Here is a 57,671-nt window from a genome sequence, read left to right as displayed (position 1 = left end):
AAAAAGCACATCCTTTTACAGATTCACTTGCGCTTCAAGCAATTGAGTTAATCATGAAAAATATCCGTCTTGTGTACAGAAATGGAGAAAATGTTCAAGCAAGAAACGAAATGGCCTATGCATCTATGCTGGCAGGAATGGCGTTTTCAAATTCATCTGTTGCTCTAGTGCACGGTATGTCAAGACCTATTGGCGCGTTATTTCATGTGCCGCACGGTATTTCTAATGCGATGCTCCTGCCTGCGGTTTTGGACTATACAAAAGAGGCTTCAATCGATCGTTTAGGTGAAATAGGACAAGCTCTTTTTCCGAACGTATCATATACAAAAAAAGAAGGAGCAGATGTGTTAATTGAAGCCATCAAGCAGCTTTGTATCGACTTAGAGATTCCTAATCTTCAAACGTGGGGCATTGATCGCCAGCTATTTTACGCGGCGGTTGAGAAAATGGCAGCAGATGCGATTCAAAGCGGAAGTCCTGCTAACCATCCGGTTGTACCGACGGCAGAAGAAATTATCCAGCTGTATTACACGTGCTATGAATATGAGTTTGAGTCTGCACTTTATAAAAAATAAGATAAATTCAAAACAAATTGAATGAGGGACGAAAGGGGAAACGTTATGGATTTGCTGATTATTTTGCTGTCTCTGGGGCTTTTGATGCTGGTTGCTTACCGCGGATTTTCAGTTATTTTGTTTGCTCCACTTTGTGCGCTGCTAGCCGTTATTTTAACGGAACCAAGCTATGCACTCCCGTTTTTCTCAAACGTTTTTATGGAGAAAATGGTTGGGTTTATTAAAAACTACTTCCCTGTCTTTCTATTAGGAGCAGTCTTCGGAAAGATGGTAGAAATGTCTGGAGTCGCTGAATCGATTGCGAAAACAATTGTTAAAGTAGTAGGGGCTAAACGCGCCATCTTGGCTATTGTTTTAATGGGAGCAATCTTAACCTACAGCGGCGTAAGTTTATTCGTTGTTGCGTTTGCAGTTTATCCGTTTGCGGCTAACTTATTCCGCGAAGCGAATATTCCAAAACGATTAGTACCGGGAACGATTGCATTAGGAGCTATTTCGTTTACCATGGATGCACTTCCGGGTACGCCGCAAATTCAAAACGTTATTCCAACGACTTTTTTTAAAACAGACATCTATGCTGCTCCGACACTGGGGATTATCGGATCGGTGATTGTCTTTAGCTTAGGTCTTTGGTATTTAGAAAGCCGAAGCAAAAAAGCAAGAAAAGCTGGAGAAGGCTACTACGGGTTTAATAATGAACTAGCGGCTGCTGCAGAGCTAGAAAAAGAGTCTGTGCCTTCTACAGAACCTAAATATGACCCTAGCGTAGCAAGACAGATTCTTGCATTTGTTCCGCTCGTGCTTGTAGGGGTTGCAAACAAATTTTTTACTGTTTCTATTCCAAAGTGGTACCCAGACGGTTTTGATTTTGCCAAAATTGGTCTTGAAGCGTTCGGAAAAGTAGATTTAACCGCAGTTGTTGGTATTTGGTCAGTAGAATTGGCACTTGTTATTGGAATTATTACAACGATTGCGTATGACTGGAAGAGAGTGACTACTGGTTTCCAAGCGGGTCTTAACGCAAGTATTGGCGGAGCGCTTCTCGCTGCGATGAACACGGGAGCTGAGTATGGCTTTGGAGGCGTTATATCATCTCTTCCTGGCTTTGCAACCGTTCGTGATGGTATTTCACATACCTTTACAAATCCGCTTGTCAATGGAGCTGTTACGACAAACATTTTAGCCGGTATTACGGGCTCTGCTTCTGGAGGTATGGGAATTGCGCTTAGTGCGATGGGAGATAAGTATGTAGAAGCTATTAATCAGTACAACATTCCTCCTGAAGTTATGCACAGAGTTGTAGCGATGGCATCAGGCGGTATGGATACGCTTCCTCATAACGGAGCCGTTATTACCCTGCTTGCTATTACCGGGTTAACCCACAAGCAGTCTTACCGAGATATCTTTGCCATCACTGTTATAAAAACGCTTGCATGTTTCTTGATTATTGGAATCTACAGCTTAACTGGACTGGTATAACAAATAAAGAGGCTGAGTTTAGTTAAAGAAAAATCCGAACGATGAATCGTTCGGATTTTTTTATTGTTGCAGTGATTTAGTTATATATCAAGCTTTTGGCTCTAAAACAGATTCTTTGACTTTCTAAACTGTAAGTATTATGATTACACTACTTTCTGCAGTACTATATGCCGTTACATTAATTCTTAGCATGTTTATGAAGAAAGGAGAATGACTGTGAAGCTATTTGAAGGAAATTTAAAAGTAGGTGACTGGGTCAAAGGAAAGTCTCGCGACGGTGAACTTATATACGGATATATTAAAACGATTAATCCATCTAAAAAAGCAGCACTAATCAACGTTGTGAAAAGTGATGATGAAAAAATGGTCGGCACAACCATTGGCATGATGGATGAAAAAATAGAGAAGCTGCCTCTTCAAAAAACGGCGCACGAAGAGCAGATTCTTTCATTGATTGACCTTGCGCTGCTAACAAAAGATAAGGCTTGGTTTAGTGAATTAACAGCTGAATTAAAGAGATTACAAGATAAAAAGCAAGGCTGACATTCCTGATAAGGAATGAAGGCCCTGCTTTTTTTATTATTCATAGGGGAAAAGCAGGAATGGAAAGCCGCTTGCGAGAAGAAGTAAGTGACAACATTAAGAAAGAAAAGGTGATAAAAGATGAGTAAACGTGTCTTGATTTTAACAGGAGATGCCGTGGAGGCATTAGAAGTTTTTTATCCGTATTATCGCTGTTTAGAAGAAGATATTCAGTGTACCATTGCTTCTCCCGTGAAAAAGAAGCTCCAAACGGTTGTTCATGATTTCCTTCCAGAAATGGAAACATTCACAGAGAAAACGGGATATAAAATTGATTCTCACGCTTCTGTCGATGAAGTGGATCCTGCCGATTATGATGGTCTTATTATTCCTGGAGGACGGGCGCCTGAATACATTCGAATGAACACAAAAGTTCAGGAAATCGCTGCGCATTTTTTAAAAGAAAATAAACCTTTAGGCGTTATTTGTCATGGTCAGCTCGTGTTAACGACGGTTAGAGAGTATCTGCAGGACAGAGAAGTGACAGCGTATCCTGCTTGCCGACCGGAAGTAGAAGCGGCGGGTGCTGTATTTGTGGAACAGACGCTTCACGTAGACGGAAACCTAGTAACCGGACAAGCTTGGCCGGATTTACCTAAATTTATGAAAGAGTTTTTAACGTGCTAAAAAAAGCTGAAAAAGTGAACGCATAATAAAAAAAGCGGGCTGGGAGAAAACCATTCTTTCAGCTCTTTTAATTGATGATAGGTGAGGTGTAAACAACGTGCAGCTAGTGTCTGAACTGTCGAAGAAAATTATAAAAGAAGTACAGCTTGTGATGAAAGAACATGTAATTGTAACGGATATACGGGGAATTATTATTGCGTCTACAGAAGAAAAGCGGGTTGGTTTTTTTCATGAAGGCGCGTGGAACGTGATGCAAAAAAAGAAAAAACTATATATCTCCAAAAAAGAAGCAGCTGATTTAAAAGGAGTTAAGCCAGGAATTAATTTGCCCATCAGTTATCAAGGAGACATTATTGGCGTTATTGGCATTACAGGTACTCCAGAAGCTGTTGAGCCTTTTGCAGACATTATTCGAAGATTAACAGAGCTAATTATTCGCGAGGCATATTACATAGAAACAAAGGAATGGGAAAATAAAGGAGTAGAAGCTTTTTTTCGTGAATGGATTTATAGCCAGCAAGTAGATGCAGAATTTATTGAACGAGGCCATATTTTAGGAGTACAAGTAGACAGTGCTTATTGCTGCACGCTGTTTCAAATTGATTCATCTCTTTCGAAAAAGAAGCAGAAGCAGGTGCAAGAAATGATTCGCTACTGGTTTGAAAGTCATAAAGCTGAAGGAGATTATATCGCAAATTGGGGATACGATCGCTTGCTTTTACTTAAAGAGGCTGTAGGTGAAAAGGCAAGGCAAGGATTTAAAGAAGAATTAATAAAATGTCAGCAGTATATTCAAGCAAACAACCAAGTTATGATCACTATTGGTGTAGGAAAGCCAGCGGAGCAATTTAATTTGCATGCTTCATATGAAGAAGCGAAAAAAGCGCTTAAAGTGGCTTCAAAACGTCAAACCGTTGTTTTTTATGAGGAGCTGCTGATGGACATGATTTTAGAAGACGTTTCTGAACCTGTAAAAAAGGAATTCTTGAGTCGAGTGCTTTCTTCCATTCAAAAAGAAAAAGAGCTTCTCGAAACGCTGAAATGCTATTTAGCCAACGATCAATCTTTGAAAAAAACGGCGTTTGATTTACATATTCATATTAATACGCTTCATTACCGCTTGAAGCAAATGAAAGAACTAACAGACATTGATCCAAAAAGCGTAAAGGGTATCACGCTTTTTTACCTTGCGCTGTCTCTATTAGAGTAAGTGCGCCCTTCGTTAGATAAACATACAAAAAATGAGTTTTTAAAGCGCTTTTTTTTAGTTTTTTATCCATAGCCCCTCGTGGTTTCTGCAACTATAATAAGATTAAGAGATATATAAGGAGGAACGTTATGCTTAATGAACGAACAAAAGCAAAGCTCATTGAAGTTGTAGGATCAGCCAACTTTCAAGATAGCAGTGAAGCAAGACTCGTGTACTCTTATGACGCAACACCTAACTTTCAGTCGCTTCCTGATGCGGTTATTATGCCTGAAAACAAAGATCAAGTGAAAAGAATTTTAACGATATGCAACGAAGATCATGTTCCTATTGTGCCAAGAGGTTCAGGCACAAATTTAAGCGCAGGAACGTGTCCAACGCAAGGCGGAATTGTTCTTACATTTAACCGAATGAATAAAATTCTGGAAATTGATGAAGAAAATTTAACCGCTACCGTGCAGCCAGGTGTTATAACCTTAGATTTAATTAACGCTGTAGAGGCAAAAGGTTTATTTTACCCTCCTGATCCAAGCTCTATGAAAATATCAACCATCGGAGGAAACATCAATGAATGCTCAGGAGGATTACGAGGCTTAAAATACGGCGTAACAAAAGATTACGTTCTTGGTCTTGAAGTAGTTCTTGCAAACGGCGACTGCATTAAGACGGGAGGCAAGTTAGCTAAAGATGTAGCTGGCTACGATTTAACGAACTTGTTTGTCGGGTCTGAAGGAACGCTTGGCGTCATGACAGAAGCGATTTTAAAGCTCATTCCAATACCTGAAACAAAACAAACTCTGCTCGCGCTGTTTGAAGACATGGACGCAGCCGCTAAGACGGTATCAGCTATTATCGCCAATAAGATTATTCCAGCTACGCTTGAATTTTTAGATCAGCCGACGTGTGAAGTAGTAGAAGATTTTGCGCAAGTTGGGCTACCAACAGATGTAAACGCTGTCTTATTGATTGAACAAGACGGTCCGCCGGAAGTGGTGAGTCGGGATATTGAAATGATTTCCCGCATCTGCAGCGAAGGAAATGCTGTATCTGTAAAAGTAGCGGCTTCGCAAGCAGAAGCAGAAGCGTTAAGTACAGCGAGAAGATCAGCTCTTTCTGCTTTAGCGCGAATGAAGCCAACGACGATTTTAGAAGATGCAACCGTCCCGCGGTCTAAAATTAGTGAAATGGTCAAAGCGATTAATGAAATTGCCGTAACATATAACGTTAAGATCTGTACGTTTGGTCATGCAGGAGACGGAAATCTGCATCCGACTTGTTTAACAGATGCGCGTGACAAAGAAGAGCTTCACCGCGTCGAACAAGCTTTTGAAGCGATTTTTCATAAAGCCATTGAGCTTGGAGGAACGATTACAGGTGAACACGGAGTCGGAGAAATGAAAGCACCGTATTTAGCGCTGAAGATGGGCGGAGAAGGAGTAGCTGCGATGAAAGCAATCAAGTATGCTTTGGACCCGAAAGGAATTATGAATCCAGGGAAAATTTTTGCTAAAGACACGAGAAAAAGAGTGGTGGTTCGTTCATGACGGCAACAAAAGACATTCAGCAAGCGTTCAAAGAACGGTTAGATTATGACGAGTTAATGAATTGTATGAGATGCGGTTTTTGTTTGCCAAGCTGTCCGACGTATGGCCAAACGAATCAATATGAAGCAGCGTCACCGCGCGGAAGAATTGCTTTGATGAAAGGAGTGGTAGACGGACTTATTGAACCTGATGAATCCGTTGAAAAGCAATTGAATCTTTGCCTTGGCTGCCGAGCGTGTGAGCCTGTTTGTCCTTCGGGTGTGAAGTACGGACACTTATTAGAAGAAGCGCGTGATATTATTCAGCAGAAAAAAAGACATAAATGGCCGGTAAAAGCGCTCAGGCATATGGTGTTCGAACAGCTTTTCCCGCATAAAGAACGATTAAAAAATGTACATTCTCTGCTTGCTTTCTATCAAAGAAGCGGCTTGCAAAAAGCTGTTCAAAAAACAAATATACTAAACGTCCTTCCTGGTAATCTAGCACAAATGGAAAAAACGCTTCCGCTTGTGCCAACCAAAAAAGAAATGAAGAAACGGCCGTTTTTATTTGAAGCAGAAGGAACAAGAGAGCGGACGGTTGCTTTTTTTTCAGGGTGTTTAATGGATACGATGTTTATGGAAACAAACAACGCGACGATTGCACTTTTACAAAAAGCGGGGTGTAAGGTCGTTATACCAGAAGTGCAGACGTGCTGCGGCGCTCTGCATGCGCACGGAGGAGAAAAAGATCAGGCAAAAAAGTTAGCGAAGCAAAATATCATGGCGTTTGAATCCATTCAAGCGGATGATATTGTTCTTAATGCAGGAGGCTGCGGTGCGCTGTTGGTAGAATACGATCATTTATTAAAAGAGGAACCGGAATGGAAAGAAAGAGCAGAGGCCTTTTCTGCAAAAGTAAAAGATTTTTCAGAGATTTTATTGCAGCAGCAGTTTGTGGAAAAACAAAAGTTATCGCTGCCAAGTCAAATTATTACGTATCAAGACTCGTGTCATTTAAGAAACGTGATGAAAACGTCCAGCGCACCGAGAAAACTGATCCAAGCGATTAACGGAACGGTGTTTCATGAAATGGAAAATGCGGATCATTGCTGTGGCTCAGCTGGTATTTATAATCTAACGGAACAAGAGATGTCTATGCAAATTTTAGATTATAAAATGGAAAAAGTGAAAGAAGCCCATGCCCATACGATTGTAACAGCAAACCCGGGCTGTCTCATTCAAATGAAGCTAGGGGTAGTCAGAGAAGGAGTAGAAGAAAGTGTAAGGGCCGTTCATCTTGCAGATTTACTTCTTGAAGCAGTAGAAAGCAAATAAAAAGGCCGGACGTGTCCGGCCTTTTTATTATTTGAACAGCTGAGAAACAATTTCGTACGAACGAAGGCGAGCTTTGTGATCGTAAATTTGAGCGTTAATCATCAGTTCATCTGCTTCTGTTTCTTCAATAAACTGTTCCAGCTTGACTTTAATCGTCTCAGGACTTCCGACAATAGAAGAGCCCAGCTGCTGTTGAAGAGAAGCTTTTTCAAAGTCCGTCCATAGTTCATCCATATTATCCACAGGAGCTTTGAGTTTACCCGGTGTGTTTCGAATTAAATTTAGAAACTGCTGCTGCATAGAAGTAGCCAAGCGTTCAGCTTCTTTATCTGTATCAGCAGCGATTACGTTTACACCTAACATTGCATATGGTTTGTCTAACACGTCGGACGGCTTAAAATAACGGCGATACATGTTAAGAGCTGTCATTGTATTATTAGGTGAGAAGTGACTTGCAAATGAAAATGGCAAGCCTAGCTGTGCAGAAAGCTGTGCGCTAAAACCGCTTGAGCCAAGCAGCCAAATCGGAATATTTAAACCTTGACCGGGAACAGCTTTAACGCGCATCTGACTTTCTGAAGCCGGTTTAAAGTATTCTTGCAGTTCAGCCAGCTGTTCTGGGAAGTCACTGCCGTCGCTTCTGCGATCGCGTCGCAGAGCTTGTGCTGTCAGCTGATCTGTCCCTGGCGCTCTTCCTAAGCCTAAATCAATACGTCCTGGAAATAGTGATTCAAGCGTGCCAAAATGCTCAGCAATAACAAGCGGAGAATGGTTAGGAAGCATAATACCTCCAGAGCCTACGCGAATGCGTGACGTGCCTGCAGCTACATGACCAATTACAACAGATGTAGCGGAGCTTGCGATACCTGTCATATTATGATGTTCAGCTAGCCAATAGCGGTTATACCCCCATTTTTCAGCGTGCTGAGCTAAATCTAATGTATTTCTAAGTGAGTCAGATACAGTTCCTCCTTCAACTACAGGAGAAAGATCCAATACGGAAATCGGAATATCTTTTAATGCTTTACTCATCAATTTCATCTTCTTTCTTTAAAGACTTCATAGGCCTTGTTATTTCAATGGAATACAAGTATTTTAACAATAATCTTTCGAGTTCCAAAATATTTTGCTTCGGTTATTTCCCTTTACGTTATTGCTCTTTATTTACATAAGCTTTTGAGAAACAAAAAGCTTGTACGGTATAAGGCAGAAGCCGCCTCTTTCTATAAAAGACTGTCATATTTTATAGAAGAAGGGAGGATGAATATGGTTACTTTAAATGAACTAAAAAGCAAGCAGTACGATATGATATACAGTTTAGGCTATAACTGTTTTCCAGGGATATACATGAAAAAATATTCTTTGCGAAAACAAGCCGGGGTGATTGATTGGTGTATTAGCATTTCTCTTTCTCATGTCAATCAGCTGTTGAAAAATCGCTGTAAAGACTTATTTGTATATGAACACTTAACCTATATCAGTTCTTTCGGAGATGGTTCCACGCTTAGACTGCGTGATAAGGTGTATCAAATTGATTCTGCTCATGATTTTCCGTCGTCTATTAATACGGAGACTAACTGGCTTTCATATAATGAAGTCAAAGAAAAATATGAACGGAGAACGGAGCGATTTTTAACGTCAATGGAGACCAGTTCTTGTATATTGTTTATTCGTATGGGTGGAACGTATGAAGAAGTGAAAGAATTAGAGCATGTTTTAAAGGGAATGGTCAAAAACGATTTCTATATACTGCTGCTGACAAACAGTGAAAAAGAACTTTTGTCCGAAGCTAACTGGGACTTGCCTTATACATGTGTTTTACATGCACCTATTTTTTCAATGGACGTGCTGCGCGATGATAAAGTATGGGAAGAGCTCTTAAGCGGGCTTGTTATAAAATAAAAGAAACTCTTTTTGTGTAATACGGGAATGAAAAAGCTCGTTTTTTTCATAGACTTTGTTATATCTGTGTATCAAAGGAGATGAAAAGATGGAGTCCAATGTGCGGAAGGCGATAAAAGAAATTGTATTGCTGCTGCTAGAACAAGACCAGCGCTGGAATGAGTATCTAGTACAGCTGGAGGATTTGAAAATACAAGTGGATTTGAATAGTTCCGCATATGAAGTTCTGAGAAAGATGACGGGTAATTACGAAGTGCTGCTTGAACATATGGATCTTATTCAGCAGTTTGAAAATCATTCTAAAAGTGAAACGGCGCTGAATGACTTAGTTACTATCGTTATGAAGCATTACTCATTAAAAAATTCATAAGCCTGCTTTGTGCAGGTTTATGGAGTTTAAGCTCTCAATGGAATTCGGTAGAGATAATCGTTTATAATAAGTACATAGGATGATGAAAGGGTGATCGATATGGAAGAGAAACAAGAAATTGTACCCATTCGGACAGAGGAAACAGCCAAATATTATTCGGAAGAAAAATTTTGGGACAAGCTTAAAAAGTTTGGTAAAAAAGCGGGAGCAAACGTTGTTTATGCCGTATTGCTTTTATACTACACGCTGCAAAAACCTGATATTCCCCCAAAAGCAAAAGCAGTCATTATAGGAGCGTTAGGTTATTTTATTCTTCCTTTAGATTTAATTCCGGACTTTGCAGCAGGAGTTGGATTTACAGATGATTTAGGAGCTCTGGGGCTTGCATTGATTCAAGTTGCCATGTACATTGATGAAGGTGTTAAACTGAAAGCAAAAGAAAAAATTAAAACGTGGTTTTCAGAAGAACACAATTTTTCCATTATTGATGCTAAAATAAAGTAACGTTATGATCTACATGTAATTATTAAATAAAGTAAGCAAAAGAAGGTGATAGATGAATCATCTTCTTTTTAATCGATAATATATAGGTCTTTTTGACTAATTTAATCCGTTTTATGTAAAAAAAACAGGATTAAAATATTTTTTTCACTAAAAGTTTAAGCAATGTAATTGAATAATTCCCCTACAAATGTTAAGTTAAAACATGTTCATAAATTCGTCACAGAAAGCAATATACAAATAAGTAAGATTGTTTGTAAAAACTTTGTGAAATTATGGAACTTTTTAACTGAGAGTTTCAAACTCTTAGAGATTCTTCCTCATCAATCAGAAGTAGCTTTCTTTCGTCACAAGATTAAGCATCTTTCATTTGAAGGTGTTTTTTTTCAGCCTAAGTAAGCCAACAACATGATTGTATGACAAGTTTTTGCTAAGGTTGTAGAGTTACTGTATTGTATGACAAGTTTTGTGTGATTTGATTTAACTAAATGAACAGCTTCGAAGTAAATAAATGATTGCAGAAAAACAAAGTCCATGCGTTTTCATGAACCATTATACGTTACTTCATATTTGTAGAGATGTTTAGCAAAAAGGGAGATGAATGGCCTGACGTAAACAATATCCATAGACAAGCCTTAGAAGATAATTATCTTTCTAAGAAAGCAAATTTATATGATTGAGTCTAATCTAAACAATGGAGTGTTCAAAAATGGAAATTAGTCAAATCTTTATTATTTTAACCCCAATCTTTTTTGTTATTTTGTTAGGTTATTTAGCAGGGTATTTCAAAAAGTTTGATGCAACAACATCTAAAGGGTTAAACACGCTTGTAACAAAATTTGCGTTACCTGCACATCTATTCGTTGGTATTACAACAACATCAAAACAAACGCTTATTGAAAAATGGCCGTTTTTATTAGCATTAGTTCTTGGTATTATTGGATTTTATGTTCTTTTCTTACTTGTTGCAAAATATGTATTCAAATACTCACTAACAGGCGCGTCTATGTTCTCTTTAAACTCTACGCAGCCAACGTTTGCGTTCATGGGTATTCCCGTATTAGGTAGCTTGTTTGGCGCAGATGTAGTAGCAATTCCAATCGCCATTACGGGTATTGTAGTAAATGCGATGCTTGATCCTTTAGCAACTATTATTGGTACGGTCGGACAGCGCGAAAGAAGTGAAGGGGATTCAGAAGAAAGCTTATTTAAAGTAACGATTAAATCAATCTTACACGGTCTTTCTGAACCATTAGCTTGTGTTCCGTTAATCGCAGTAGTATTAGTATTATGTGGGTTCCAGTCTCCAGATTTACTTTCAAGCAGTTTAGATCAAATTGGTTCAATTACATCTGGTGCGGCACTATTCGCAGTTGGGGTAACAATTGGTATCCGTAAAATTCAATTTAGCCCAGCGGCATTTGGTATTGCGATTTTAAAAGTTGCTATTCAGCCGCTTGTAATGTTAGGAATTGCAACAGCAATGGGCCTATCATCAGCTGACATCGTAAAATTAGTATTATTAGTAGCGTTCCCAGGTTCAGCTGTAGCAGCGATGATTTCAGTTCGCTTTGACAGCTTAGCTGGTGAAACAGCTTCAGCATTCGTACTTAGTGCCATTATGTCACTTGTTACATTACCGCTGTTAATTTCTTGGTTAATGTAGTCACATATATCAATATAGAACATAAAAAAAGACTTTGCTATTTTAGCAAAGTCTTTTTTGTGCATCTATATTTAAAAAAGCTTTAAAAATTCTTGAGCGATTTTGGGAAGATAACTGTCGGTACGCCACGTAACTAAAGGCTCAATTACAAATGGATTATCTTCTACACTTAGAATTTTAATATGTTCTAGTGAAAAAGAGGAAAGCATTGAATAAGGAACAATGGCAGCACCAAGGCCACGACATACTAAATTAAGAAGCATCGCTGAATCATGGCATTCGCATAAAATGTTGGGTATTACACCTATCTTTTCAAATTCCTTCACAATGCGATTATATATGCTTATTTCCCGATTTGAACGAAGAAGAATAAGAGGGAGAGAAGCAATTTCAGCGACTGAAATCTTTTCTGTTGCATAACCACTTTCTTTAGGAACAGCTACAACAAAAACATCTGGTGCAAGTGTTTTTGTTTTGACATGTTGATAAGGTAAGTCAGTAGTAGTGACTGCTACATCGATTTTTCCTTCCGTTAATAACTCGTTTAAGTGAGCTGGTTCGTTTTCATAGATGTTAAATGTGCTGTTTGGATACTGTTTTTGAATAAGAGTTAGCTTATCGAGAACCGTTGATGCACAGTAGATCGTACATCCGATTTCAAGCTTTTCATTTGTTACGTTTTTACATTCCTGTACTTCTAATACTGATTTTTCGACCCTTTGCACAATTTCTTTCGCTCGTTTTAAAAAAAGCTCACCTTCTACCGTTAACAATAAGCGCTTGTTATTATTTCGTTCAAAAAGTAAAAGGCCCAGCTCATTTTCGAGCTGTTTTAGCTGCCTGCTTAAAGGAGGCTGAGCCATATGCAGGCGCTTTGCTGCTTTGGTCACATTTAATTCTTCAGCTATGACAATAAAATAATGCAGCTGTCTTAATTCCACTGTATTCAACTCCATACTTTAAAGGTATTATTATATACTTTATCAATATTTTAATTGTATGGAAAATGAGTGTAAAGTTAAATGTGTAACCAAAGCAGAGGGGAGAAAGAGAGATGAAAATAGCTGTAGGAATCACAGGAGCCACGGGAGCTATTCTAGGTATTCGAATTTTAGAGCTTTTGAAGAAGGCTTCTGTTGAAACGCATTTAGTCATGTCGACTTGGGCTCATGCCACAATTAAGTTAGAAACACCGTATAGCGTTCAGCAAGTAGAAGCGCTAGCAGATTATTGTTATTCATATCAAGACCAAGCAGCAAAAATTTCGAGCGGTTCTTTTCGTATAGACGGAATGATTGTTAGTCCTTGCAGCATGAAAACATTAGCATCTATTCGAATGGGACTAGCAGATAACTTAATAGCGAGAACGGCAGATGTGATGTTAAAAGAAAGAAAGCCACTTGTGCTACTTCCTCGAGAAACGCCTTTGAATACGATTCATTTAGAAAACATGCTGGATCTTTCAAAAATGGGCGCTATCCTTGTGCCCCCTATGCCGGCATTTTATAACAAGCCTGAAACGATTGATGATATTGTCACTCATATTGCTGTTCGAACGTTAGATCAATTAGGAATCGAGCTTCCTGAGGCAAAAAGATGGAATGGAATTAAACATTTATCACAAGGAGGAAAATAAACATGGCTTATAAAGACTTTAGAGATTTCCTTAATACGCTACATAAAGAAGGGCAGCTACTGACGATTACAGATGAAGTGCAGCCTGATCCAGATTTGGGTTCAGCAGGTCAAGCCATCAGTAATTTAGGAGACCAAACGCCGGGATTATTATTTACCAATATTTATGGGTACAACAATGCAAAGGTAGCCCTAAACGTAATGGGTTCCTGGTCAAATCACGCGTTAATGATGGAAATGCCTAAATCAACTCCTGTAAAAGAACAGTTCTTTGAGTTTGCTCGGAGATATGAAAAATTTCCTGTCAAAGTAAAAAGAGAAGAGACGGCGCCATTTCATGAGTGTGAGATTAAAGATGATATTAACTTATTCGACCTTTTGCCGTTGTTTCGCTTGAATCAAGGAGACGGAGGCTACTATCTAGATAAAGCGTGCGTTATTTCTCGTGATCAGAATGATAAGGAGAACTTTGGCAAGCAAAACGTAGGTATATATCGTATGCAGGTCAAAGGGAAAGACCGTCTAGGCATTCAGCCTGTGCCACAGCATGATATTGCCATTCACTTGAAACAAGCCGAAGAAAAAGGTGAAAACCTCTCTGTATCAATTGCTTTAGGATGTGAACCTGCGATTGTCACAGCAGCCGCTACGCCGCTTCATTATGATCAATCAGAATATGAAATGGCAGGAGCTATTCAAGGTGAACCGTACAGAATTGTGAAATCTCAGCTTTCTGATTTAGATGTACCTTGGGGAGCAGAAGTGATTTTAGAGGGAGAAATTTTAGCCGGTGAACGTGAATATGAAGGTCCTTTTGGCGAATTTACAGGTCATTACTCCGGTGGCAGAAGCATGCCTGTTATCAAAATCAATCGCGTATATCATCGTAAAGATCCTATTTTTGAAAGTTTATATATCGGTATGCCTTGGACAGAAACAGATTATTTAATTGGAATCAATACAAGTGTTCCTTTATATCAGCAGCTAAAAGAAGCATATCCTGAAGAGATTGAAGCGGTGAACGCGATGTATACTCACGGTCTCGTTGCTATTATTTCAACGAAAAGCCGATACGGAGGATTTGCTAAGGCGGTTGGTATGAGGGCATTGACTACGCCGCATGGATTAGGATACTGCAAGCTAGTTATTTTAGTAGACGAAGATGTGGATCCGTTTAATTTACCGCAAGTCATGTGGGCGCTATCGACAAAAATGCACCCAAAACATGATGTTATAACAGTGCCTAATCTTTCAGTTCTGCCACTTGATCCAGGATCTGAGCCGGCTGGTATTACAGATAAAATGATTTTGGATGCTACAACACCGATTGCACCTGAAACAAGAGGCCACTATTCTCAGCCTTTAGATACACCACTTGAAACTGAAAAATGGGAAAAAATCTTAACGAATATGATGCAAAAATAAACAAGGAGGAATCGACATGTATACTTGTCCAAGATGTGAAACCAAACAAGCGAACTTAGTATCTAAATCACCAGTTGAAGGAGCCTGGGAAATTTATTTATGCAGCGTGTGTTTGTTTACCTGGCGTTCTTCTGAACCTGAGACGATCACCAATCCTGAAAAATACCCTCGACCATTTAAAGTCAATCCAAAAGACGTACCGCTGGCAACGCACGTGCCTCCTGTACCACCCCGATCTTAATCAGCAAAGGTGGTAAGTAAAATGAATAAAGCAGAGCTGCCAAGAGCCGTGCGGGTATTTTTAAATGGAAAAGATCTAGAAAGGAAGCAGCATGATGCGATGTTGCTATCTACAGTGACATCCGAGGGTTTTCCTCATGTAGCAATGATTAGCGCAGGAGAGCTGGTAGCTATTAGCTCTTCACGCGTCAAGCTATTAGTATGGAAAGATACAACATCTTCAACAAACATGATACAGAATCATAAGGCAACCGTTACATTAGTTGTTGAAGGAAAAGCTTATTACATTAAATTTTCCCTAAAAAAAGAAGCTCCTGTGTCATCAGGCTATGAGCTATTTACGGGAGAAGTAGCCGCTGTTAAAGAAGATTACGCAAAATATGCAGTTTTAACATCAGGAATTCAATTTCAGCTTCATGATTCCAAAGAGGTACTGAGCCGCTGGAAACAATCAATTGAGGCTGTTCTTTCTACCGAAAAAACCGATTCTTAAAAATAAGAATCGGTTTTTTAGCTGTAGTGAAATTTTTTTAAATAGCATGCTAGCTGAACTTTTAATAGGTGTTCACTGTTTGTAAATGATATGTTCATTTTTTCTTCAATTTTTTTCAACCGCTGATAGAGTGTATTAACATGAATATGAAGCTGCTTAGCTGTAAGTGAAGCAGAGCGGTTATTATCGAAATACGCTTCTAGCGTTTGCTCTAAAGGTTCGTCGCTTAAATGATTGTTCTTAAGAGGGAGAAATACTTCATCAATAAAGGTTTTTACTTCTTCTTTCGATTGATTAATAAATAGCCGGTTAATTCCTATTTCCTCATACAACATGCATCCATCTTGCTGCTGAGACAGAAGGTAAGAGATAGCTTTTTCAGCTTCACTATAACTTTTTCCTATTTGAGTAAAATGAGAATACCGACTTCCAATCCCTGTTTTTACATGACATTCATTGTAGTAACGCCATTTTGAGAGTAAATCCTCTAATTGATTGATAATAGCATGATGTTTTTCATAAGGATCAAGCGTAAATACAATGGTTACTTTGGTGTCGAATCCGTATACGACCGGTGCTTTTGAGCTGAAAACCGATTTGATGTCAGATACAAGGCGATGAAGGTGTAAGTTTAAGAGCTGCAGGTCCGCTTGTGAACGAATGGTAATGAGAGCGACTAGAATATGCTTTTTTGTATCAATGTTTAGCTCAGCTGCTTTTTGATACAGCAAAGTGGTGTCATAACACGATAAGTATTCACTAAATAATTCATGTGTTCGCTTGTAAAATAAATCAACTAACGTTTGTTTTTTCAGCATTTCTAATGCAATAACAGAGCTGCTTTGTTCGAGTGCCACTTGATCTAGAGAGGAAAGATCTCCTTGATTTGCCTGCATAATAAGTAACCCTAAGAGCGTGTCAATGCCGTGTATGGGGTGAATATAAACACTGTGTGCCTCAATAGTATAAAAACAAGGCTTTGTATGTGAAAGAAAATGTGTGTGAAATTCAGCTGTTTTTGTGTCTATATCAAAGAATTTCAAGAAGCCATAGGTCTTATTATCAACAAAATCTACAATGGTGACAGGGGATGTAACCATTCGGCGCAATTCGGTAAGTATTGGTTCAATTCCTTTACTTTGAAGTGAAACATTCATGAAGGTGCGATGAATTTGATCCCGGCGTATTAAAAGTTCATTTTGTTTTTTTACATCTTCAAAAAGCGCTGAGTTTAAGAGAGCAATCGATACTTGATCGGAAAAGCTTTCTAACAATTCTTTATCCTTTTCATTTAAAAGGGGGGTTGTACCATTTTGATAAATAATGAGTACGCATACCGTCTGTTCTTCCATACAAATGGGGACAGAAATAATAGATTGAATGTTTGTAAACGTATAGGACTGATTAAGATAATGAATATTATCATCAGTCATAGTAGAAGAATCGCGTAATATATCTTTTAAGTTCGTATACATATAGCTTTTATTATGCTGAAATGTCTTTCCGATAATTCCTTCGCCAACTTTCATTTTCATGTTTTGAATTTCATTGTTTGGCCCCCCGGACCAGGCGCGAGGCAAAAGAAATTGAGTGGAAGAATCAAACATCCACAGCACGCCCATATCCGCAACAGAAATAACTGAAAGAGCATTTTCAAGAATTCTTGTTAATAGATAATCTGAGTCTTGTAAAAGTGAAATTTCCTTAATGCTTTTCATAAGCACGTTTAAAATGTGCTCATGCCGCTCCAGCTTTTTTTGCAGCACATAAGGAGAAAAGGTAGCCGATAGCTGTTTTATTTGTGGGGGTGTCCAGTCGTGCTTAGCAAATATGCGAACAACAAACGCATAGCGATTTGGAAAGGACAAGTAAATTTCCTCGAACTCTTCATATGCCATATGCTTTTGAAAGGAATCACTGCCGTTATGTAGGCTAGTGGGAGGAGGGTAAGTCAGGGATGAACATGAAGAACTGGAAAAAATCACGTTAAAATTTGCAGAATCAATACTTGTCCAAATTTGATAAGGACTATTTTTGATAATAGATGTAAGATAACCTTTCATATTAGCTAATAAATCACTCATGTTAACAACCCCTTATAGACTACTTAATGTAAAAAAATACATAGTTATAGTTCTTATTATATAGAAATACACATTGAAAAAATAGTCAGAATTTTTTAATATTTATATAACGAATTGATTTGTTACAAAACATTACATTAAATGGAATGAAAAGGAGATGAGTGCATTTATGCTAGCAAGGTCGAACTGGAAATACGTCATTTTATTTTTATTATTTTTAGGCTGGTCGCTTGGAAACTTAGATCGTTTTATTATTAACTACGCTATTTTAGATATTTCGAAAGATCTACATCTGAATGCTTCTTCTACAGGCATCATCTTAAGCAGCTTTTTTGCAGGATACGCACTGATGCAAATACCTGGAGGGTGGCTAGCAGACCGCTTTGGATTTAAAAAAGTCATTACAATCGCCGTGCTTTTATGGTCGTTGTTTACGGTTTTTACCGGCATGGCCTGGTCTTTTGCTTCTATTATTATCATTCGCTTTTTATTTGGTTTAGGGGAAGGGAGTTATTTTCCATCTGCATCAAAAGGAATCGCAGGGTGGTTTCCTCAGCAAGAACGCAGTAGAGCCATGTCCTTCTTGTTATCGTCAGGTACGATTATGGGCGTGGTTACACCAATTCTAGCGACGCAGCTGATGCAAACGATAAGCTGGAGAAGTATCTTTTATATCATAGGAGCCATCGGACTCGTTATTACAGTTCTGTTTGTTTTTTTACTGAAAGAAAAGCAGCAGAGAGAAAAAACAGAGACTTCTGCTATTCCTGCTAAGCAGATGACATTAAAAGAAATTATCAAAACTCCGATGATTTGGAATTTATTTATTGCATACTTCAGTATCTACGCCATTAACTGGGGGCTCATGTCGTGGATGCCTACATATTTAGCCGAAGTAAGGCATCTGAATTTAACGGACATCGGTTTTCTTTCCGCTATCCCAGCATTTGTAGGCATTATCGGAATGTTTGTTAGCGGCTTTGTTTTAGACAAGCTTCCGGACGGAAAAGACAAGACGATAGCGGCGGTGTTTGGTTTACTGATGGGTATTTTTCTTTGCTTCATGGCCATTTCACCTAGCGTAGGCATGTTTATCGTTTTTCAAAGTGCAGTCACCTTGCTGTTTTCGTTTAATGTGATTTTAATCGCTTCAGCTCCTTTAAAAATGTTGCCTGAATCAGTGGTCGGTTCAGCAAATGGTTTTATCAATACAGGAGCTCAAGCAGCCGGCGTATTAACACCGATGCTCATTGGCTTTTTAGTACAATCGTTTGGCGGGTCGTATAATGCAGCATTTGCTTTATTAATTATCTGCGCTCTTGTCTGTGCTATTTCGTTGTTTTCGATTCGACCTGCAAAAGTGGTAGTGGACGCACAAAATGCTGTTAAATAATGAAGAAAAAGGAGAATGTCTCATGGGTATTATTAAAGAAGTCGAACAACTTATTGAAAAAAAGCGAAACGAGCTAACTCAAATCAGTGATCAAATATGGGAATATGCAGAGACGAGGTTTGAAGAGTATAAGTCTGCACAGCTGATTTGCGACATGTTAGAAAAAGAAGAGTTTACGCTTCGTACACATATTGCTAACCTTGAAACAGGTTTTATTGGAAGTTACGGGAGCGGTTATCCGATCATCGCTATTCTCGGTGAATACGATGCGCTTACCGGGCTGAGTCAAAAAGATAAGTGTGCAGTAGCAGATCCGGTCAAAAAAAACGGAAATGGCCATGGGTGTGGACATAACCTACTTGGCGTAGGCTCACTAGCAGCTGCACTTGCTGTCAAAGAATATTTAAAAGAAAAAAATGTCCCGGGGACCGTTCGATACTATGGATGTCCAGCTGAAGAAAGTGGTTACGGAAAGACGTATATGGTACGAGAAGGATTTTTTCAAGATGTAGACGTCGCGTTTTCATGGCATCCCGCTACCGTTAATGGTGTTATGCATACGTCATCGAATGCGGTTATGCAAGCAACTTTTAAATTTAAAGGAAGAAGCAGTCATGCAGCTGCTAGTCCTCACCTTGGCAGAAGCGCTTTAGACGCTGTAGAGTTGATGAATATTGGTGTGAATTATATGCGTGAACATATGATAGATGAAGCGCGCGTACACTATGCCATTACAAACAGCGGAGGCATTTCTCCTAATGTTGTTCAAGCAGAAGCGGAAGTGATGTACTTAATTCGTGCTCCGAAGCCATCTCAAGTAAAAGAACTTTATGAACGGGTTGTGAAAATTGCAAAGGGAGCGGCTTTAATGACTGAAACACAAATGGAACAGGAAATTCAAGGAGCCTGCGCTAATCTAATTCCAAATCAAACAATGGAGCAGCTCATGCATAAGCAAATGATGCAGATAAATTTGGCTGAAGTGAAACATGAAGAAATAGCTTTTGCCAAAGCTATTTACGAGTCTACATCCGCCGAAGATAAAGAAGCAGCAAAAAAACAAGTGGGTTCACTGCTAGACAGAGCTTTAGCGGATCATCCAGTCTTCAACCAAATTGCTCCTATGTCTAAAAATGTTTCCTTCATGACAGGATCAACGGATGTCGCAGACGTTAGCTGGAATGTTCCCACTGCACAGTGCGTGACCGCAACGTGGGCTTATGCTACGCCGTTTCATACATGGCAAGCTGTTGCTCAAGGGAAAACGGAGTATGCCCATGATGCGATGTTATTAGCTGGAAAAGCCATCGCGGCTACGGCGATTGAAATGATAGAAAATCAAGAGCTGATTAGTCAAGCCAAACAAGAGCTGGAGGATAGACTAGAAGGGGAAAGCTATGAATGTCTTGTGCCTTCACATATACATCCACCTAATTACTTAGAAAGTGAGCAGGAAGACTATAGCGTGGTATAAAAAACGAGATGGGAAAAAACGTATTTTCGTGTAAGGAAGATCCGAACGATAAATCGTTCGGATTTTTTTATTGTTAGGTTGAACACAGGTTTCATTTATCCCGTTTTTTCGTCTCTAGATTGTATTGATGTAGTTATGGCTCAATCTCTTTTTTGTTTTCATTAAAAATAAATGGTTAAAAATATATCTCTTTGCTGAACCTAACCCTATCTAATTGTTTTAAGAAAAGAGGTAAAGAAACATGAGAGCATATAAAGTAGACAAAGATGGGTCAATTTCAACTTCACTAAAAGGAAAATCAGTTTTATCCACTTCTTATTTAAATAAAGGTTCTGCTTTTACTGAAGATGAAAGAGAAGAGCTTCATCTGCAGGGACTTCTTCCTCCAACGGTTTTAACGTTAGAAGAACAGGCAAAAAGAGCATATGAACAGTTCAAAAAAGCACCGAATGATCTTCAAAAAAATAATTCGTTGAATGATCTACATAATCGGAACGTTGTCTTATTTTATCGTTTATTAACCGATCATTTAAGTGAAATGCTTCCCATTATTTACACGCCTACTGTAGGTCAATCCATCCAAGAATACAGCCATGAATACCATCGACCTGATGGACTATATTTATCCGTAAATGAAGCGGATCGATTAAGTGATGCGATTGAAAACTTAGGACTCGACAGCGAAGATATTGATTTGCTCGTTGTAACGGATTCAGAAAGTATTCTCGGCATTGGGGACTGGGGTGTAGGAGGGATAAATATTGCAGTTGGAAAGTTAGCGGTCTATACGGCTGCAGCAGGAATTGACCCAAGCCGCGTACTGCCTGTTGTTCTTGACATGGGGACCAATAACAAAAAGCTTCTTGAAGATCCTTTGTATTTAGGAAATCGTCATGAACGAGTAAAAGGAGAAGACTATAATCGTTTTATTGCTCAATTTGTAAAAGAAATAACGACCAAGTTTCCTAAATCGCTTCTTCATTGGGAGGATCTTGGGAATATTAATGCGCGTCACATTATGAAAGAATACGGCGATAAAATTTTAACGTTTAATGATGATATTCAAGGAACGGGAGTAATTACTCTTGCAGCCGTTTTAACAGCGGTGCGCATTACAGGAACGCCCCTAAAAGATCAAAGGGTTGTTGTATTTGGACCGGGATCTGCTGGAATTGGGAATGCTGATCGTATTCATAGTGCGATGATGCTTGAAGGGCTGTCTGAAGAAGAAGCATATGATCGTTTTTGGGCATATGATTACAGAGGTCTGTTGACCGAAGATATGGAAGGTTTAGCTCCTTTTCAACAGCCGTATGTTCGCCAAAATGAAGAGATTAAAGAATGGGAAAAAGACGATGAAAATAAAATTTCACTGTTGGAGCTTGTCAAGCAAGTGAAGCCAACAATTTTAATTGGAACGTCAGGCGTCACGGATGCTTTTACTGAAGAAATCATTAAAGAAATGGCAAAACATGTAGAGCGCCCGGTGATTATGCCTCTTTCCAACCCTACTAAACTTGCTGAAGCTGTTCCGGAAAATATTATAAAATGGACGGAAGGAAAAGCCCTTATTGCAACGGGAAGTCCATTTGAACCCGTTGAATATAACGGGAACACTTATGAAATCGGACAGGCTAATAATGCGTTTGTGTTTCCGGGTCTTGGTTTAGGTGCAATTGTGGTTCGCGCTCAAAAGTTTACTGAATCTATGTTTGCAGAAGCAGCCAATGCAGTAGCGCGTATAGCAGAAACAGACACAAAAGGAGACACGCTTCTTCCCAACATTAAAGATCTTCAAAAAGTATCAAAGGCGGTTGCTGTAGCAGTTGCTGATGCTGCTGTAAAAGATAACGTAGCAACTGTTACCAGGCAAAATGTAAATGAACTTGTAGAAGCAGCGGTATGGCAGCCTGTTTATAAACCGGTTAAGGCAAAAGATGAATGAGGTGAATGATAAATGAGCATAGGTCAAATTTTCCTCATTCTCGCGCCTATCTTTTTTGTCATTTTGCTTGGTTATTTAGCAGGGCACTTTAAAAAATTTGATAAGCAAACGTCTAAGGGGCTCAACACATTAGTAACGAAGTTTGCGCTTCCTGCACACTTATTTGTAGGTGTAACGACAACGCCAAGAAAAACACTCATAGACGAATGGCCGTTTTTAGTAGCGCTGATTTTAGGAATCGTCGGGTTTTACCTCATTATCTTGCTTGTCGTGAAGTATGCAGGGAAGAATACGCTAACTGCCTCTTCTATGTTTGCCTTAAACTCAGCTCAGCCAACGTTTGCTTTTATGGGCATTCCAGTACTCGGAGGATTGTTTGGTGCAGGCGCAGTAGCGATTCCAATTGCTATAACAGGAATCGTGGTGAATGCGATTTTAGATCCGCTGGCAACGATTTTAGGAACCGTTGGACAACGGGGGCGAAAAGAAGGGGAAGAGAAAACAAGTTTATTTAAAGTAACGGTTCATTCCATTTTGCATGGTTTATCTGAGCCTTTGGCATGTGTACCGTTAATTGGAGTGATTTTAACCCTTTGCGGTTTTCAGTCACCTAAACTTTTACAGGATATGCTTGATCAAATCGGAAGTATTACATCGGGAGCAGCTTTGTTTGCGGTAGGAGTAACGATTGGAATTGGAAAAATTAACTTTAGTAAAGGGGCGCTTGGGATAGCCGTCTTAAAAGTAGCGGTTCAACCCATCGTTATGCTCGGAATTGCAGTATGGATAGGGTTGTCTTCAGATGAAGTGACAAAAGCTATTTTACTGGTAGCTTTTCCTGGGTCTGCTGTAGCAGCGATGATTGCTTTGCGGTTTGAAAGCTTGGAAAACGAAACGGCATCTGCTTTTGTTATTAGTGCTATTTTATCGTTGATTACGCTGCCGCTTCTTATTTCTTGGCTTATGTAAATAAAAAAACGAAAGAGGAGAATTCCTCTTTCGTTTTAAGACGGATTAATAAGCTAATGCAAATAATCCTTTGATATGAGATAAGTAACGAACGTTACTTGCTTCTTTCATAAGTGATGCTGGTAAACCTTTTAATTGCGTTTTGTTTCCGCCGATTGTACCAATTGCATCTTTGCGTCCAAGACTTCCTAGTGTACCAGAGAAGACAGGAACGAATGATTCCATTGCTCCGCCGCGAATAGCTACTGCTAAGTTCACGCCTACAACTTCACCCATTTGCCAAGCTAATTGAGCAGTAGGTGGGTAAGGGCGACCTTCTGGACCCATTACAACCGCTGAGTCACCAGCAAGGAATACATCTTTATGAGATGTAGATTGTAAGAATTCATTTACAAGTGCACGACCGCGGTTTACTTCGATACCTGAGTTAGCAACTACAGAGTTACCTTGAACTCCGCCAGTCCATACCATTGTTTTTGTTTCAATTTTGCTGCCGTCTTTAAGTTCAACAGTTGTAGCATCCATTTTTGTTACAGGTGTACCAGTAACAAATGTAACGCCACGTTTTGTTAAGCTTGATTGAGCGCGCTCTACTAATTCAGCAGGGAAGCCTGGAAGAACTGTAGGAGCTGCTTCTACACAGTATAGAGAAATTTCTTTTGGATCAACACCGTGTTTTAGACATAGGCTTGGCATTAAGTCAGCGTATTCACCAACAAGTTCGATACCTGTTAATCCGCCGCCGCCAACTACGATTGTACCGTCAGCTTTATTTTTTGTTTTGCTGTATTCAGCGATACAAGCTTCTACGTGTGCACGTAAACGGTTTGCATCATTTACTGATTTAAGAACGAAGCTGTGCTCTTCTAAACCAGGGATACCGAAGTAAGCAGTTTCACTACCTAAAGCTGTAACAAGGTAGTCGTAGCTTAATTTTGTACCATCTTCAAGAGATACTTCACGTTGATCTGGTGAGATTTCTTTTACCGTTGCAATTTTTAAATCAACGTTGTAGTTTTTAAGTAATTTATCAAGTGGTAAAGCTACCGCTTGTTCAGAAACGCCGCCTACAGCTAGACGGTGTAATTCTGTAATGATTTGGTGAGTAGCAAAACGGTTCACTACTGTAATTTTTGCTTCATCCGCACTTAGGTGTTGGCGAGCTGTCATTGCAGTTAATAAACCACCGTAACCGCCGCCTAAAATTAAAATATGTTTTGACATAGTCGATCCTCCGTCCACACTTTTTAATGAAAATTATTTTTGTTTTTCGTTTGTAATGTCTAAATACGCTTGTGCAAAGCGGAATAGTTTTTGAGCTTGTGGATCTTTAAGCATGCGTAATAAACCGAATAAACCGATTGAATTAGAAGCATTTGCTTCTGCACGATCGTTTGCTTCGATTGCAGTAGCTGCAAGACCTTTTACTGTTCCTTCTACCGGCTCGATAAATTCTTTTACTCCACCAAGTAGATCTTCTTTTAATACGTCGTCAGTTAATAATGATTGCGCAACGTCGTAAGTTTTTGTAAGCACCGTTACCATTTCAGATAATTTTGGTAAATTATCTACAAGAACAGTAAGAGCTTCTTGTACTTCAGGCTTTAACAATTGATCTAACACATCCGCTTGACCTTTGTTAACTGCCGCTTCTGTTTGTACAGCAGCATTTTCCTCTGCAGCTGATTTTTGAATAGTTGATTGAGACATGAAAAGTCCTCCTTTGCTGGATACTGTTGCATATGTAGTTCCTAGTTATCTGCTAGACTTTCAAACTACATTGTGAAGTTGTGAAATCTTGCACATAATTCTATTTTAATTTTAATACGAGATAAAATCAACTCATTTCGTTGAAAAAATAAGTGAAGAACCTCGTAACCCTTTGTTTAATAAAAGTTTATAAAAAATAAAACGAATAATTGCCTAGGTAAATAAAATTAAAATAGGGAACTAACATGATTCCTCTTCCTACGATAAAACAAATAACGTCATATTTCAACACATACGAACTTAATATTCTATAAGTAGTAAAAAGATAGGGCGCATTTACTATTTAAAGAGTTTTCAAAAAATTACATTGACTTACTATAGTGTTCTACATATAATCAGAATATAACATCTTATGTAAGGAGATATAACATGGTTATAGTGGATGAACTTTATCATAATGTGGTCATTACGTTGCCTCAATTAAAATTAATTGAATTTATAATGAAGTTAAAAGAAGCTAAAGCACAAGAAATAGAAGATATAAAAACGAAAATTAGTAAATACGAAGAGAAGAAACGTGCTGAAGAAGCTTGGTATCAATCACTATCACCGTTTCGTAAATTTTTTACCGGGCGTCCTTTAAGTCAGCATCAAGCGGTCGAGTATATGGTATACGTAAAGGAGCGCTTTAAAAAAATTGATCACCTTAAAGCACAAATGCGAGAACTTCATGAAGTTCTTGAATTAATAAAAGCGGAAAATGAAGAAACAAGTGAAATTACGCTTTCGCCTGCTATTGTACAAGAAATAAAACGATTAAAAAGCAGTGGAGGCGTTGGGATATGAGTGTTAATGAACTAAGTTTAGGGATAAATACAACGTGGGTCGTGTTAACAGCGGCGATGATTTTGTTAATGGAAGGCGGCTTTGCCTTGCTAGAGGCAGGTTTTGTCCGCTACAAAAATAGCGTGAATATTATTATGAAAGTATTCGCTGATATTACAATAGGAACGCTTTGTTTCTATTTAATTGGTTTTGGATTAATGTACGGTGATGATTTAGGTGGAGTTGTCGGTAAAAGCGGTTTTGCGCTCTCAGGTAATTTATCGCACCTTGACATTCCAATTGGGCTTGAAACGTTTTGGCTGTTTCAATGTGCGTTTGTTATTGCGGTCATTTCTATCGTTTCTGGAGCGGTGGCAGAACGAATTAATTTCCGCGCATATCTTTTATATGCGATTTTGATGACTACATTTATTTATCCTATAGCCGGCCACTGGATTTGGGGAGGTGGATGGATTAGTAAGTTAGGGATGCTTGATTTTGCCGGTTCGGCAGTTATTCATGCTCTTGGCGGTTTTTCAGCTTTAGCAGCTGCAATAATGATTGGACCGAGGAAAGGGAAGTTCACGAAAAATGGAATTAGTTCTGTTTCTCTTCCAAGCAATTTGCCGCTTGCATCAGTGGGTGCTTTTTTATTATGGTTTGGATGGTTCGGGTTTAATGCAGGAAGTACGCTAAGTGCTACTGACGTTAGAATTGGTCACATTGCTATTGTCACAATGTTATCAGCAGCAGCAGGCGGAGCAGCTACTTTATTTTATACTTTATTTCGCTACAACCGTTCAGATGCACCTTCTGTGATAAATGGATCACTTGCCGGACTGGTTGGCATTACGGCCGGGTGCGCTTTTGTTAACACACCATCTGCTATTTTTATTGGAGCTGTATCTGGTTTATTAATGATGGCAGCTACAAACTGGCTCGAAGCACGTCAAATCGACGATCCTGTAGGAGCTTTTCCTGTACACGCTGCTTCGGGAATATGGGGCACGTTGGCTGTAGGCTTGTTTTCTACAGACGGCGGTGTGTTTACAGGAGGGAGCTGGACATTATTTGGCGTTCAACTTCTTGGGTTAATCGCTCTATGCGCTTGGGGATTTGTTACGACGTGGATAGGGTTAAAGGTTATTTCCTTGGTGGTTCCGCTTCGATCTACGGAAGAAGAAGAAGAAGTGGGCTTAGATATCAGCTACCACGGTATCATGGCAGCTCATCAGGCTCCTGAATTTATTGAATATGAAAACTACTATGCGGAAGTAAAAGAAAAAGCCGCAGATTCGTAATAAAAGGCCGCGCTTTATAACAAAAGGGCGGCCTTTTTATGTGAAAAAAAATAGATTTAAAATACTTGGTTTAAATGATTGAAAAGTCAGAATATTTGTGTTATATTATAAAAAAGCCAAGGAGTTGATTTCTTATGAAAAAGAATTTACTTAATTCACCGCAAAAATCCAACGGAAAGGTGCTTGATGCATTATTCGCTGAGATGATTCTAGACAAGGCGATTGCAGAATTTCGTAAAGCACAGCTAAAAGAAGAAATCGACCGCACGCTATTGATGAAAAATAAAGAAGAGTTTTTAAAACTCTCATCAGAACTTAAACAAATTTCTTAATTACTTACTATACTTCACACACCATCTATTTTAGATGGTGTGTTTTATTTTTGATACCTACTAAAAGGGATTAATTAGTAATAATTATGAATATATTCCTATTTAAAACTTTATTTACATTAATTGTATTGACTTCTTTTATGGATTTTTTTAACATAAACAAGAATTAAAGAGGAGGGGTTTGGTTGGGACATCTATTATTAGTAGATAGCTTGATTGCAGGTATTGTTTGTATTGTGTTAGGAATTTTATTTAGAGCTCATAAAACAAGCAAATTTTTGTATGGCATAGGGATTGTGTTTGGTCTTATTTTTGTGATCGGGACAGTCACTCATTCTCCATCTAATACAGAAACTTCATCAGTTACAGCTGAGAAAGTAGAAGCAAATCAAAAAGACAGTAAAGACACGTCAGAACTTAAAGCTCTCGTTACTAAGGGAATGACAGATAAGGAATTTCAAAAAGAAAAAGAGAAAGCCGCTTTTCAACAGTCAGACTTAATTGCGTTAGGTAACGGAGAAGTCGGATATGTGATTAAAGCTGAAGACGGTTACGTTGTAGCTGATACGAATGGCAAAACGATTTCAAGCATTGAAACGTTTAAAACGGCTGATGAAGTAGAACAGTATGAATTAAACGAAGTTAAAAAAGTACATAAAGATGTAAGAACAGTTGATGCTCATTATAAGGCTTCAGATTTAGAAAGCTTAGAAGATTTTGATCAAAAAATTAATGAAGTGCTGAAGCGCGTTAATCTTACAAAAAAAGAGTTTAATGAACTAAAATTAAAGGATGTTAAAACATTAACTTCTCATGAAATAGAAGTAATGAAGGCTATACGTGATTCTGTTTCTCCCCTTACAAAAGATACGCTGCTGCAAAAAACGATTCCTGCTAAAGATATTGAAAAGTATGTAGATGGATCTTATACAGCAGTGGGGGGGTATGTAGCTAAAGCTGAAGATGTTCATGATATTACTTCTTACAAAGATTTTGTTGAAAGCTTACGTTTAGATTACATCGATGGTTCAGGCAAAAGGCCGTTTCCTGAAGAAGGATCGACGTATGGTGTAATCAAATTTAAATCGCAAGCGGTAAGCCACGTTGATATTCCCTACGGAACTGTGTTCGGAGGAAAAACAACAGACGGACCTCCATGTACGCTTAATGGGTTTACAGGATCTCGAAACGGGGAAACCGTTCCAGAGTTCAAATTCGATAACTATTATCCACCAGCAAACGGAGCGGAACTATACCAAGTGGTAAATGGGGAAGAAGTACTTGTGGCTACCTATGTGGCAGAAGAAAAACGATTTGTACCAGCGGTTGCTAACCCAATGTAAAGGACTGGTTTTTTGTGATTCGAAAAGGTTTGTATGCAGCATATAATGAACGAGATTACGAATGTTATGAAACGGAAAACGGGGGTGTAAAGCTAATTAGCTATGATAAAGGCGATGTAGCAAATGGATTCATTCCATACAATGATACGACTTTCACAAAAGAAGTTCCTCGTGATGCTGTTGAAGAAGTGTTTTTTATAGCTCCGTATGCTACTTATCAAAATGAAACGTTTGGTGTGTCAGATGCTTCTAATCATCGAGTGCTTTTGACCACATCTGAAAAAGAAAAAGCTGATAAATATCATTTTCAACGTACGGATAAATATCTATACGAAAAACATGTGTTAAGAGAAGAAGTGAAGTTAATGGAGAAAAAAACTCCTTATTCATAATACGCCATAATAAAAAGAGGATGCGAGTGCATCCTCTTTTTATTTAATCAATTTTCTTGAAGTGTTTCTGTTCGTATTATCATTTGTACGAAGGAAGGTAATGCCAAGACCGATTAATCCTCCTACAATAGCAGGAACTACCCAGCCGAGACCTACTCCATACATAGGTAGAATCGATGTAAACAGATCGTTTACTGCCGCAATTTTGAATCCAGCAGCATTTAAGCCATCAAATAAACTAACGATAAACGTGAACAGAAGGCTCATTTGGTAAACTTCAGAACGTCCTTTAAATAAAGGATGTAAGAATGTTAAAGCAATTAACACAATAGCTAACGGATAAATAGCTGTTAAGACGGGAACCGAAATAGCGATTAATTCCGTTAAACCAAAGTTCGCTACAACGGCGCTGAATGCTGATAAAATAACAGCAATCAACTTATAAGAAACACTTGGAAACAGCTTATGGAAAAAAGATGAACAAGATGTTACAAGACCTACACTTGTTGTTAAACAAGCAACGGTAATCATCAGACCTAAAAGAATTCCTCCGTAAGAGCCAAAGTAGTAATTTGATACTTCAGCCAAAACCGTACCTCCGTTATCAAGACGTCCAAGCTCTGATACGCTTGAAGCACCCATATAGGACAATGCACTATAAATAAGAGCTAAAATAACGGCAGCGATAGCCGTAGCTTTTGCACAAATTGTGATAATTTGTCGGTTAGATTTTGCTCCTTTTTCTTTAATTGCATTAATAATAATAATTCCAAAAACAAATGATGCTAGTGTATCCATTGTTAAGTAGCCTTCTTGGAAGCCTTTAAAAAATGAGTGTGTTGTATAAGCTTCGCTTGGTGCTTCAAATTTTCCAATTGGGTTCACAACGGCTACAACTACCAATATTCCAATAAACGTTAATTTAATAGGTGTTAAAACTTTTCCTACTAAATCGACAATTTTCGCAGGATTTAGCGAAAAAAAGCAGGTAATAGTAAAGAAAATTACCGTGAAAATGATAAGGGGAAGGTGCCCTGAATTTTCTGATAAAAAAGGCTTAACGCCGATTTCGAATGAAACGCTTCCCGTTCTTGGCATCGCAAAAAGCGGTCCGATTGCCAAGTATAAAATCGTAGTAAAGATAATACCGAAAGCTGGGTGTACGCGACTAGCTAAAGACTGCAGATCCTCTTTTCCAGAAAAACCAAATGCGAGAACGCCTAGAAGAGGCAGACCTACACCCGTTACTAAAAATCCAGCGTTTGCTGACCAAATATTGCTTCCAGCAGACTGACCTAACATTGCAGGGAAGATTAAATTACCTGCGCCGAAGAATAGGGCAAAAAGCATAAAGCCAATAACCACTATAAATGAAAAAGGAACTTTGTTTGACACGTTAAAACCTCCAAAATTATAAATGCTTTTTATTATCGTGTTGAATAATTAAAATTTTCAGAATTTTATATTCGAATAATAAAAATAAACATGTATCGTATTATACTAACCTAAAATGCATATTTCAATATAAAATTTTATTTTTTTAATTTATTCGCTGAAATAGCAAAAATAGAAAAATTCTTAGCAAAAAAATCTCAATATACAACAATTATTTGATATGATAAAACAGAACTGTAAGTTTTAAAAATTCGCATGTGCGGCCTTACATCCTTTTAGTAAAGAACTGTTTACATAAGGTGCTGTAAGGATGTATATTTATACACGGTTCGCGGAACCGCATATGCTCGATGGATGAAAGTCAACTGTGCGAAAGGAGCAAGAAAGTGAAAAGGTTAGGTCTAGCAACTCAGATTCTAATTGGACTGATTTTAGGCGTAGCTGTAGGTGCTATCTTTTACGGAAGCGATACAGCCATTTCTATTTTACAGCCGATTGGAGACATATTTATTCATTTAATTAAGATGATTGTCGTACCGATTGTGATTTCAGCATTAATCGTAGCGGTCGCAGGAGTAGGCGATATCAAAAAATTAGGTAAGCTTGGCGGAAAAACAATTCTTTATTTTGAAATTGTTACAACCATTGCTATTGTAGTGGGGATTATTGCCGCGAACTTATTTCACCCTGGTGCAGGGGTTGATATGGGACATATTGAAAAAAGCGATATTTCTCAATATGAGGCAACGGCAAAAACGTCTGAAAGTACAGGGATTGCTCAAGAGCTTCTTCATATTGTTCCGACAAACGTCTTTCAATCGGTAGCAGAAGGCGATCTTTTACCAATCATTTTATTTTCCGTACTGTTTGGTGTAGGCGTAGCTTCGATTGGAGAGAGAGGAAAACCTGTTTTAGCCTTTTTTGAAGGCGTCTTGGATGCAATGTTTTGGGTAACTAATTTGGTGATGAAGTTTGCTCCAGTAGGTGTATTTGCACTTATTGGTGTTAATATTATAAAGTTTGGTGTCGGATCACTTATTCCATTAGGAAAATTAGTGTTCGCCGTTTACTTCACCATGATTTTCTTTGTGCTTGTGGTTCTTGGAATTATTGCTAAAATGGCTGGAACAAGCATGTTTACGCTGATAAAAGTGTTAAAAGACGAGCTGCTTCTTGCTTTTACAACGGCAAGTTCAGAAGCCGTTTTACCGTCTCTTATCAAAAAGATGGAAGACTTCGGCTGTTCTAAATCGGTTACATCGTTTGTTATTCCAACGGGCTACACGTTTAACTTAGATGGTTCAACCATTTATCAGGCGCTGGCATCGCTGTTTATTGCTCAAATGTACGGCATCGACCTTTCCATTATGGATCAAATTCAGCTCCTTCTTGTGCTAATGTTAACCTCAAAAGGAATGGCTGGTGTACCAGGGGCATCGTTTGTAGTTGTACTTGCTACACTTGAATCTATGGGCTTCCCTCTTGAAGGCATGGCATTTATTGCAGGAATTGACCGCATTCTTGATATGATGCGTACCACAGTTAACGTAGTAGGAAATGCTTTAGCTGCTATTGTAATGTCCAAGTCTGAAGGCGAGTTTGATAAGCAAAAATCATTAAATTACACAAATGAATTAAAGAAATCAAACATAGCTTAAAACAAAAAAGCCGGGCAGATGCCCGGCTTTTTTGTTTGGAGTTGCCTGTTATCTTTTTTGAAACATATGGTAAAATAAAAGAAATGAGAGACAAAGGAAGTGTCATAATGACGGAAACTGTTCAGTTAATTAAAAAGCTTGTTTCGATTCCCAGTCCTTCTGGAAATACAGAAAAGGTAATTTCATTTGTCGAAGACTATGTAAAAGAGCTAAATATTCAAACGTATCGCAATCGAAAAGGGGGCTTAGTCGCTACTATTCCCGGTAAAGATACAGATCACCACCGCATGCTGACGGCTCATGTCGATACATTAGGTGCTATGGTAAAAGAAATCAAACCGAGTGGACGTCTGAAAATCGACCTGATTGGAGGGTTTCGCTACAATTCTATTGAAGGAGAATATTGTGAAATTGAAACTTCATCAGGAGAAGTATTTAAAGGAACCATCCTTATGCATCAAACATCTGTTCATGTGTATAAAGATGCAGGGAAAGCTGAGCGGAATCAAGAAAATATAGAAATTCGATTGGATGAAAAAGTACATAGCGCAGAAGATGTTCGCAGTCTTGGAATTGAAGTCGGCGACTTTGTTTCGTTTGATCCTCGTGTAGAAATAACAAAAAGCGGTTTTATTAAATCTCGTCATCTCGATGATAAAGCAAGCGTAGCTTTATTGCTTCAGCTCATGAAAATAATTCAAGAAGAACAGATCGAACTGCCATACACTACGCATTTTCTCATTTCAAATAATGAAGAAATTGGATACGGAGGAAATTCGAACATTACGCCTCAAACAGTAGAATACTTAGCGGTTGATATGGGTGCTATGGGAGATGGACAATCTACTGATGAATACACCGTGTCTATTTGTGTAAAAGATTCAAGCGGCCCATATCATTACGGTTTGAGAAAGCATTTAGTGGAGCTAGCTAAGCAGCATGATATTCAGTACAAATTAGATATTTATCCGTTTTACGGATCAGATGCTTCTGCTGCTATTCGTGCCGGACACGATATCGTACACGGCTTGATTGGTCCAGGAATTGATTCTTCTCATGCGTTTGAGAGAACGCATCAAGATTCATTGAATCATACGTATAAGCTTCTCTATTACTATGTTCAGTCGAACATGATTCTGCTTTAAGAAAGGGATATTTAATTAGTGTATTTTTATGCAAAGGAAAGAACAGAACGGGATTGTGATGTCTGTTCTTTCCTTTCTTAAAAAAGAAGCCGGCTGTCTGGCTTCTTTTTTTTTATAAATACTATATATTTTTTTACTGGTGAATCAACAGTTGGTTAAAAAAGCACCTTTTTAAAAAGGTACAATACTGCTTAAACCTTTTGTACATTTTGTTCATTTACAGAAGTTAAAATGTTTTTAAATTTTTAAAAGTTTCTTGTGACAAGTTTTGTAGAATGGGTTTTCAAAAGGAAATGGTTTCGTCATAATGTGGATATAGCGATCACTACAATAATCGGAGGCGAATCTTTTCATGTGGGTACTGACGGTATATGCTGGAAAAGAAATGAAAATGTTTGAATTTGAAACTGAAAAGCAGGCGAGAGAAGCTTTTGCCAAAACAAATGGCTGTAAAGTTCTTTCAGAAGTCGTGTATTATAATGATCCTCATTTAACATTGGTAGCTATATAAGTAGAAAAACAAGAGCTGATTTTTTGCTCTTGTTTTTTTATGGCTCTTTATATCCTATAAAAAGAATAGAGTTGAAATAAAAAAAAATGTACGCTATGATATGGTAGTTACTTCTATTATTCTGATAGTTTAAAAGGTTCATATATATCAAACAGCAACAGTAAAGATGCCAAGAAGGCTTAATAGGGAAACTGGTGAAAGACCAGTACTGCCCCCGCAACTGTAAGTGTGGACGAACGAGTATAACCACTGTGGAAAAATCACGGGAAGGTTCTCAAGTAGAATGATACACAAGTCAGGAGACCTGTCTTTATTGTGAAGTTTCTATTTCTCCGGGGAGCGGGAAGGGAAACGTTGGCTTAAAGTGGCATTCGTGTACACTCTTATTCTGACGTTTTACCCGCTCGCATATTAGCGAAGCGGGTTTTTCTCGTATCGCAAAACTACATATCGTGCAAAAAAGGTGCGCAATGTCCACATTGCGTTAAATGGGAAGTCTGGTGTGAAGCCAGCGCGGTACCCGCCACTGTGAAGATGAGCTGATTGCATATGCCACTGTATTCGGGAAGGCGCAATCAAGTGATGAATCGAAGTCAGGAAACCAGCCTTTTTCTAATGCGAAGCTTACCCTACGGGATATAGGTGGAAGTGCAAAAACTTAGTTTGAATTTTTCTGCGCCTCTATCATTGATAGAGGCGCTTTTTTTAGTAAAGGAGCGAATGAGTGTGACGACGTGGAACTTAAATGGAACAAAACATCACGTATTGATTTGTAATGGAAGCAGCTGTATGAGAAAAGGTGGAGAAGAAGCCACGCAAGCTATTCGAAATAAAGTGACAGAACTGGATTTGGATGAAACGGTTCATACAACGCGTACACGTTGTAACGGACGATGCAAAGATGCTCCTGTAGCTATCGTCTATCCTTCAGGAGATTGGTACAAGCAGGTCACTGAAACCGTGGCTCATCGGATTGTCGAAGAACATTTAGCAGGAGGCTGCAGTATAAAGGAATCGCTTATTTATGAATATGATCAAAATGGTTTCGTTTCTCCGGAAAACAGTGACTCCATAGAAGGAATTGACAAAGTAAAAAGTAACGCATAAAGGAGGAGCTAGCATGAAAGGTAAACTTTTAGTTATTGGATTTGGGCCGGGAAGCTTTGAACATATTACACAGCGAGCAAGAGAAGCCATTCAAGAAAGTGATATGATCATCGGTTACAAAACCTATGTGGAATTAATTCAAGGACTGTTAACGAATCAGCAAATTATTAGTACGGGAATGACCGAAGAAGTAAGCCGTGCACAGGAAGCTGTAAAGCAAGCTGAAGCAGGAAAAACCGTAGCTGTCATTTCGAGCGGAGATGCGGGAGTATACGGAATGGCAGGCCTTGTGTATGAAGTGTTGATTGAAAAAGGCTGGAAAAAAGAAACGGGCGTAGAGCTGGAAGTAATTCCTGGCATTTCGGCTATCAATTCATGCGCATCTCTCCTTGGAGCGCCCGTGATGCACGATGCTTGTACAATTAGTTTAAGTGACCACCTTACGCCTTGGGAGCTAATCGAAAAAAGAATTGAAGCAGCTGCACAAGCAGATTTTGTAGTGGCTTTTTACAACCCAAAGAGCGGAAGACGAACAAGACAAATTGTTGAAGCGCAAAGAATTCTATTAAAGTATCGTTCCCCTGATACGCCTGTTGGTCTTGTGAAAAGCGCTTATCGTGACCGTGAAGAAGTCGTAATGACCAACTTAAAAGACATGTTAAATCATGAAATTGGCATGCTGACTACCGTTGTTGTCGGAAATTCATCTACGTTCTTTTACGACGATTTAATGATTACACCGCGCGGATATCAGCGAAAATATACCCTCAACCAAACGGAGCAGCCGCTAAGACCGCATCAGCGACTTCGAAAAGAAGCAGAACCATGGGCTCTCGATCAAGAAGAGACTGTAAAGCAAACAGCTTCGACTATTGAAGCAGTTCAGACCAAAACAGAAGAAACAGCAACTTCACGAGCTCTTGCAGAAGAAGCGCTTCAAGCAATTTTAGGTGAACCTACTTCTGCGGTCGTACGTCAGCCAGTACAGTCTATTTTCGAAGTGGCGATTAGTCCAGGACTTGCCAATAAGAAATTCACGCCTGTTCAAATGACAACACTAGCAGAAGTTGTTGGTGAAAAAGGTACGATGGAGTATACACCTGACCATCAAATCAAACTGCAAATCCCAACGGCTCAGCCAGATGTGATTATTAAAAAGCTCCAAGCAGCTTCCTTTTTACTATCTCCGGTCGGAGATGTGTTCACAATTAAAGCGTGTGATTTTTGTGACGGAGAAAAAAGCGATGCTATTCCACATACGGAAGAATTACAAAAACGCCTCGGGGGAATGGACATGCCAAAAGAGCTGAAGCTTGGTATTAATGGATGCGGTATGGCTTGCTATGGCGCTGTTCAAGAAGATATCGGCATTGTCTATAGAAAAGGTGCGTTTGATTTATTTTTAGGAGCTAAAACGGTTGGACGCAATGCGCATTCAGGTCAAATTGTGGCGGAAGGTATAGCGCCTGACGACATTGTTGAAATAGTGGAGAACATTGTCCATGAATATAAAGAAAAAGGTCATCCTAATGAGCGGTTTCATAAATTCTTTAAGCGTGTGAAGAACGTTTATGGATTCGACTATCAAGATATAACACCAAAAATAAAAGTAGAACCAGCTCCGTGTGGAGATTAAAAAATGGGAGGGCATTATATGAAATCAGTTTTATTTGTCGGTCATGGAAGCAGAGATCCTGAAGGGAACGATCAAATTCGCGAATTTATTTCGACTATGAAGCATGATTGGGACGCATCTATTTTAGTAGAAACGTGTTTTCTAGAATTTGAACGCCCAAATGTAAGTCAAGGCATTGATACATGTGTGGCAAAAGGAGCACAAGATGTAGTTGTAATTCCAATTATGCTCTTGCCTGCGGGCCACTCTAAAATACATATTCCGGCGGCTATAGATGAAGCTAAGGAAAAATATCCACACGTAAACTTCGTATACGGACGTCCCATTGGCGTTCATGAAGAAGTCCTTGAAATTTTAAAAACGAGATTACAAGAATCAGGAGAGAATTTAGAAACTCCAGCTGAAGACACGGCTGTTATCGTCTTAGGGCGAGGAGGAAGTGATCCTGATGCAAACAGTGATTTATATAAAATTACGCGCCTTCTTTGGGAAAAAACAAACTATAAAATCGTTGAAACTTCTTTTATGGGCGTAACTGCTCCGCTGATTGATGAAGGGGTAGAGCGATGTTTAAAACTAGGCGCTAAAAAAGTGGTTATTCTCCCGTATTTCTTATTTACAGGAGTACTAATTAAGCGTTTGGAAGAAATGGTGACGCAGTATAAAATGCAGCATGAAAACATTGAGTTTAAGCTCGCCGGCTATTTCGGTTTTCACCCAAAACTGCAGACAATTTTAAAAGAACGTGCTGAAGAAGGATTAGAAGGGGAAGTGAAAATGAACTGCGATACGTGTCAATATCGCCTCGGCATTATGGAGCATATTGATCACCATCATCATCACGATCATGACCATGATCACGGACACCATCACCACGATCACCATCATGACCACGACCACCATGAAGATAAGGTCGGCGGGCTAAAATGATTTTATTGTTAGCCGGAACTAGCGATGCACGTGCATTAGCCGTGCAAGTGAAAAAAGCAGGTCATGAGGTTACGGCAACGGTTGTAACCGAAAACGCAGCTATCGAATTACAGCGTGCAGAAGTGAAAGTGAAAATTGGACGTCTCACAAAAGAAGATATGATGGATTTTGTAAACGAACATCGTGTAAAAGCTATTGTGGATGCAAGTCATCCCTTTGCGGAAGAAGCGTCTAAAAATGCTATCGGCGCAGCTGCTGAAACAGCGATTCCTTACATACGCTATGAGCGGGCTTCGCAGGCTTTTACCTATGATAATATGACAATGGTTTCTACGTATGAAGAAGCAGCAGAAGTAGCAGCTGTGAAAAAAGGAGTTATTATGCTCACAACAGGCAGCAAAACGCTGCAGGTTTTTACAGAAAAGCTGCTTCCTCTTTCAGATGTACGGCTTGTTGCTCGTATGCTTCCAAGGCTGGATAATATGGAAAAGTGCCAGCAATTGGGATTCCCGCAAAAAAATATTATTGCTATTCAAGGGCCGTTTACAAAAGAGTTTGATCGAGCGCTGTATAAGCAATACGGAGTGACGGTCATGGTCACAAAAGAAAGCGGAAAAGTTGGATCTGTGGATGAAAAAGTGGAAGCAGCTAAAGAGTTAGGCTTAGATATTATTATGATTGGGCGACCGAAAATTGAGTATGGAACCGTGTATTCCACTTTTGAAGAAGTGGTTCATGCTTTAGTAAACCAAAATAGGAGTTGATTGAGATGGATTTTCGTACAGAATTTAAACCGTTAACTGTTCAGCCTCAGCAAATAGAAGGAAAAAGTTTTGAGATGATTACAGAAGAGCTTGGGCCTCATCCGTTTACAGACGAACAGTACCCAATTGTTCAGCGCGTAATTCATGCGTCTGCAGACTTTGAACTTGGGCGCAGCATGCTGTTTCATCCAGATGCGATTCAAGCAGGAATTAAAGCTATTCGCAGCGGCAAGCAAGTAGTTGCAGATGTACAAATGGTGCAAGTAGGGACAAACAAGCAGCGAATTGAAAAACACGGCGGTGAAATCAAAGTTTATATTTCGGATCCGGACGTAATGGAAGAAGCAAAGCGCTTAAATACAACGCGTGCAATTATTTCGATGCGAAAAGCCATCAAAGAAGCAGACGGTGGAATTTTTGCAATTGGGAACGCACCCACAGCTTTACTTGAATTAATTCGTTTGATTAAAGAAGGAGAAGCGAAGCCTGGGCTTGTTATTGGTCTGCCGGTAGGATTTGTTTCAGCAGCTGAATCTAAAGAAGAACTTGCAAAACTTGACGTACCGTTTATTACAAACATCGGGCGAAAAGGCGGCAGTACGGTAACGGTTGCTGCATTAAATGCAATTTCAATTCTTGCAGATCAGGTGTAACGCATGAAGGAAGTACCAAAAGAACCTAAGAAACTCAGAGAAGGCTATACGACGGGCGCTTGTGCAACGGCAGCTACGAGAGCAGCTCTGCTTACGCTAATTTCAGGAGAAGTGCAAGATGAGTCAACGATTTACCTACCTGTCGGCCGCTTTGCTACGTTTCATCTTGAAGAATGCGAGTATCGCACAAGCAGTGCTGTAGCCAGCATCATTAAAGATGCTGGAGACGATCCCGATGCCACGCACGGAGCGCTGATTATTTCTGAAGTTTCGTGGTGTAATGGTGCAGACATTATCATTGATGGAGGAGTGGGAGTAGGGCGTGTGACAAAGCCCGGTCTCCCAGTTCCTGTCGGTGAGGCAGCCATTAACCCTGTTCCAAGAAAGATGCTGAAAGAAACGGCTGAACAGCTTCTAGCCCAATACAATATACAAAAAGGCGTTAAGATTGTCATCTCGGTTCCTGAAGGAGAAGAAATGGCGAAAAAGACATTAAATGCGCGTCTAGGTATTTTAGGAGGCATTTCGATACTGGGGACGCGGGGGATTGTCGTTCCGTTCTCGACAGCTGCTTATAAAGCAAGTATCGTTCAGGCCATCAGCGTTGCTAAAGCGAGTAACTGTGAGCACGTTGTCATTACGACAGGGGGCCGAAGCGAAAAGTATGGAATGAAACAGTTCCCTGAACTTCCGGAAGAAGCATTTATCGAAATGGGAGATTTTGTTGGATTTACGTTAAAACAATGTAAAAAGCAAGGAATGAAAAAAGTGTCGCTCGTAGGCATGATGGGAAAGTTTTCAAAAGTCGCGCAGGGCGTTATGATGGTTCATTCAAAAAGTGCACCCATTGATTTTAATTTTTTAGCAAAAGCTGCTTCTGAGTCAGGCGCTTCTGCTGAACTGGTAGAGGAAATAAAAGGTGCAAACACAGCTTCTCAAGTGGGAGATTTAATGACGCAAAGCGGTCATCATCAGTTTTTTGAAAAACTGTGCGAGTACTGCTGTTTATCAGCATTAAAGGAAGTAGGGGACGGAATCGATGTCGATACGTCTCTTTACACATTAAAAGGAGATTTTTTAGGACAGGCGGTGCAACATGGCAATTAAAATTATTGGAATTGGTGACGATGGGAAGTTAAGTTTGCTTCCGATGTATGAACAGTGGGTGTATGAAAGTGATGTGCTAATTGGAGGAAAGCGTCACCTGGATTTTTTTCAAGATTTCGAAGGAGAAAAAGTAGCGATTGAAGGGGGTCTTTCTCCTCTTGTTGAACGTTTAAAAAACGAAGAAGGAAATGTGGTTGTGTTAGCCTCAGGCGACCCGTTATTTTACGGAATAGGAAGCTATCTTTCTACAAAGCTAGACGTTGAAATATATCCTTATTTAAGTTCTATTCAGCTTGCATTCTCACGTTTAAAAGAGCGATGGCAAGACGCTTATTTTACAAGCGTGCACGGCAGAAGTATAAAGGGACTCGCTCAGCGCATAGACGGTCATAAAAAAGTAGCGATTTTAACAGATGAGCAAAATTCTCCTAGTGCTCTGGCAAACTACTTATTGTCATTTGGCATGACGGAATACAAGATGTTTGTAGCAGAGAATTTAGGAGGAGAAACGGAGCGCTGTCAGCTGCTTACGCTGGAAGAAGCGGCGAATCAACTCTTTTCCCCGCTTAATGTCGTGATATTAAAGCAGGTAGAAAAAAGCCCAATTTGGCCTCTTGGAATAGAGGACGATGAATTTATTCAACGCAAGCCGGACAAAGGACTTATTACTAAAAAAGAAGTTCGTACACTTAGTATTAGCGCCCTGCAGCTAAAGAGAGACAGCGTCGTATGGGATATCGGAACATGTACGGGTTCAGTCGCAATTGAAGCGGCTAAAATTGCGCGTGAAGGACAAATCTTTGCCGTGGAAAAAAATGAAGCAGACTTAGAAAACTGCAGAGAAAATCTATTGAAATTTCGAGTAGACGCCCACACTGTGCACGGAAAAGCACCGGAAGGGTTAAGTGAGTTTGCTAATCCTGATGCGGTGTTTATTGGAGGGACAGCAGGAGGCATGGAAACCATTTTGGACGTGTGCTGCAGCCGATTAAATGCAGGAGGGCGCATCGTATTAAATGCCGTAACGATTGAAAATTTAGCAGAAGCGATGAAAGCTTTTAAAGAGCGAGGATTCGAGACTGCTGTTACGCTTGCACAAATTTCAAGAAGCAAGCCCATTTTACATTTAACGCGATTTGACGCTTTAAACCCCATTTATATTATTACAGCCAAAAGAGGAGAATGAATATGATTGGAACATTGTACGGACTTGGAGTTGGACCGGGAGATCCAGAACTGATTACAGTAAAAGCATTTCGTAAATTAAAAGAATCACCCGTTATCGCGTATCCGAAAAAACAAAAAGGAAGCAAAAGCTACGCCCAAAAAATTATTGATGTCTATTTCAGTGCAAATGAAAAAGATATGCTCGGCCTTGTGTTTCCAATGACAAAAGATCCTGCTATTTTGGAAAGAAAATGGACCGAAACGGTAGAACGAGTATGGGAAAAGCTCCAGGAAGGAAAAGATGTAGCATTTGTCACAGAAGGCGACCCTATGCTTTACAGTACGTTTATTCACATGATGCGCCTGATGCAAGAACGTCACCCTGAAGCTCCGATTCAAGTAATTCCTGGTATTTCATCCATTAATGGAGCTGCATCTCGTTTAGGTATTCCGTTAGCAGACGGTGATGAACACGTAGCAATTGTTCCTGCTCGTGAAGATTATGAAACAATGAAAAAAGTATTAATGGAAAACGACTGCGTCATTTTTATTAAAGTGGCCAAAGTCATCGATTTTATGGTCGGTCTTTTAAAAGAGCTTGATCTGCTTGAAAAAGCGTCAGTGGTGACAAAAGTAACGTCAGATGAAGAAATTATCTGGAAAGCTTCAGAACTAGAAGGAGCGGATTTACAATACTTAACGCTAATGGTGGTGCGAAAATGAAGTTATACATAATCGGAGCTGGACCCGGAGATCCAGATTTAATTACCGTAAAAGGCTTAAAATTACTTCAGCAGGCAGATGTTGTCTTGTACGCTGACTCACTGGTAAGTCAAGAGCTAGTTGCTAAGTCTAAACCAGGAGCTGAAGTGTTAAAAACAGCGGGTATGCATTTAGAAGAAATGGTCGGTACGATGCTTGAGCGCATGCGTGAAGGAAAAATGGTTGTAAGAGTACATACCGGAGATCCCGCTATGTACGGAGCCATTATGGAACAAATGGTACTTTTAAAAAGAGAAGGCGTTGATATTGAAATTGTTCCGGGCGTCAGCTCCGTATTCGCTGCTGCAGCAGCGGCTGAAGCGGAATTAACCATTCCAGATTTGACTCAAACAGTTATTTTAACTCGTGCTGAAGGAAGAACGCCTGTGCCTGAGTTTGAAAAATTAACTGATTTAGCAAAACATAAATGTACGATTGCGTTATTTTTAAGCGCGACGCTCACAAAAAAAGTAATGAAAGAATTTATAAACGCCGGTTGGAGTGAAGACACGCCGGTTGTAGTAGTCTATAAAGCAACGTGGCCAGATGAAAAAATTGTTCGCACAACGGTAAAAGACCTAGATGATGCTATGCGAACAAACGGCATTCGCAAGCAGGCGATGATTTTGGCAGGCTGGGCACTTGATCCACACATTCATGACAAAGATTATCGTTCAAAACTTTATGACAAAACATTTACCCATGGCTTTCGAAGAGGAGTGAAGTCGGAATGATTCAACTCCAAGAAGGAAAAAAAGCCCTCATTACACAGCGCGGAGATTATGCCGTTGTAGCTATCACAAAACACGGCGTAGAAATTGCAAGAAATCTAGGCCGCACTTTTCAGCAGTCTGACGTGTATTACATGAGCAAATTTGAAAAAGGAGACGAACAAGAGCAGAACATTCAGCTGTTTTCAGGAAGCGTTCGGATGCTTTTGCCTTCTCTTTTTGAATCCTATAAAGGACTTATTATTATTATCTCACTCGGAGCAGTTGTGCGTATGATTGCCCCTATTTTAAAAGATAAGAAAACGGATCCTGCGGTTGTTGTCATTGATGATAAAGGTGAAAATGTCATCAGCGTGCTTTCAGGTCATATCGGAGGAGCAAATGAGCTTACGCGTGAAGTTGCGGCAGCTCTTGAAGCTCATCCTGTTATTACAACAGCATCCGATGTGCAAAAAACAATTCCAGTTGATTTATTTGGTAAGCGCTTTGGATGGGTGTGGGAATCAGCAGAAAAACTAACGCCTGTCAGCGCTTCTGTGGTGAATGAAGAAGAAATAGCAGTGGTTCAAGAATCAGGTGAAAAGAACTGGTGGCATTATGAACACCCTGTTCCAGCTAACATTAAAACGTATTCATCGATTCAGACAGCTCTTGAAGCATCGCCACATGCAGCCTTGGTTGTAACGCATCGCAATTTAGAAGAAGAGGAAGAAGCGATCTTAGAAAACGGTGTTCTTTACCGTCCAAAAGTACTGGCGATTGGGATGGGATGCAATCGAGGGACAAGTACAGCGGAAATTGAAACCGTTATTGAAAAAACGCTTGCTGAACTTCAGTTTTCAATGAAAAGTGTAAAAGCATTATGTACAATAGAGTTAAAGAAAGATGAAGAAGGGCTGTTAGAAGTGGCATCTAAGTACGGCTGGGAGTTTGTCTATTATTCGCCCCAAGAGCTAAACAGCATAAGTATCCAACAGCCTTCAGATACTGTCTTTAAATATACAGGTGCATATGGCGTCAGTGAACCTGCTGCTATGTTATACAGCGGTGCTGATAAGCTTGAACTTGTGAAGAAAAAGTCAGGGAATGTAACCATTTCAGTGGCACTTATTCCATATGACTAAAGGAGAGAGCAACATGTCAAACAGAAGACTCGTCATTGCCGGTACCGGAAGTGGCGTAGGGAAAACAACACTTACAATCGGGCTGATGGCAGCATTAAGACAAGCTGGTTACAGAGTTCAAGGGTTTAAATGCGGACCCGATTATATCGATCCAACGTATCATACGGCTGTTACAGAACGAGCGTCTCGAAATATAGACAGCTGGATGCTTGAACACGATATGGTTAGAGAAATTGTCGCTCGCGCCAGTGAAGATGCTGATATTTCCATCATGGAAGGAGTTATGGGATTTTTCGATGGGAAAAACCCGTTAACGAACGAAGGAACAACAGCAGAAATCAGCTTAATCACCAATAGCCCGGTCCTTTTAGTCGTCAATTGTGCTAGTATGGCTAGAAGTGCAGCGGCGATTGTAAAAGGGTTTCAGCAATTTTTACCGGAAGCTAACATCGTTGGTGTAATTGCTAACCGGGTTGGAAGTGAAGGACATTATAAACTTGTTAAGGCAGCGATTGAGCAGGAATGTCATATCCCTGTAGTAGGCTACTTGAAAAGAAACGATGATCTTACGATTCCTGAACGTCACCTCGGGCTCATTCCGTCGATTGAACGAGGAGAGTTAACACCGTTTTTTGAACAGTTAGGAAAGCTTGTTCATGATACAATTGATATCGAAAAAGTATATGAACTGGCTTTAGCTCCTAAAATAGAAATTAATGAGCCTATCTTTACAAAGCCGTCCGTACCTCAAGTGAAAATTGCTGTAGCGAGAGATGCCGCTTTTAACTTTTATTATGAAGAAAATTTCGAATTGTTAAAAGCTTACGGAGCAGAGCTTGTAGAATTTTCGCCTTTAAAAGGAGAAATGGTTCCACAAGATGCTGACGGTCTTTATATAGGAGGCGGATTTCCAGAAGAATTTGCTGAAACGCTGGCTAAGCAAATCGACGTTAAAAATTCTGTTCGAGCAGCTATCCAAAAAGGGATTCCTACACTAGCTGAGTGCGGAGGCTTTATGTTTTTAACAGATGGTATTGTCACAACAGATGATACATGCCATGAAATGGTGGGGCTTATTCCCGGACAAGTAAGAATGCAGACAAAATTAGCTGCTTTAGGGTACCGAGAAGTAACGGGAAAGCAGGGGAATTTTTTATTTAAAGGCGATATACAAGCTAAAGGCCATGAATTTCATTATTCAACTTTTCATTCAGAGAAAGAGTTTTCGCCTGCCTATGATACAAAAGGGATGCGAGGAATGAAAGAAGAAGGCTATATGAACAATAATTTAATTGCCGGCTATACGCACTTTCATTTCGGCTCTTCTACGAAGATGGTAGAAAACTGGGTGGAACAGTGTAAAGCGGTAAAAAAAGAAAGAAGAGATGCCGTGTGACAGTTGGAAAAGTATATTTAGTAGGAGCAGGACCAGGAGATCCGAAGCTAATAACCGTATATGGAATGGAGTGTATTCAAGAAGCGGATGTTATTTTATATGACCGCTTAGCCAACGAACAGTTGTTAAACTATGCTAAAAAAGACGCCGAGCTTATTTTTTGCGGGAAATTACCGGGTAAGCACGGAGTCATCCAAGATCGTATTCACGAACTGCTTGTTGAAAAAGCGCTTCAAGGAAAAGTAGTGACGCGCTTAAAAGGAGGCGATCCTTTTGTGTTTGGCCGCGGAGCAGAGGAAGCTGAAGTGCTTGCTACTCAAGGAATTCCTTACGAAGTAGTGCCTGGTATCACGTCAGGAATTGCAGCTCCAGCTTATGCAGGAATTCCTGTTACCCATAGAGATCATGCCACTTCTTTTGCGATTGTAACGGGTCATGGAAGAGAAGAAAAAGGAAAAGATTATTTAAATTGGTCAGCGCTTGCTCAAGGAATAGATACAATTGCGTTTTACATGGGCGTTGGAAATTTACCTCATATATGCAAGCAGTTGATGGACCATGGACGAGATAAACATACGCCAGTAGCGCTTGTTCAATGGGGAACGACGAAGTATCAGCGCACCGTAACAGGAACGCTTGCCACAATCGAAGAAATAGCAAAAAAAGCAGAAATTGCTCATCCTGCTATCGTGCTTGTAGGTGAAGTAGTGACAATTAGAGAAAAAATAAAATGGTTCGAAGAAAGAGCGGAAAATATTCTGCTTTAATGTTAAAAGGAGGAGACAATATGACGATTATCTCACAGCTAAAAGAACGAAGAGCGGTACGAGATCATGAAGCGCGTGAAGTGGAGCAAGAGAAAATCGAACAGCTGCTTGAAGCAGCAACATGGGCTCCAAATGACCGAATGAGAGAGCCTTGGAGCTTTTATGTGATTCAAGGAGAAGCAAAAAAGAAGTATGAAGAACTGGCTGAAGCTTATTTAAAGGAGCGCTTTCCTACAAAGCCCCATTTAGTAGAAAGTTCGTTAAAAGCAGTAAAAAATACGCCTGTACATATCGTCGTAACTGCTGACACAGTTGAAGGAGACGACGAAGCCACTGAAGACAACAAATATGCGGTTTCATGCGCGATTCATTCCATGTGGCTAGCAGCTAAAGAACTAGGTCTTGGATTCGTTTGGAGAACAAGAGGCGTTGGTCTTGTTCGAGACGAGAGATTGCATGAGTTTATCGGCAAGCCTTCAGGTAAAGTCGTAGTAGGAAACGTATTTTTAGGTTACCCAAATGAAGAGTCTCTTACAAAAATGAAAGAGCCTGCTAGAACACCGTTTACAGAAAAAACAACATGGCTGTAAACTGAAATTCGAAGAAAAAGAGGTTTTTAGATTGAAAGACAAACGGGGTCTTACGTTAATTTATACCGGAGACGGTAAAGGAAAAACAACCGCTGCTTTAGGTCTTGCGTTGCGCGCTACGGGACGCGGACAAAAAGTATTAATGATTCAATTTATTAAATCTCCTCAGCGTACATATGGCGAAAAGCTGATGTTTGACAGAATAGGAATTGAAATGATTCAAACAGGAGTCGGCTTTACGTGGACAAAAACACCGCCTGAACATCGTGAAGCTTTGCAAAAAGCTTGGGCGCTAACGAAGGAAAAAGTCTTCTCGAACGAATATGATGTAGTTATTTTAGACGAGTTAAATAATGCACTGGCTATCGAGAAATTTCCTATTGATGATGTGCTACCGCTACACGAAGTAATTGATCTTATTCAAAAGCGCCCTGAGCATATGCATTTGGTCATTACCGGGCGTTCTGCTAAAAAAGAAGTGATGGATGCAGCAGATCTTGTGACGGAAATGAAGCCTCATAAACATTATTATGATGAAGGAATTCCGGCTGTAAAAGGAATTGAATTTTAAAAAGCCCTCAGTGAAGAGGGCTTTTTTTATTGAGCAGGAGCATCTACTTTTTCAGCTTGCCAGTAAAATTGGCTAATGACATCAGACAGTGCTTTTGCTGTGTTGGTTAATTCATCAAAGTTATTATCAACCCCGCCCACTTCAATTAAAATCGCATTTTTAGAAACATCTTGGTTATATACACCGTTACCGCTGGATTTGTTTTTGCCAATAACTCCGCGGCTTAACCCAGGGTATTTCTTTTCAAGACCTTCATGAAGCGCTTTTGCCATTTTTAAGTTTTGTTCAAAGTTTTGATTCGCTTTCCCTAAAACAAACACAACTTTTGCATACGATTTATTGTTAATCTTAATGGTTGTATTATCTTTTCGAAGCGAATCTCGATGCAAATCGATAAAGTAAGTTAAATCTCTATTCTCAGTCATCGCCGTTTCAATGACTGTACGAGACATGGCGTACGATTGGTTGGTGTTCCAGCCTTTTTCTTTTAATTTCTGTCCAATATTGGTTTGATCCACTTCTGCCCCAATTCCCTGAGCCTCTAAATCTTTTCCTAGCATATTTGCGACTATATTAATATTGGTTTTGCTATCTACAGCTTTATTAGCATCTGGATCACCTTCAAGTCCTAACAGAGGCAAGTAAGATTCCCAGCTGTGCGTATGATAAATATAAAATACCTTTTTTCCGCCAGTTGTATTATTATTTGGAGCGTTCGTACCATCGTTTTCTTTAGGTTGCTGAACTTTTGTAGTAGAATTTCTTTCTTTTAGCGTTTCATCTAACGGCGGTGCAGATTCTCTAGGGAAGTTGGTGAAATTTGTGCCTTCACCGGCGATGATAATATTGGAGTCGTAAATACTGAATCCAGGCAGTTCTGAACCAAACAAGCTTCTCGCGTCTTCTGCTCGAATACTTGTTGATAACTCGAGCAGTGTAGAAGAAAGACCTAGAGGCGAGTAATTTTTATCAAAAGCCGTTGAAAAGTGGTGGTTTTCCTGGCTCATCAAATAATAAAGGCTTTCTGCTTTATGCTTTGATAACGTTTGATAGACAATAGAAGAATTGAACTGTTCTTTAAATGCTGAGTAACTTACTAGAACAATGATAGATGATGTCATTAAAACAACGGATAAAATAACAAGAACCATCTTATATGTTAACACTACAAAATTGGCGCGATTACTAGATTTCAATGGCGAAATCTCCTCTCTATGTCAGCGTCAGGCTAATAGGTATGAAGGACTTTGCTAATCTAGTAATGATTATATGAATGGAGGTTTCTAATTATGATAAGCATTTAATAGAGAAAGTAGTCTTCAAAATCAAAAAAGAAGAATCACGTGAGATACAATCTCATATTCTCCGTGATTCTTCTTCAAATAGACGTCGGATGGCTTCTCCTTTTGGAGTGAGGCTGAATCCTTTTTTCTCTTTTTTAAGCATCTGATAGTTTTGTAATTCTTGTAAATACGTAACAATGCGCTTGCGCTTTATGGAATTTAATAATCCAAACGCGGGTATTATATCGAGCTCTTTTTGACGAATACTGTTAGTAGAAACGCCTTCTAAAATTTGTACGTAAACCTGCTGAGTTTCCGTGTTTTTTAAGGTATCTATAAGTGTTAATAGCCGTAACATTTGGTTTGAATCAAAAGTTATTTGACCGATTTTTAGCGGAGTCGAAAGCAGGTCCTGACGCTGCTTATGAAGTTCATTTTCTATCTTAGCGCTTATTTCTGTCAGCTTCGTTTCTATTTCGTTTGGACTCATATAACATGTAAATTTGTTTGTTTCCTGCAGCAGGGTGACATCTGGAAAATCCCACTGTGAAAACCATTGAATGGAACCAACTTCGAGATTGGCATTCGGTGTCTTCACTTGTAATACGTTTTGAATGAAGGAAAGAAAGGGCTCGTTTTTCTGTAAAACTTGTTCTTCATTAAGTTGATAAGTGGTTAGGCTACACAATTTGTCTTGGATCTCTTTGATGTGCACTTCATGATGCTTTAAAAGACTTTTCCATTTAAAAAAGACAAGCAGTTTTTGAATTACTTCTTCATTTTCATCTATAATCTCTTCGAACTGCCGCTGAGTTGTAGCTAATCGTTTCGCTGCTAGCACTACATTATACTCATCATCGAGTGAAATAGTATCATTTGTGACATCATATGTTACGGCGAGACCCCTGTTTTCTGAAGTTAAGCGAATGATCTCGTTTTCTCCGTGAACAGTTAATACCGTATCTTCCGTATCTGAAAAACCTCTCTCAAAGGCGGTGGAAGAAAGAGAGCGAAAAGGTCTCATAATGATTTCAATCCGATTGCGCCAAAAAGCAATTTGCTCAGGGTTTTTCATAATAAAAAGCAAAGGTGATTTTTTTGATTGTTCAATTGCTTCAATCACATCTGCATTTCGATGATAAAGGGAAATGAGCGGATGTTTGAAGAAACACTTATTAATATGTTGAATCCATTCTTCTTTGGAAGAATCATGTATCCTAGCGCAAAACATGTAATCTTTCATAATACTTCCGAGGTAGTTTTCCAACTCATTTTTAGTTAAAACCGTAAAATCTTGAGAATAAAGCTCATCATGATGAATAGGAATGCCGCGATTCTTATTATATTCTTTCCATAGGAATGAAGTTGGTTTCCAAAAGTGAGGATAAACGTCTTCATTTTTATCAATTGCGACGGGAAAACCGCCCCTATGACTTCCATATAAGAACGTTTGAAAAAGGACTATATCTTCTTGAGATAACTCATTCATTGCTCGCTCAAAGTAGTCATTTAAACGTCCAAGCAGCCCTTTAGTATGTTTACTTCCTACGGACCGAATCGATTTATTTTTGCGTCCGAGCGGAAGGAATGTTAAGTGGTTGTAAGCTGTAAAATCAACAGGCAAATTTTCTGGTAAAGTCATTTGTCTAGCTCCTTTCATTTATTGAGTATTTTACCTATTAAAGAAGAGAAGAAAAAGTTTTAGTGTGTCTTGAATATAAGAGTTATTTTTTAAAATTTTCTGTTAATTAATCTGTAGAAATTAAGAAAAGGGATTCAAAGTGATTTTGAATGGGTATAGTAATAAAAATTTTGACACATATTATCGAATATATATGAATGTTGTCAAAAAAAACAACAAAAGTGATGATTCATCCAAAGGAGGAAGCTTATGGAGAATAAAGGTCCGTTTAAAAAGACGATATCCCTATTAGACTTAACATTGATTGGATTAGGGGCTATTTTTGGCTCCGCTTGGCTGTTTGCCGTTAGTAATGTCGCTACGCAAGCCGGTCCTGCAGGAAGTTTTTCTTGGGTTATTGGTGGAGTTATTATTTTATTAATAGGCCTTGTATACGCTGAGCTAGGGGCTGCCTTGCCTCGTACAGGAGGAATTATTCGATATCCTGTTTATTCACATGGTCATCTTGTAGGCTATATGATTTCATTTATTACGATTGTAGCGTACACTAGCTTAATTGCTATCGAAGTAACAGCTGTGAGACAGTATGTGGCCTATTGGTTTCCGGGTTTAACAAAATCTGGATCTGATTCACCGACCATATCTGGATGGATTCTACAATTTGTGTTGCTTTGCTTATTCTTTTTACTCAATTACTGGAGTGTAAAAGCATTTGCAAAATCGAATATTATCATTTCTATTTTTAAATATTTTGTACCGCTTACAGTAATCGTAACGCTGGCATTTTATTTTAAGTCAGGAAACTTTACGATGGGAGAGTTTGCTCCCGGGGGGTTTGATGGTATCCAGGCCGCCATTGCCACAGGCGGGGTTATGTTCGCCTACTTAGGCCTTCATCCAATTGTATCGGTAGCTGGAGAGGTGAAAAATCCTCAGCGTAATATTCCAATTGCTCTTGTGATTTGTATCATTCTAGCAGCTCTCATTTATACTGCCCTACAAGTATTATTTATCGGAGCTATTCCATCTGACATGATTAAAGGCGGTTGGTCCGGCATTCAAGATAAATTCTCACTGCCGTTTAAAGACATCGCTGTTGTTCTTGGCCTTGGCTGGCTAGCAACACTTGTTATTTTAGACGCTATTTTATCACCGGGTGGTAACGGTAATATTTTTATGAATACAACATCTAGACTTATCTATGCTTGGTCTCGTAATGGTACGCTATTTAAAACGTTTGCTCATGTGGATAAAAAAACAGGGATTCCTCGATCGTCTCTATGGCTTTCATTAGGACTTTCGATTTTTTGGACACTGCCATTTCCTTCATGGAATGCACTCGTAAACGTATGCTCTGTTGCGCTTATTCTTTCTTACGCGATTGCACCAATTTCATCAGCGGCCTTTATGGTGAATGCAAAAGATTTGGAAAAGCCTTTTAAATTAAGAGGAATGAGTATAATTGGTCCATTATCCTTTATTTTTGCTTCCTTTATTGTCTACTGGTCAGGATGGAAGACTATTTCATGGCTGTTAACTTCTCAATTGGTTATGTTTGTTATATATTTGATTTTTGCTAAATATGTGCCTAAAAACGAAGTAAGTCTTCGTCAGCAGATTAAATCAACTTGGTGGTTAGTTGCTTATTATATCATCATGCTCTTTATTTCTTATATTGGTTCGTTCGGCGGAGGAAAGGGTTTGATCGATACGCCTGTAGACTTAATTATCATAGCGGTCGTATCTCTTGGGATTTATTATTGGGCTAAATATACCGGCCTTCCAAAAGCGCTTATTGATTACGATCACCATCCTGAACAGGAAGAAAAAGCACCTGTATAACCTGTAAAGCAGCGATATTCGCTGCTTTTTTCTATGTTATTTGAACATGAATTTCTAAAGTTTGTCGTATAATTTAGTAGGAAAGAAGGAATTAGCACATTATTGTTTAATTAATGTAATGTAACCGTTTTAAATCCAACGCTTGGAGGAAGAGTATGATTGAAAAAATAATAAATTCACTTCGAAAGCGGCTGTGGGAAAACAATAATGTTATAGAAGTGTGTAAAAATGAAGGAGAAGTATACAGAACCACGTGTGCTTTTTTTGATGGAGTAAGCAAGAATCAACTGAATGTTTTTGAAGAAGAAATGCATGTATCACTTCCTGAAGACTACAAGCAGTTTTTACAGCTAACAAATGGGTGTAATTTGTTCATTGATGCTGACAAAAAAATAGCAGGGAATCTTTATAGCTTAGAAGATGTAAGAGAAACAGCTTATAAAAGTCAGAGTCTTTATATGACAATTGGGTCTGTCGGAGAAGAAGAGATTATCATTGACTCTAAAAAATCAGCGCACTCTGCATATATAATAGTAAAAAAGCGGAAGGCATCGTTTCAAGATGCACATGTATTACATATGAATTTTCAGAAATGGCTGGATTGTTTTATAGTGAGTCAAGGGAATTGTTTTTGGCACTGGAATGGGCTTTGTAATAAAGCTCATTCAACGGATAAAAAGACAACGGCTCAATAATATTATCTTCTAATAAATAAACGAGCACACTAGTGTGCTCGTTTATTTATTAGAAGGAAGACGTTCCCAACCGTATGCTTCGTCTTCAACTTTAGTTTCTCCAAACTGACTTGTACGATTCAAGATTTTTTTGCCGCCTAATTTTTTATAAAACTGAGTCGCTTTCTTATTTTTCTTCATAGCCCAAATAATCATAGACGTATATTGCTGATCAGCAAATTCTTTTACTGAATGAGAAAATAGAAGATGACCAATTCCTTGGCTTTGCACTTCCTTGCAAACGTATAGCGCGTATATTTCAGCGCGTGACAAATGAGGCTTACCCGCTGAAAAGCCGACGATCTCTCCTCGTTCATCGATAGCGAGCAAAATAAAATGAGAAGGATCGGTAAGAAAAAGGGACCATTTTTCTCTACTTTGTTCATAAGACAAGTTGTTTAAATAAGCATCAGGTACTAACTCTTTGTATGTAATGCGCCAGCTGTCTACGTACAGACGGGCAACAGAAGGGATGTGAGAGGAAGTAGCTTTAATAATTTTCATTAAAAAATCTCCTTTTTTAAAATATTAAGGCATATAGTATACCTTTCAGCCTAAGAATATTATGAAAAATAGATCATAATTTTCCAGTAATTCATAAAATGGTAAAAAAGGTGGTGTTCATTCTCACTCTATCACGGTAAAGTGAGAATATACATTTGTTTTGTTGTTTTAATTTTTGCTACATGTATAATGTCTAACGATCTATTTGTTATTCACCTTTACTAGTCTATCAAATAGTTTTGTTAAAGCCAAAGGGGCATAGGGTAAGAAATGTCAATTCAACTGCGTTTTGTTTTAACGTATATCAGTATTGTGTTTGTCTTTATTATTTTGCTTTTTTTATCGGGCTTTCTCATTTTCTTCTCTATTACTGGAGACGCCGATTTTGTAAGAAAACTGTACAGTCACTCCTATGAGTACAAATTGTTAACGCCAGAAGAAGAAAATGCATTCTTGGATTTAAAGTTATTGAGTGAAGAAAAACCGGAGCAGCTGCTGCGGCCGGATATGGTTAAAAAATATGAATTTGAAAATATTGATATTGTGATTCAAAAAAACACAGAGGTTGTATATGCTTCAGAATCCATTAAAGGAGAAAACCTTCGTAAATACTTGCCAAAGAATCAAAAAAGTAAAGGAAATCATTCGTATCAGCAGGACATGCTGCGCATAGGCAAGCAGTACTTTACATATATCAACCTTGATTTTCCTTTCTCGAATCAAGAAAAAGGAAGCATTTACGTTTTGCGAAAAATCAGCCCTTATGTAGGTATTATTAATCGAATTTTCCCTTTTTTAATCTTTCTACTATTAATTTTAGTCATTGTTATTATTGGATTTTTAAACTATCTTGTTTCAAGAAGCATTATTAAACCTATTCGTGAATTAAAAGAAGCGGCTGAAAAAATAAAACAAGGTGATCTTCACTTTGAGATCTCTGCTAATTCAAAGGATGAAATAGGCGAATTAACGCAAGCTTTTGAAGAAATGAGGCAAAAACTAAAATCTTCTGTTGAACTGCAAATTCAATATGAAGATAATCGAAAGCAGCTGCTTTCAAGTATTTCACACGATTTACGAACTCCTATTACTTCCATTGTAGGATATGTAGAAGGAATTCAAGATGGAGTAGCTAATACGCCGGATAAGCTTTCTAAATATTTGTTAACGATTTCAACAAAAGCAAAAGACATGAATGCGTTAATCGATGAGCTATTTTTATTTTCTAAATTGGATTTGCACGAAATTCCATTTGTGTTTAAAAAACTTAATATTTCAGCATTTATGGAAAGTTATGTGCAAGAGCTTCAGTTTGAAATGAGCGAACATGATATTGATGTTTTATTTTCTAATGATTCTCTAACGACACTGTATGCAAAGGCAGATGCTGAGCAGCTGCGGAGAGTTTTAATAAATTTAACAACCAACAGCATTAAATTTATGGATAAAGAAAGAAGAAGAATCGATATCGTTCTTTCTGCTACCGAAAGTGAACTCATTATTGAAGTAAAAGACAACGGCTCTGGGATTTCACCGGAAGCATTAGCGCATATTTTTGACCGGTTTTATCGAGCAGAACAGTCCCGCAATAGCAATACTGGAGGAAGTGGACTTGGACTGGCCATTGCAAAACAAATTGTTGAACGCCACGGGGGAGACATCTGGGCACTAAGTAAGCTTGGCGAAGGAACAAGTATTTTCTTTTCTTTGCAAAAAATGAATGAAAATGGTGATACACATGAAGAAGATATTATTAGTTGAAGATGAAGTAAGTATTGCTGAATTGCAAAGAGATTATTTAGAAATTAACGATTTTGAAATAGACGTTCAATATAGCGGGGATAAGGGATTAGAAAAAGCGTTAAATGAACATTTTGACCTGGTTATTTTGGATATTATGCTTCCTAAAGTGAGCGGATTTGAAGTGTGCAAGCAAATTCGAGCTGCAAAAGATATTCCAATCATTTTAGTTTCAGCTAAAAAAGAAGAAATTGACAAAATTAGAGGTCTCGGGCTAGGTGCAGATGACTATATTACCAAGCCATTCAGCCCTGGGGAGCTGGTCGCAAGGGTTAAAGCGCATTTAGCGAGATATGAAAGACTCTCTGATAAGCAGGAAAAGCGTATGATTCGCATTCATGGCTTAGCGATTGACACGCTCGCTAGAAGAGTATTTGTGAATGACAAAGAAGTGTTTTTTACAGCGAAGGAATTCGATTTGCTGAAGTTTATCGTTTCTCATCCAAATCAAGTATTAAGTAAAGAACATCTATTTGAAAAAATATGGGGATTCGATTCTTCAGGAGATATTTCAACCGTAACAGTTCACATTCGAAAACTAAGAGAAAAGTTAGAAGAAAACCCAGCAGACCCTCAGTACCTAGAAACGGTTTGGGGAGCAGGGTACCGGTTTAATATTTAAAAAAAAGAGATCCGAACGATTAATCGTTCGGATCTCTTTTTTATTACGTAGTAACGATTCTATGACGAGCTTTAATCTTACTCACGGGAGGTTCGGAAGAAAATATATTTTTTTCACCGATTTTATCATATAGACCGGTTGACTTTAACATTTCTTTCGGCTGGTGCTGTAAGCCAGAAATAACGACTTGGCTATGCGAATCTTTTAAACGTTCGACTACCTTCGATAGTAAAGCTTCTCCAGATGTATCAATAAAGGATACTTGGCTCATTCGAAGCAATAAAACTTTCGGTTTCGCTTCAGCGATGTTATCAAAGGAATCTTCTAATACTTCAGCCGATCCAAAGAAAAGAGATCCTTGCATGGTATATTCCATCAACTCAGATTTGTGAGCATTTTCAGATGTTTCCGCTAAAACTTTTGAAATCTTCAGTGATCCGCTCATTCGTTTCACGAACATAACAATAGCTAAAAGTAGACCCACGCCTACACCTGTTGTTAAATCGATTGAAACTGTTAATAAAAACGTAGCTACAAGTACAAATGAATCAGCTGACTTGGTTTTTAAAATATGCGCAAATTCTTTACGCTCACTCATATTCCAAGCCACAAACATTAAAATAGGTGCCATACTTGCCAGCGGAATGTTTGATGCATAAGGAGCCAGCATCACAAGGACCAATAAAACAACTAAGCCGTGTATAACTCCTGATAACGGAGAAGCTGCGCCGTTTTTGATATTGGTCGCTGTTCTGGCAATGGCACCAGTCGCTGGAATTCCGCCAAATAGCGAGGTAGCGATATTAGCAATTCCTTGGCCCACAAGCTCTTTATTGCTATTATGCTTGGTTTTGGCCATATTATCAGCAACAACAGCTGATAGTAAAGATTCAATACCTCCAAGCATCGCAATTACGCAGGCAGCCGGAAATAGCATCACGATGTTATCCCATGTTAAATCTGGGAAGCTAAAAGATGGTAGTTTACTCGGAATGGCACCGTAAGTAGAGCCAATCGTTGCAACTTTTCCTGGGAACAGTGTAATGGCTACAAGTGTGGAAATAAGAAGACCTAGAAGAGCACCGGGAATTTTAGGTAAAAACTTTGGCGTTATAATCACGATAGCTAAACAAATAGCGGCTATGATGACGCTGTAAATGTTAATCGTTGCAATTTTTCGTAGGATTTCAATCATATTTAAATGAAATTCCTCATGTTTTGCAATTCCCTTTAATCCTAAAAAGTTAGCGATCTGACCTGAGAAAATAATAATCGCAATTCCTGCTGTAAATCCAATCGTCACAGGGCGCGGAATAAACTTTATAAATTTACCTAGCTTAAATATCCCGAGCAGCGTAATCATAATTCCAGCCATAAAGCCGGCAATAATGAGGTTCTCATAACCATATTGCATGACAACTCCAAGCAGCACCGGAACAAATGCACCTGTTGGACCTGCAATTTGAAATTTAGATCCGCCTAATATGGAAACAATAATTCCTGCGATAATGGTTGTATAAATCCCGTATTCAGGTCTTACACCAGAAGCGATGGCAAAGGCCATTGCTAAAGGAATAGCAACGACCCCAACAACCAAACCGGCGATAATATCTTTTTGTAAATGCCCTGCTGAATAGCCTTGAAATCGGTTATCTTTTAGCATTCGATAAAATCCTCCTTCATGAGCTTACGGTTTCAGCTTGGTCTTGGGAATAGCCGTTTACAACGACGTCAAGTTTTCCTGTTGAGGGATGAATAACCATTCCAGAAACAAGCACATCTTTTGGTAATAAAGGGTGATTTCGAATCATATCCACACTGTTTTCGACACTATCCTCTACACATTCAAACCCAGTCAGCCATGATTCTAAATCAATACCGGCATATTTTAGATTACGAA

Annotated in this window: 55 protein-coding genes, 1 pseudogene and 2 riboswitches (2 of these 58 running past the window's edge); of the genes and pseudogenes, 45 read left to right on the top strand and 11 right to left on the bottom strand. The window is 39.0% G+C overall.

Annotated features, from left to right (window positions below; translation table 11 throughout):
* The 7 genes from AC3WJG_RS15030 to AC3WJG_RS15000 form a co-directional block, all read left to right on the top strand.
* A protein-coding gene (locus tag AC3WJG_RS15030; protein ID WP_081085311.1) for an iron-containing alcohol dehydrogenase crosses the window boundary here: on the top strand, positions 1-575 show its final stretch. 616 nt of this gene lie to the left of the window's left edge; only the last 575 of its 1,191 coding nucleotides appear in the window; the start codon falls outside the window, past its left edge; the stop codon is at positions 573-575.
* A gap of 45 nt (positions 576-620) precedes the next feature.
* Complete coding sequence (locus tag AC3WJG_RS15025) at positions 621-2,054, top strand: GntP family permease (RefSeq protein ID WP_028408277.1); 1,434 nt, start codon at positions 621-623, stop codon at positions 2,052-2,054.
* Between the two features lie 216 nt (positions 2,055-2,270).
* Positions 2,271-2,597, top strand: a complete 327-nt coding sequence (locus tag AC3WJG_RS15020) for an IDEAL domain-containing protein (protein ID WP_013083444.1) — start codon at positions 2,271-2,273, stop codon at positions 2,595-2,597.
* A gap of 120 nt (positions 2,598-2,717) precedes the next feature.
* Complete coding sequence (locus AC3WJG_RS15015; RefSeq protein WP_492588366.1) at positions 2,718-3,263, top strand: DJ-1/PfpI family protein; 546 nt, start codon at positions 2,718-2,720, stop codon at positions 3,261-3,263.
* Between the two features lie 97 nt (positions 3,264-3,360).
* On the top strand, positions 3,361-4,473 hold the full coding sequence (locus tag AC3WJG_RS15010; RefSeq protein WP_328241044.1) for a CdaR family transcriptional regulator: 1,113 nt from the start codon (positions 3,361-3,363) through the stop codon (positions 4,471-4,473).
* A 128-nt stretch (positions 4,474-4,601) separates the two neighbouring features.
* Positions 4,602-6,014, top strand: a complete 1,413-nt coding sequence (gene glcD, locus AC3WJG_RS15005; protein WP_098249562.1) for a glycolate oxidase subunit GlcD — start codon at positions 4,602-4,604, stop codon at positions 6,012-6,014.
* On the top strand, positions 6,011-7,330 hold the full coding sequence (locus tag AC3WJG_RS15000; protein ID WP_116516043.1) for a (Fe-S)-binding protein: 1,320 nt from the start codon (positions 6,011-6,013) through the stop codon (positions 7,328-7,330). The genes glcD and AC3WJG_RS15000 overlap by 4 nt, the downstream gene beginning before the upstream one ends.
* Before the next feature lie 27 nt (positions 7,331-7,357).
* On the opposite strand, the gene AC3WJG_RS14995 is transcribed toward AC3WJG_RS15000, so the two are convergent.
* Complete coding sequence (locus AC3WJG_RS14995) at positions 7,358-8,362, bottom strand: LLM class flavin-dependent oxidoreductase (RefSeq protein ID WP_028408282.1); 1,005 nt, start codon at positions 8,360-8,362, stop codon at positions 7,358-7,360.
* 234 nt (positions 8,363-8,596) lie between these two features.
* On the opposite strand from AC3WJG_RS14995, the gene AC3WJG_RS14990 reads away from it, so the two are divergent.
* The 4 genes from AC3WJG_RS14990 to AC3WJG_RS14975 all read left to right on the top strand — a co-directional run bounded on the left by AC3WJG_RS14990 (position 8,597) and on the right by AC3WJG_RS14975 (position 11,769).
* Entirely contained in the window at positions 8,597-9,232 is a 636-nt protein-coding gene (locus AC3WJG_RS14990) for a DUF1796 family putative cysteine peptidase (RefSeq protein WP_253352881.1), read from the top strand.
* Between the two features lie 88 nt (positions 9,233-9,320).
* Positions 9,321-9,602: a hypothetical protein gene (locus AC3WJG_RS14985; protein WP_033579186.1), complete on the top strand. Its 282-nt coding sequence runs from the start codon at positions 9,321-9,323 to the stop codon at positions 9,600-9,602.
* A 99-nt stretch (positions 9,603-9,701) separates the two neighbouring features.
* Positions 9,702-10,106: a YkvA family protein gene (locus AC3WJG_RS14980; RefSeq protein ID WP_060746937.1), complete on the top strand. Its 405-nt coding sequence runs from the start codon at positions 9,702-9,704 to the stop codon at positions 10,104-10,106.
* A gap of 706 nt (positions 10,107-10,812) precedes the next feature.
* Positions 10,813-11,769 carry an AEC family transporter gene (locus AC3WJG_RS14975; RefSeq protein ID WP_028408284.1) on the top strand — a complete coding sequence of 319 codons (957 nt, stop codon included), beginning with the start codon at positions 10,813-10,815 and terminating at the stop codon, positions 11,767-11,769.
* Between the two features lie 71 nt (positions 11,770-11,840).
* Here AC3WJG_RS14975 and AC3WJG_RS14970 read toward each other — a convergent pair whose 3' ends face one another.
* Entirely contained in the window at positions 11,841-12,710 is an 870-nt protein-coding gene (locus tag AC3WJG_RS14970; protein ID WP_098333068.1) for a LysR family transcriptional regulator, read from the bottom strand.
* 110 nt (positions 12,711-12,820) lie between these two features.
* Between AC3WJG_RS14970 and AC3WJG_RS14965 the strand changes: the two are divergent.
* The 4 genes and pseudogenes from AC3WJG_RS14965 to AC3WJG_RS14950 form a co-directional block, all read left to right on the top strand.
* Positions 12,821-13,405: pseudogene (locus tag AC3WJG_RS14965) on the top strand (non-oxidative hydroxyarylic acid decarboxylases subunit B); the annotation flags it as partial.
* Positions 13,406-13,407: 2 nt separating this feature from the next.
* The gene (locus AC3WJG_RS14960; protein ID WP_098331795.1) at positions 13,408-14,829 is read left to right on the top strand and encodes a non-oxidative hydroxyarylic acid decarboxylases subunit C; all 1,422 of its coding nucleotides are present in this window, start codon (positions 13,408-13,410) and stop codon (positions 14,827-14,829) included.
* 16 nt (positions 14,830-14,845) lie between these two features.
* On the top strand, positions 14,846-15,070 hold the full coding sequence (locus AC3WJG_RS14955) for a non-oxidative hydroxyarylic acid decarboxylases subunit D (protein ID WP_028408288.1): 225 nt from the start codon (positions 14,846-14,848) through the stop codon (positions 15,068-15,070).
* Positions 15,071-15,091: 21 nt separating this feature from the next.
* The gene (locus AC3WJG_RS14950) at positions 15,092-15,562 is read left to right on the top strand and encodes a hypothetical protein (RefSeq protein WP_028408289.1); all 471 of its coding nucleotides are present in this window, start codon (positions 15,092-15,094) and stop codon (positions 15,560-15,562) included.
* 17 nt (positions 15,563-15,579) lie between these two features.
* Here AC3WJG_RS14950 and AC3WJG_RS14945 read toward each other — a convergent pair whose 3' ends face one another.
* Positions 15,580-17,646 (bottom strand): helix-turn-helix domain-containing protein, encoded by a 2,067-nt coding sequence (locus tag AC3WJG_RS14945; protein WP_492588363.1) that lies wholly within the window; start codon positions 17,644-17,646, stop codon positions 15,580-15,582.
* A gap of 169 nt (positions 17,647-17,815) precedes the next feature.
* Here AC3WJG_RS14945 and AC3WJG_RS14940 point away from each other — a divergent pair, with 169 nt between their 5' ends.
* The 4 genes from AC3WJG_RS14940 (at position 17,816) to AC3WJG_RS14925 (ending at position 23,427) form a co-directional block, all read left to right on the top strand.
* Positions 17,816-19,039, top strand: coding sequence for an MFS transporter (locus AC3WJG_RS14940; RefSeq protein WP_028408291.1), 1,224 nt, complete (start codon positions 17,816-17,818; stop codon positions 19,037-19,039).
* Between the two features lie 22 nt (positions 19,040-19,061).
* A complete protein-coding gene (locus AC3WJG_RS14935; RefSeq protein ID WP_098578702.1) occupies positions 19,062-20,513 on the top strand; it encodes a M20 family metallopeptidase in 1,452 nt (483 codons plus the stop codon).
* A 241-nt stretch (positions 20,514-20,754) separates the two neighbouring features.
* Positions 20,755-22,458 carry an NAD-dependent malic enzyme gene (locus AC3WJG_RS14930; RefSeq protein WP_337134369.1) on the top strand — a complete coding sequence of 568 codons (1,704 nt, stop codon included), beginning with the start codon at positions 20,755-20,757 and terminating at the stop codon, positions 22,456-22,458.
* 12 nt (positions 22,459-22,470) lie between these two features.
* Positions 22,471-23,427: an AEC family transporter gene (locus AC3WJG_RS14925; RefSeq protein ID WP_028408294.1), complete on the top strand. Its 957-nt coding sequence runs from the start codon at positions 22,471-22,473 to the stop codon at positions 23,425-23,427.
* A 45-nt stretch (positions 23,428-23,472) separates the two neighbouring features.
* Here AC3WJG_RS14925 and AC3WJG_RS14920 read toward each other — a convergent pair whose 3' ends face one another.
* Entirely contained in the window at positions 23,473-24,651 is a 1,179-nt protein-coding gene (locus tag AC3WJG_RS14920) for an NAD(P)/FAD-dependent oxidoreductase (protein ID WP_013057328.1), read from the bottom strand.
* 33 nt (positions 24,652-24,684) lie between these two features.
* Positions 24,685-25,137 carry a DUF1641 domain-containing protein gene (locus AC3WJG_RS14915; protein WP_013057327.1) on the bottom strand — a complete coding sequence of 151 codons (453 nt, stop codon included), beginning with the start codon at positions 25,135-25,137 and terminating at the stop codon, positions 24,685-24,687.
* A gap of 429 nt (positions 25,138-25,566) precedes the next feature.
* On the opposite strand from AC3WJG_RS14915, the gene AC3WJG_RS14910 reads away from it, so the two are divergent.
* The 5 genes from AC3WJG_RS14910 (at position 25,567) to AC3WJG_RS14890 (ending at position 29,330) form a co-directional block, all read left to right on the top strand.
* On the top strand, positions 25,567-25,983 hold the full coding sequence (locus tag AC3WJG_RS14910) for a hypothetical protein (protein ID WP_013057326.1): 417 nt from the start codon (positions 25,567-25,569) through the stop codon (positions 25,981-25,983).
* Positions 25,980-27,263 (top strand): ammonium transporter, encoded by a 1,284-nt coding sequence (locus AC3WJG_RS14905; protein WP_102812824.1) that lies wholly within the window; start codon positions 25,980-25,982, stop codon positions 27,261-27,263. The genes AC3WJG_RS14910 and AC3WJG_RS14905 overlap by 4 nt, the downstream gene beginning before the upstream one ends.
* Positions 27,264-27,397: 134 nt before the next feature.
* Positions 27,398-27,595: an IDEAL domain-containing protein gene (locus AC3WJG_RS14900; protein WP_013057324.1), complete on the top strand. Its 198-nt coding sequence runs from the start codon at positions 27,398-27,400 to the stop codon at positions 27,593-27,595.
* 185 nt (positions 27,596-27,780) lie between these two features.
* Positions 27,781-28,938, top strand: coding sequence for a hypothetical protein (locus AC3WJG_RS14895; RefSeq protein WP_098249572.1), 1,158 nt, complete (start codon positions 27,781-27,783; stop codon positions 28,936-28,938).
* Positions 28,939-28,952: 14 nt separating this feature from the next.
* Positions 28,953-29,330 (top strand): UCP033725 family protein, encoded by a 378-nt coding sequence (locus AC3WJG_RS14890; RefSeq protein WP_102812823.1) that lies wholly within the window; start codon positions 28,953-28,955, stop codon positions 29,328-29,330.
* A gap of 39 nt (positions 29,331-29,369) precedes the next feature.
* Here the strand turns inward: AC3WJG_RS14890 and brnQ are convergent, their stop codons facing one another.
* On the bottom strand, positions 29,370-30,725 hold the full coding sequence (gene brnQ / locus AC3WJG_RS14885) for a branched-chain amino acid transport system II carrier protein (RefSeq protein ID WP_060746926.1): 1,356 nt from the start codon (positions 30,723-30,725) through the stop codon (positions 29,370-29,372).
* Between the two features lie 386 nt (positions 30,726-31,111).
* Here brnQ and AC3WJG_RS14880 point away from each other — a divergent pair, with 386 nt between their 5' ends.
* From AC3WJG_RS14880 to cobO, 17 genes are all read left to right on the top strand, one after another.
* Positions 31,112-32,383, top strand: a complete 1,272-nt coding sequence (locus AC3WJG_RS14880) for a cation:dicarboxylate symporter family transporter (RefSeq protein ID WP_028408299.1) — start codon at positions 31,112-31,114, stop codon at positions 32,381-32,383.
* A gap of 107 nt (positions 32,384-32,490) precedes the next feature.
* On the top strand, positions 32,491-33,528 hold the full coding sequence (locus AC3WJG_RS14875) for a M42 family metallopeptidase (protein WP_028408300.1): 1,038 nt from the start codon (positions 32,491-32,493) through the stop codon (positions 33,526-33,528).
* Positions 33,529-33,880: 352 nt separating this feature from the next.
* The gene (locus AC3WJG_RS14870) at positions 33,881-34,039 is read left to right on the top strand and encodes a hypothetical protein (RefSeq protein WP_013057318.1); all 159 of its coding nucleotides are present in this window, start codon (positions 33,881-33,883) and stop codon (positions 34,037-34,039) included.
* A 147-nt stretch (positions 34,040-34,186) separates the two neighbouring features.
* A riboswitch (cobalamin riboswitch) is annotated at positions 34,187-34,365 on the top strand.
* Between the two features lie 118 nt (positions 34,366-34,483).
* Positions 34,484-34,663: riboswitch (cobalamin riboswitch) on the top strand.
* A gap of 102 nt (positions 34,664-34,765) precedes the next feature.
* A complete protein-coding gene (locus AC3WJG_RS14865) occupies positions 34,766-35,146 on the top strand; it encodes a (2Fe-2S) ferredoxin domain-containing protein (protein WP_016764370.1) in 381 nt (126 codons plus the stop codon).
* 13 nt (positions 35,147-35,159) lie between these two features.
* Complete coding sequence (cobJ, locus tag AC3WJG_RS14860; protein ID WP_337134368.1) at positions 35,160-36,782, top strand: precorrin-3B C(17)-methyltransferase; 1,623 nt, start codon at positions 35,160-35,162, stop codon at positions 36,780-36,782.
* Between the two features lie 18 nt (positions 36,783-36,800).
* Positions 36,801-37,712, top strand: coding sequence for a sirohydrochlorin chelatase (locus AC3WJG_RS14855; RefSeq protein WP_028408302.1), 912 nt, complete (start codon positions 36,801-36,803; stop codon positions 37,710-37,712).
* A complete protein-coding gene (gene cobK, locus AC3WJG_RS14850) occupies positions 37,709-38,476 on the top strand; it encodes a precorrin-6A reductase (protein ID WP_028408303.1) in 768 nt (255 codons plus the stop codon). The genes AC3WJG_RS14855 and cobK overlap by 4 nt, the downstream gene beginning before the upstream one ends.
* Before the next feature lie 5 nt (positions 38,477-38,481).
* A complete protein-coding gene (locus tag AC3WJG_RS14845) occupies positions 38,482-39,129 on the top strand; it encodes a precorrin-8X methylmutase (protein WP_013083415.1) in 648 nt (215 codons plus the stop codon).
* A gap of 3 nt (positions 39,130-39,132) precedes the next feature.
* Positions 39,133-40,236 (top strand): cobalt-precorrin-5B (C(1))-methyltransferase, encoded by a 1,104-nt coding sequence (locus tag AC3WJG_RS14840; protein ID WP_028408304.1) that lies wholly within the window; start codon positions 39,133-39,135, stop codon positions 40,234-40,236.
* Complete coding sequence (locus AC3WJG_RS14835; protein ID WP_028408305.1) at positions 40,226-41,422, top strand: bifunctional cobalt-precorrin-7 (C(5))-methyltransferase/cobalt-precorrin-6B (C(15))-methyltransferase; 1,197 nt, start codon at positions 40,226-40,228, stop codon at positions 41,420-41,422. Before AC3WJG_RS14840 ends, AC3WJG_RS14835 begins: the two co-directional genes overlap by 11 nt.
* Before the next feature lie 2 nt (positions 41,423-41,424).
* A complete protein-coding gene (cobI, locus tag AC3WJG_RS14830) occupies positions 41,425-42,126 on the top strand; it encodes a precorrin-2 C(20)-methyltransferase (protein ID WP_013057310.1) in 702 nt (233 codons plus the stop codon).
* Positions 42,123-42,899 (top strand): precorrin-4 C(11)-methyltransferase, encoded by a 777-nt coding sequence (cobM, locus tag AC3WJG_RS14825; RefSeq protein ID WP_028408307.1) that lies wholly within the window; start codon positions 42,123-42,125, stop codon positions 42,897-42,899. The genes cobI and cobM overlap by 4 nt, the downstream gene beginning before the upstream one ends.
* The gene (locus AC3WJG_RS14820) at positions 42,896-44,020 is read left to right on the top strand and encodes a cobalt-precorrin 5A hydrolase (RefSeq protein ID WP_098249575.1); all 1,125 of its coding nucleotides are present in this window, start codon (positions 42,896-42,898) and stop codon (positions 44,018-44,020) included. Before cobM ends, AC3WJG_RS14820 begins: the two co-directional genes overlap by 4 nt.
* Positions 44,021-44,033: 13 nt before the next feature.
* Positions 44,034-45,416: a cobyrinic acid a,c-diamide synthase CobB gene (locus tag AC3WJG_RS14815; RefSeq protein ID WP_098333073.1), complete on the top strand. Its 1,383-nt coding sequence runs from the start codon at positions 44,034-44,036 to the stop codon at positions 45,414-45,416.
* Positions 45,413-46,183 carry a uroporphyrinogen-III C-methyltransferase gene (cobA, locus tag AC3WJG_RS14810; protein ID WP_013057306.1) on the top strand — a complete coding sequence of 257 codons (771 nt, stop codon included), beginning with the start codon at positions 45,413-45,415 and terminating at the stop codon, positions 46,181-46,183. Before AC3WJG_RS14815 ends, cobA begins: the two co-directional genes overlap by 4 nt.
* A 20-nt stretch (positions 46,184-46,203) precedes the next feature.
* The gene (locus tag AC3WJG_RS14805; protein ID WP_028408310.1) at positions 46,204-46,773 is read left to right on the top strand and encodes a nitroreductase family protein; all 570 of its coding nucleotides are present in this window, start codon (positions 46,204-46,206) and stop codon (positions 46,771-46,773) included.
* Positions 46,774-46,804: 31 nt separating this feature from the next.
* Positions 46,805-47,344, top strand: coding sequence for a cob(I)yrinic acid a,c-diamide adenosyltransferase (cobO, locus tag AC3WJG_RS14800; RefSeq protein WP_013057304.1), 540 nt, complete (start codon positions 46,805-46,807; stop codon positions 47,342-47,344).
* A gap of 26 nt (positions 47,345-47,370) precedes the next feature.
* Here the strand turns inward: cobO and spoIIP are convergent, their stop codons facing one another.
* Positions 47,371-48,540: a stage II sporulation protein P gene (spoIIP, locus tag AC3WJG_RS14795; RefSeq protein WP_337134367.1), complete on the bottom strand. Its 1,170-nt coding sequence runs from the start codon at positions 48,538-48,540 to the stop codon at positions 47,371-47,373.
* Positions 48,541-48,700: 160 nt separating this feature from the next.
* Positions 48,701-50,269 carry an RQC-minor-2 family DNA-binding protein gene (locus tag AC3WJG_RS14790; RefSeq protein WP_098524975.1) on the bottom strand — a complete coding sequence of 523 codons (1,569 nt, stop codon included), beginning with the start codon at positions 50,267-50,269 and terminating at the stop codon, positions 48,701-48,703.
* A 249-nt stretch (positions 50,270-50,518) separates the two neighbouring features.
* Here AC3WJG_RS14790 and AC3WJG_RS14785 point away from each other — a divergent pair, with 249 nt between their 5' ends.
* Together AC3WJG_RS14785 and AC3WJG_RS14780 are read left to right on the top strand one after the other, a co-directional pair.
* Positions 50,519-52,111: an APC family permease gene (locus AC3WJG_RS14785; protein WP_013057301.1), complete on the top strand. Its 1,593-nt coding sequence runs from the start codon at positions 50,519-50,521 to the stop codon at positions 52,109-52,111.
* Between the two features lie 155 nt (positions 52,112-52,266).
* Complete coding sequence (locus tag AC3WJG_RS14780) at positions 52,267-52,806, top strand: SMI1/KNR4 family protein (RefSeq protein WP_050690216.1); 540 nt, start codon at positions 52,267-52,269, stop codon at positions 52,804-52,806.
* 42 nt (positions 52,807-52,848) lie between these two features.
* Here AC3WJG_RS14780 and AC3WJG_RS14775 read toward each other — a convergent pair whose 3' ends face one another.
* Positions 52,849-53,349, bottom strand: a complete 501-nt coding sequence (locus tag AC3WJG_RS14775; RefSeq protein ID WP_028408315.1) for a GNAT family N-acetyltransferase — start codon at positions 53,347-53,349, stop codon at positions 52,849-52,851.
* 270 nt (positions 53,350-53,619) lie between these two features.
* On the opposite strand from AC3WJG_RS14775, the gene AC3WJG_RS14770 reads away from it, so the two are divergent.
* A complete protein-coding gene (locus AC3WJG_RS14770) occupies positions 53,620-55,110 on the top strand; it encodes a sensor histidine kinase (RefSeq protein WP_028408316.1) in 1,491 nt (496 codons plus the stop codon).
* A complete protein-coding gene (locus AC3WJG_RS14765) occupies positions 55,088-55,771 on the top strand; it encodes a response regulator transcription factor (protein ID WP_028408317.1) in 684 nt (227 codons plus the stop codon). The genes AC3WJG_RS14770 and AC3WJG_RS14765 overlap by 23 nt, the downstream gene beginning before the upstream one ends.
* 43 nt (positions 55,772-55,814) lie before the next feature.
* On the opposite strand, the gene AC3WJG_RS14760 is transcribed toward AC3WJG_RS14765, so the two are convergent.
* Positions 55,815-57,434 carry a SulP family inorganic anion transporter gene (locus AC3WJG_RS14760; RefSeq protein ID WP_337134366.1) on the bottom strand — a complete coding sequence of 540 codons (1,620 nt, stop codon included), beginning with the start codon at positions 57,432-57,434 and terminating at the stop codon, positions 55,815-55,817.
* Positions 57,435-57,450: 16 nt separating this feature from the next.
* Positions 57,451-57,671: the final stretch of a beta-class carbonic anhydrase gene (locus AC3WJG_RS14755; protein ID WP_337134365.1), read on the bottom strand. Its footprint extends 367 nt past the window's final position; the window shows 221 of its 588 coding nt (coding positions 368-588); the start codon falls outside the window, past its right edge — the gene reads right to left on this strand; the stop codon is at positions 57,451-57,453.

The sequence above is a fragment of the Priestia sp. FW507-14D1A genome (assembly GCF_058781295.1).
This window is presented reverse-complemented; position numbering and strand designations above follow the sequence as displayed.

Coding starts and splice junctions, on each gene's coding strand:
- AC3WJG_RS14975 (WP_028408284.1), top strand. CDS start 10,813: ATGGAAATTAGTCAAATCTTTATTATTTTAACCCCAATCTTTTTTGTT.
- AC3WJG_RS14820 (WP_098249575.1), top strand. CDS start 42,896: ATGATTCAACTCCAAGAAGGAAAAAAAGCCCTCATTACACAGCGCGGA.
- AC3WJG_RS14990 (WP_253352881.1), top strand. CDS start 8,597: ATGGTTACTTTAAATGAACTAAAAAGCAAGCAGTACGATATGATATAC.
- AC3WJG_RS14875 (WP_028408300.1), top strand. CDS start 32,491: ATGACGGAAACTGTTCAGTTAATTAAAAAGCTTGTTTCGATTCCCAGT.
- glcD (WP_098249562.1), top strand. CDS start 4,602: ATGCTTAATGAACGAACAAAAGCAAAGCTCATTGAAGTTGTAGGATCA.
- AC3WJG_RS14985 (WP_033579186.1), top strand. CDS start 9,321: ATGGAGTCCAATGTGCGGAAGGCGATAAAAGAAATTGTATTGCTGCTG.
- AC3WJG_RS14930 (WP_337134369.1), top strand. CDS start 20,755: ATGAGAGCATATAAAGTAGACAAAGATGGGTCAATTTCAACTTCACTA.
- AC3WJG_RS14980 (WP_060746937.1), top strand. CDS start 9,702: ATGGAAGAGAAACAAGAAATTGTACCCATTCGGACAGAGGAAACAGCC.
- AC3WJG_RS14995 (WP_028408282.1), bottom strand. CDS start 8,362: ATGAGTAAAGCATTAAAAGATATTCCGATTTCCGTATTGGATCTTTCT.
- AC3WJG_RS14955 (WP_028408288.1), top strand. CDS start 14,846: ATGTATACTTGTCCAAGATGTGAAACCAAACAAGCGAACTTAGTATCT.
- cobJ (WP_337134368.1), top strand. CDS start 35,160: ATGAAAGGTAAACTTTTAGTTATTGGATTTGGGCCGGGAAGCTTTGAA.
- AC3WJG_RS14900 (WP_013057324.1), top strand. CDS start 27,398: ATGAAAAAGAATTTACTTAATTCACCGCAAAAATCCAACGGAAAGGTG.
- AC3WJG_RS14870 (WP_013057318.1), top strand. CDS start 33,881: ATGTGGGTACTGACGGTATATGCTGGAAAAGAAATGAAAATGTTTGAA.
- AC3WJG_RS14785 (WP_013057301.1), top strand. CDS start 50,519: ATGGAGAATAAAGGTCCGTTTAAAAAGACGATATCCCTATTAGACTTA.
- AC3WJG_RS14765 (WP_028408317.1), top strand. CDS start 55,088: ATGAAGAAGATATTATTAGTTGAAGATGAAGTAAGTATTGCTGAATTG.
- AC3WJG_RS15015 (WP_492588366.1), top strand. CDS start 2,718: ATGAGTAAACGTGTCTTGATTTTAACAGGAGATGCCGTGGAGGCATTA.
- AC3WJG_RS14940 (WP_028408291.1), top strand. CDS start 17,816: ATGCTAGCAAGGTCGAACTGGAAATACGTCATTTTATTTTTATTATTT.
- AC3WJG_RS14815 (WP_098333073.1), top strand. CDS start 44,034: ATGTCAAACAGAAGACTCGTCATTGCCGGTACCGGAAGTGGCGTAGGG.
- AC3WJG_RS15025 (WP_028408277.1), top strand. CDS start 621: ATGGATTTGCTGATTATTTTGCTGTCTCTGGGGCTTTTGATGCTGGTT.
- AC3WJG_RS14905 (WP_102812824.1), top strand. CDS start 25,980: ATGAGTGTTAATGAACTAAGTTTAGGGATAAATACAACGTGGGTCGTG.
- AC3WJG_RS14840 (WP_028408304.1), top strand. CDS start 39,133: ATGAAGGAAGTACCAAAAGAACCTAAGAAACTCAGAGAAGGCTATACG.
- AC3WJG_RS14910 (WP_013057326.1), top strand. CDS start 25,567: ATGGTTATAGTGGATGAACTTTATCATAATGTGGTCATTACGTTGCCT.
- AC3WJG_RS14935 (WP_098578702.1), top strand. CDS start 19,062: ATGGGTATTATTAAAGAAGTCGAACAACTTATTGAAAAAAAGCGAAAC.
- AC3WJG_RS15000 (WP_116516043.1), top strand. CDS start 6,011: ATGACGGCAACAAAAGACATTCAGCAAGCGTTCAAAGAACGGTTAGAT.
- AC3WJG_RS14805 (WP_028408310.1), top strand. CDS start 46,204: ATGACGATTATCTCACAGCTAAAAGAACGAAGAGCGGTACGAGATCAT.
- cobI (WP_013057310.1), top strand. CDS start 41,425: ATGATTGGAACATTGTACGGACTTGGAGTTGGACCGGGAGATCCAGAA.
- AC3WJG_RS14950 (WP_028408289.1), top strand. CDS start 15,092: ATGAATAAAGCAGAGCTGCCAAGAGCCGTGCGGGTATTTTTAAATGGA.
- AC3WJG_RS14775 (WP_028408315.1), bottom strand. CDS start 53,349: ATGAAAATTATTAAAGCTACTTCCTCTCACATCCCTTCTGTTGCCCGT.
- AC3WJG_RS14835 (WP_028408305.1), top strand. CDS start 40,226: ATGGCAATTAAAATTATTGGAATTGGTGACGATGGGAAGTTAAGTTTG.
- AC3WJG_RS14945 (WP_492588363.1), bottom strand. CDS start 17,646: ATGAGTGATTTATTAGCTAATATGAAAGGTTATCTTACATCTATTATC.
- AC3WJG_RS14760 (WP_337134366.1), bottom strand. CDS start 57,434: ATGCTAAAAGATAACCGATTTCAAGGCTATTCAGCAGGGCATTTACAA.
- AC3WJG_RS14960 (WP_098331795.1), top strand. CDS start 13,408: ATGGCTTATAAAGACTTTAGAGATTTCCTTAATACGCTACATAAAGAA.
- AC3WJG_RS14770 (WP_028408316.1), top strand. CDS start 53,620: ATGTCAATTCAACTGCGTTTTGTTTTAACGTATATCAGTATTGTGTTT.
- cobK (WP_028408303.1), top strand. CDS start 37,709: ATGATTTTATTGTTAGCCGGAACTAGCGATGCACGTGCATTAGCCGTG.
- AC3WJG_RS14920 (WP_013057328.1), bottom strand. CDS start 24,651: ATGTCAAAACATATTTTAATTTTAGGCGGCGGTTACGGTGGTTTATTA.
- AC3WJG_RS14780 (WP_050690216.1), top strand. CDS start 52,267: ATGATTGAAAAAATAATAAATTCACTTCGAAAGCGGCTGTGGGAAAAC.
- AC3WJG_RS14915 (WP_013057327.1), bottom strand. CDS start 25,137: ATGTCTCAATCAACTATTCAAAAATCAGCTGCAGAGGAAAATGCTGCT.
- AC3WJG_RS14845 (WP_013083415.1), top strand. CDS start 38,482: ATGGATTTTCGTACAGAATTTAAACCGTTAACTGTTCAGCCTCAGCAA.
- AC3WJG_RS14925 (WP_028408294.1), top strand. CDS start 22,471: ATGAGCATAGGTCAAATTTTCCTCATTCTCGCGCCTATCTTTTTTGTC.
- cobM (WP_028408307.1), top strand. CDS start 42,123: ATGAAGTTATACATAATCGGAGCTGGACCCGGAGATCCAGATTTAATT.
- AC3WJG_RS14790 (WP_098524975.1), bottom strand. CDS start 50,269: ATGACTTTACCAGAAAATTTGCCTGTTGATTTTACAGCTTACAACCAC.
- AC3WJG_RS14855 (WP_028408302.1), top strand. CDS start 36,801: ATGAAATCAGTTTTATTTGTCGGTCATGGAAGCAGAGATCCTGAAGGG.